The 53,965-nt window shown below is 74.0% G+C and carries 60 protein-coding genes and 1 other RNA gene (2 of these 61 running past the window's edge); 29 read left to right on the top strand and 32 right to left on the bottom strand.

Going from position 1 to position 53,965, the window contains the following annotated elements; translation table 11 throughout:
- The 4 genes from BJ983_RS10005 to BJ983_RS10020 form a co-directional block, all read left to right on the top strand.
- A protein-coding gene (locus BJ983_RS10005) for an NAD(P)/FAD-dependent oxidoreductase (protein WP_343053980.1) crosses the window boundary here: on the top strand, positions 1–622 show its final stretch. It extends 659 nt beyond the left edge of the window; the window shows 622 of its 1,281 coding nt (coding positions 660–1,281); its start codon lies beyond the left edge, outside the window; its stop codon occupies positions 620–622.
- Between the two features lie 91 nt (positions 623–713).
- A complete protein-coding gene (lipB, locus tag BJ983_RS10010) occupies positions 714–1,448 on the top strand; it encodes a lipoyl(octanoyl) transferase LipB (protein ID WP_179793660.1) in 735 nt (244 codons plus the stop codon).
- Between the two features lie 94 nt (positions 1,449–1,542).
- Entirely contained in the window at positions 1,543–2,043 is a 501-nt protein-coding gene (locus BJ983_RS10015; protein WP_179793661.1) for a CAP domain-containing protein, read from the top strand.
- Between the two features lie 150 nt (positions 2,044–2,193).
- Complete coding sequence (locus BJ983_RS10020) at positions 2,194–2,868, top strand: CAP domain-containing protein (protein WP_343053981.1); 675 nt, start codon at positions 2,194–2,196, stop codon at positions 2,866–2,868.
- A 31-nt stretch (positions 2,869–2,899) separates the two neighbouring features.
- Here the strand turns inward: BJ983_RS10020 and BJ983_RS10025 are convergent, their stop codons facing one another.
- The gene (locus BJ983_RS10025; RefSeq protein WP_179793662.1) at positions 2,900–3,823 is read right to left on the bottom strand and encodes an LLM class F420-dependent oxidoreductase; all 924 of its coding nucleotides are present in this window, start codon (positions 3,821–3,823) and stop codon (positions 2,900–2,902) included.
- 44 nt (positions 3,824–3,867) lie between these two features.
- Here BJ983_RS10025 and lipA point away from each other — a divergent pair, with 44 nt between their 5' ends.
- On the top strand, positions 3,868–4,890 hold the full coding sequence (gene lipA / locus BJ983_RS10030) for a lipoyl synthase (RefSeq protein WP_179793663.1): 1,023 nt from the start codon (positions 3,868–3,870) through the stop codon (positions 4,888–4,890).
- 25 nt (positions 4,891–4,915) lie between these two features.
- Positions 4,916–5,659 carry a DUF4191 domain-containing protein gene (locus BJ983_RS10035; RefSeq protein ID WP_218890197.1) on the top strand — a complete coding sequence of 248 codons (744 nt, stop codon included), beginning with the start codon at positions 4,916–4,918 and terminating at the stop codon, positions 5,657–5,659.
- A gap of 113 nt (positions 5,660–5,772) precedes the next feature.
- Here the strand turns inward: BJ983_RS10035 and BJ983_RS10040 are convergent, their stop codons facing one another.
- Positions 5,773–6,192 (bottom strand): RDD family protein, encoded by a 420-nt coding sequence (locus tag BJ983_RS10040; RefSeq protein ID WP_179793665.1) that lies wholly within the window; start codon positions 6,190–6,192, stop codon positions 5,773–5,775.
- Between the two features lie 347 nt (positions 6,193–6,539).
- Here BJ983_RS10040 and glnA (BJ983_RS10045) point away from each other — a divergent pair, with 347 nt between their 5' ends.
- Positions 6,540–7,991, top strand: coding sequence for a type I glutamate--ammonia ligase (glnA, locus tag BJ983_RS10045; protein WP_218890198.1), 1,452 nt, complete (start codon positions 6,540–6,542; stop codon positions 7,989–7,991).
- Positions 7,992–8,085: 94 nt separating this feature from the next.
- Here the strand turns inward: glnA (BJ983_RS10045) and BJ983_RS10050 are convergent, their stop codons facing one another.
- On the bottom strand, positions 8,086–8,406 hold the full coding sequence (locus tag BJ983_RS10050; protein WP_179793667.1) for a hypothetical protein: 321 nt from the start codon (positions 8,404–8,406) through the stop codon (positions 8,086–8,088).
- A gap of 239 nt (positions 8,407–8,645) precedes the next feature.
- Between BJ983_RS10050 and BJ983_RS31595 the strand changes: the two genes are divergently transcribed.
- Both BJ983_RS31595 and BJ983_RS10060 read left to right on the top strand, forming a co-directional pair.
- Positions 8,646–10,349 carry a trypsin-like peptidase domain-containing protein gene (locus BJ983_RS31595; RefSeq protein WP_179793668.1) on the top strand — a complete coding sequence of 568 codons (1,704 nt, stop codon included), beginning with the start codon at positions 8,646–8,648 and terminating at the stop codon, positions 10,347–10,349.
- A gap of 199 nt (positions 10,350–10,548) precedes the next feature.
- Positions 10,549–11,910 carry a S1 family peptidase gene (locus tag BJ983_RS10060; protein ID WP_179793669.1) on the top strand — a complete coding sequence of 454 codons (1,362 nt, stop codon included), beginning with the start codon at positions 10,549–10,551 and terminating at the stop codon, positions 11,908–11,910.
- A 189-nt stretch (positions 11,911–12,099) separates the two neighbouring features.
- Here BJ983_RS10060 and BJ983_RS10065 read toward each other — a convergent pair whose 3' ends face one another.
- From BJ983_RS10065 to BJ983_RS10080, 4 genes are all read right to left on the bottom strand, one after another.
- The gene (locus BJ983_RS10065) at positions 12,100–13,467 is read right to left on the bottom strand and encodes a pyridoxal phosphate-dependent decarboxylase family protein (RefSeq protein WP_179793670.1); all 1,368 of its coding nucleotides are present in this window, start codon (positions 13,465–13,467) and stop codon (positions 12,100–12,102) included.
- On the bottom strand, positions 13,467–16,511 hold the full coding sequence (locus tag BJ983_RS10070) for a bifunctional [glutamine synthetase] adenylyltransferase/[glutamine synthetase]-adenylyl-L-tyrosine phosphorylase (protein ID WP_179793671.1): 3,045 nt from the start codon (positions 16,509–16,511) through the stop codon (positions 13,467–13,469). The genes BJ983_RS10065 and BJ983_RS10070 overlap by 1 nt, the downstream gene beginning before the upstream one ends.
- A gap of 96 nt (positions 16,512–16,607) precedes the next feature.
- Positions 16,608–17,951 carry a type I glutamate--ammonia ligase gene (gene glnA / locus BJ983_RS10075; RefSeq protein ID WP_179793672.1) on the bottom strand — a complete coding sequence of 448 codons (1,344 nt, stop codon included), beginning with the start codon at positions 17,949–17,951 and terminating at the stop codon, positions 16,608–16,610.
- A gap of 63 nt (positions 17,952–18,014) precedes the next feature.
- Complete coding sequence (locus tag BJ983_RS10080) at positions 18,015–19,610, bottom strand: alpha/beta fold hydrolase (RefSeq protein ID WP_179793673.1); 1,596 nt, start codon at positions 19,608–19,610, stop codon at positions 18,015–18,017.
- A gap of 220 nt (positions 19,611–19,830) precedes the next feature.
- Between BJ983_RS10080 and panB the strand changes: the two genes are divergently transcribed.
- Together panB and BJ983_RS10090 are read left to right on the top strand one after the other, a co-directional pair.
- Positions 19,831–20,649: a 3-methyl-2-oxobutanoate hydroxymethyltransferase gene (gene panB / locus BJ983_RS10085; protein ID WP_179793674.1), complete on the top strand. Its 819-nt coding sequence runs from the start codon at positions 19,831–19,833 to the stop codon at positions 20,647–20,649.
- Positions 20,650–20,687: 38 nt separating this feature from the next.
- Complete coding sequence (locus BJ983_RS10090; protein ID WP_179793675.1) at positions 20,688–21,020, top strand: DUF3140 domain-containing protein; 333 nt, start codon at positions 20,688–20,690, stop codon at positions 21,018–21,020.
- 1 nt (position 21,021) lies between these two features.
- Here BJ983_RS10090 and npdG read toward each other — a convergent pair whose 3' ends face one another.
- Positions 21,022–21,708, bottom strand: coding sequence for an NADPH-dependent F420 reductase (gene npdG, locus BJ983_RS10095; RefSeq protein ID WP_343053983.1), 687 nt, complete (start codon positions 21,706–21,708; stop codon positions 21,022–21,024).
- 50 nt (positions 21,709–21,758) lie between these two features.
- Entirely contained in the window at positions 21,759–22,688 is a 930-nt protein-coding gene (locus tag BJ983_RS10100; protein WP_179793676.1) for an alpha/beta hydrolase fold domain-containing protein, read from the bottom strand.
- 194 nt (positions 22,689–22,882) lie between these two features.
- On the opposite strand from BJ983_RS10100, the gene BJ983_RS10105 reads away from it, so the two are divergent.
- Entirely contained in the window at positions 22,883–23,158 is a 276-nt protein-coding gene (locus BJ983_RS10105; RefSeq protein WP_179793677.1) for a hypothetical protein, read from the top strand.
- Between the two features lie 58 nt (positions 23,159–23,216).
- Here BJ983_RS10105 and BJ983_RS30160 read toward each other — a convergent pair whose 3' ends face one another.
- A complete protein-coding gene (locus BJ983_RS30160) occupies positions 23,217–23,903 on the bottom strand; it encodes a DUF4190 domain-containing protein (protein WP_218890200.1) in 687 nt (228 codons plus the stop codon).
- Between the two features lie 274 nt (positions 23,904–24,177).
- A complete protein-coding gene (locus BJ983_RS10115; RefSeq protein WP_179793678.1) occupies positions 24,178–25,020 on the bottom strand; it encodes a hypothetical protein in 843 nt (280 codons plus the stop codon).
- Positions 25,021–25,336: 316 nt separating this feature from the next.
- On the opposite strand from BJ983_RS10115, the gene BJ983_RS32200 reads away from it, so the two are divergent.
- Entirely contained in the window at positions 25,337–26,473 is a 1,137-nt protein-coding gene (locus BJ983_RS32200) for an alpha/beta fold hydrolase (RefSeq protein WP_179793679.1), read from the top strand.
- Positions 26,474–26,575: 102 nt separating this feature from the next.
- Entirely contained in the window at positions 26,576–27,022 is a 447-nt protein-coding gene (locus BJ983_RS10125; RefSeq protein WP_018335779.1) for a DUF6918 family protein, read from the top strand.
- 58 nt (positions 27,023–27,080) lie between these two features.
- On the opposite strand, the gene BJ983_RS10130 is transcribed toward BJ983_RS10125, so the two are convergent.
- On the bottom strand, positions 27,081–28,259 hold the full coding sequence (locus BJ983_RS10130; RefSeq protein ID WP_179793680.1) for an alpha-hydroxy-acid oxidizing protein: 1,179 nt from the start codon (positions 28,257–28,259) through the stop codon (positions 27,081–27,083).
- Between the two features lie 7 nt (positions 28,260–28,266).
- Between BJ983_RS10130 and BJ983_RS10135 the strand changes: the two genes are divergently transcribed.
- Positions 28,267–29,100: a putative protein N(5)-glutamine methyltransferase gene (locus tag BJ983_RS10135; RefSeq protein WP_179793681.1), complete on the top strand. Its 834-nt coding sequence runs from the start codon at positions 28,267–28,269 to the stop codon at positions 29,098–29,100.
- Positions 29,085–30,065, top strand: coding sequence for a patatin-like phospholipase family protein (locus BJ983_RS10140; RefSeq protein WP_179793682.1), 981 nt, complete (start codon positions 29,085–29,087; stop codon positions 30,063–30,065). The genes BJ983_RS10135 and BJ983_RS10140 overlap by 16 nt, the downstream gene beginning before the upstream one ends.
- Here BJ983_RS10140 and BJ983_RS10145 read toward each other — a convergent pair.
- Entirely contained in the window at positions 30,040–30,876 is an 837-nt protein-coding gene (locus BJ983_RS10145; protein ID WP_343053986.1) for a helix-turn-helix transcriptional regulator, read from the bottom strand. The genes BJ983_RS10140 and BJ983_RS10145 overlap by 26 nt on opposite strands.
- Before the next feature lie 45 nt (positions 30,877–30,921).
- Between BJ983_RS10145 and BJ983_RS10150 the strand changes: the two genes are divergently transcribed.
- A complete protein-coding gene (locus BJ983_RS10150) occupies positions 30,922–31,695 on the top strand; it encodes an SDR family NAD(P)-dependent oxidoreductase (protein WP_179793684.1) in 774 nt (257 codons plus the stop codon).
- 15 nt (positions 31,696–31,710) lie between these two features.
- On the opposite strand, the gene BJ983_RS10155 is transcribed toward BJ983_RS10150, so the two are convergent.
- Complete coding sequence (locus tag BJ983_RS10155; protein WP_343053987.1) at positions 31,711–33,546, bottom strand: AfsR/SARP family transcriptional regulator; 1,836 nt, start codon at positions 33,544–33,546, stop codon at positions 31,711–31,713.
- Positions 33,547–33,590: 44 nt separating this feature from the next.
- Here BJ983_RS10155 and BJ983_RS10160 point away from each other — a divergent pair, with 44 nt between their 5' ends.
- Complete coding sequence (locus BJ983_RS10160) at positions 33,591–34,466, top strand: alpha/beta fold hydrolase (RefSeq protein WP_179793686.1); 876 nt, start codon at positions 33,591–33,593, stop codon at positions 34,464–34,466.
- Here BJ983_RS10160 and BJ983_RS10165 read toward each other — a convergent pair.
- The 4 genes from BJ983_RS10165 to BJ983_RS10180 all read right to left on the bottom strand — a co-directional run bounded on the left by BJ983_RS10165 (position 34,426) and on the right by BJ983_RS10180 (position 37,068).
- A complete protein-coding gene (locus BJ983_RS10165) occupies positions 34,426–35,067 on the bottom strand; it encodes a biliverdin-producing heme oxygenase (RefSeq protein ID WP_179793687.1) in 642 nt (213 codons plus the stop codon). The two genes, BJ983_RS10160 and BJ983_RS10165, sit on opposite strands and share 41 nt — an antisense overlap.
- A 70-nt stretch (positions 35,068–35,137) precedes the next feature.
- Positions 35,138–35,968 carry a polysaccharide deacetylase family protein gene (locus BJ983_RS10170; RefSeq protein WP_218890202.1) on the bottom strand — a complete coding sequence of 277 codons (831 nt, stop codon included), beginning with the start codon at positions 35,966–35,968 and terminating at the stop codon, positions 35,138–35,140.
- Positions 35,969–36,071: 103 nt separating this feature from the next.
- Positions 36,072–36,437, bottom strand: coding sequence for a MerR family transcriptional regulator (locus BJ983_RS10175; RefSeq protein WP_343053990.1), 366 nt, complete (start codon positions 36,435–36,437; stop codon positions 36,072–36,074).
- 175 nt (positions 36,438–36,612) lie between these two features.
- Entirely contained in the window at positions 36,613–37,068 is a 456-nt protein-coding gene (locus BJ983_RS10180; RefSeq protein ID WP_179793689.1) for an Hsp20 family protein, read from the bottom strand.
- 134 nt (positions 37,069–37,202) lie between these two features.
- On the opposite strand from BJ983_RS10180, the gene BJ983_RS10185 reads away from it, so the two are divergent.
- Positions 37,203–38,171, top strand: coding sequence for an aldo/keto reductase (locus tag BJ983_RS10185; RefSeq protein ID WP_179793690.1), 969 nt, complete (start codon positions 37,203–37,205; stop codon positions 38,169–38,171).
- A gap of 69 nt (positions 38,172–38,240) precedes the next feature.
- On the opposite strand, the gene BJ983_RS10190 is transcribed toward BJ983_RS10185, so the two are convergent.
- Positions 38,241–38,411: a CsbD family protein gene (locus tag BJ983_RS10190; protein WP_179793691.1), complete on the bottom strand. Its 171-nt coding sequence runs from the start codon at positions 38,409–38,411 to the stop codon at positions 38,241–38,243.
- Between the two features lie 151 nt (positions 38,412–38,562).
- Here BJ983_RS10190 and BJ983_RS10195 point away from each other — a divergent pair, with 151 nt between their 5' ends.
- Positions 38,563–39,300, top strand: a complete 738-nt coding sequence (locus tag BJ983_RS10195; protein ID WP_179793692.1) for an OBAP family protein — start codon at positions 38,563–38,565, stop codon at positions 39,298–39,300.
- On the opposite strand, the gene BJ983_RS10200 is transcribed toward BJ983_RS10195, so the two are convergent.
- The 4 genes from BJ983_RS10200 to rnpB all read right to left on the bottom strand — a co-directional run bounded on the left by BJ983_RS10200 (position 39,297) and on the right by rnpB (position 41,181).
- Positions 39,297–39,632: a VOC family protein gene (locus BJ983_RS10200; RefSeq protein ID WP_179793693.1), complete on the bottom strand. Its 336-nt coding sequence runs from the start codon at positions 39,630–39,632 to the stop codon at positions 39,297–39,299. The genes BJ983_RS10195 and BJ983_RS10200 overlap by 4 nt on opposite strands.
- Positions 39,633–39,695: 63 nt before the next feature.
- Complete coding sequence (locus BJ983_RS10205; protein WP_179793694.1) at positions 39,696–40,226, bottom strand: dihydrofolate reductase family protein; 531 nt, start codon at positions 40,224–40,226, stop codon at positions 39,696–39,698.
- 15 nt (positions 40,227–40,241) lie between these two features.
- Positions 40,242–40,694, bottom strand: coding sequence for a VOC family protein (locus BJ983_RS10210; RefSeq protein WP_179793695.1), 453 nt, complete (start codon positions 40,692–40,694; stop codon positions 40,242–40,244).
- Between the two features lie 83 nt (positions 40,695–40,777).
- An RNA gene (gene rnpB / locus BJ983_RS10215) (RNase P RNA component class A) lies at positions 40,778–41,181 on the bottom strand.
- Positions 41,182–41,359: 178 nt separating this feature from the next.
- Between rnpB and BJ983_RS10220 the strand changes: the two genes are divergently transcribed.
- Positions 41,360–42,160 (top strand): TSUP family transporter, encoded by an 801-nt coding sequence (locus BJ983_RS10220; RefSeq protein ID WP_179793696.1) that lies wholly within the window; start codon positions 41,360–41,362, stop codon positions 42,158–42,160.
- Entirely contained in the window at positions 42,157–43,413 is a 1,257-nt protein-coding gene (locus BJ983_RS10225; protein ID WP_179793697.1) for an SLC13 family permease, read from the top strand. Before BJ983_RS10220 ends, BJ983_RS10225 begins: the two co-directional genes overlap by 4 nt.
- Before the next feature lie 13 nt (positions 43,414–43,426).
- On the opposite strand, the gene BJ983_RS10230 is transcribed toward BJ983_RS10225, so the two are convergent.
- The 5 genes from BJ983_RS10230 to BJ983_RS10250 are packed head-to-tail and all read right to left on the bottom strand — an operon-like array spanning position 43,427 to position 46,914.
- A complete protein-coding gene (locus tag BJ983_RS10230; RefSeq protein WP_343053991.1) occupies positions 43,427–44,209 on the bottom strand; it encodes an SAM-dependent methyltransferase in 783 nt (260 codons plus the stop codon).
- Between the two features lie 13 nt (positions 44,210–44,222).
- Entirely contained in the window at positions 44,223–44,885 is a 663-nt protein-coding gene (locus tag BJ983_RS10235; protein WP_179793698.1) for a histidine phosphatase family protein, read from the bottom strand.
- Positions 44,882–45,610 carry a CT398-like coiled coil hairpin domain-containing protein gene (locus tag BJ983_RS10240; protein WP_179793699.1) on the bottom strand — a complete coding sequence of 243 codons (729 nt, stop codon included), beginning with the start codon at positions 45,608–45,610 and terminating at the stop codon, positions 44,882–44,884. The genes BJ983_RS10235 and BJ983_RS10240 overlap by 4 nt, the downstream gene beginning before the upstream one ends.
- The gene (locus tag BJ983_RS10245; RefSeq protein WP_179793700.1) at positions 45,607–46,434 is read right to left on the bottom strand and encodes a Nif3-like dinuclear metal center hexameric protein; all 828 of its coding nucleotides are present in this window, start codon (positions 46,432–46,434) and stop codon (positions 45,607–45,609) included. Before BJ983_RS10245 ends, BJ983_RS10240 begins: the two co-directional genes overlap by 4 nt.
- 48 nt (positions 46,435–46,482) lie before the next feature.
- The gene (locus BJ983_RS10250) at positions 46,483–46,914 is read right to left on the bottom strand and encodes a MarR family winged helix-turn-helix transcriptional regulator (protein WP_246325562.1); all 432 of its coding nucleotides are present in this window, start codon (positions 46,912–46,914) and stop codon (positions 46,483–46,485) included.
- Positions 46,915–46,970: 56 nt separating this feature from the next.
- On the opposite strand from BJ983_RS10250, the gene BJ983_RS10255 reads away from it, so the two are divergent.
- From BJ983_RS10255 to BJ983_RS10270, 4 genes are read left to right on the top strand one after another with little or no spacing between them, the layout of a single operon-like run.
- Positions 46,971–47,342 (top strand): VOC family protein, encoded by a 372-nt coding sequence (locus BJ983_RS10255; protein ID WP_179793701.1) that lies wholly within the window; start codon positions 46,971–46,973, stop codon positions 47,340–47,342.
- A gap of 21 nt (positions 47,343–47,363) precedes the next feature.
- Positions 47,364–47,825 carry an arsenate reductase/protein-tyrosine-phosphatase family protein gene (locus BJ983_RS10260; RefSeq protein WP_179793702.1) on the top strand — a complete coding sequence of 154 codons (462 nt, stop codon included), beginning with the start codon at positions 47,364–47,366 and terminating at the stop codon, positions 47,823–47,825.
- Positions 47,804–48,640 carry a fructosamine kinase family protein gene (locus BJ983_RS10265; protein WP_179793703.1) on the top strand — a complete coding sequence of 279 codons (837 nt, stop codon included), beginning with the start codon at positions 47,804–47,806 and terminating at the stop codon, positions 48,638–48,640. Before BJ983_RS10260 ends, BJ983_RS10265 begins: the two co-directional genes overlap by 22 nt.
- A 23-nt stretch (positions 48,641–48,663) precedes the next feature.
- Positions 48,664–49,473 carry an SURF1 family cytochrome oxidase biogenesis protein gene (locus BJ983_RS10270; RefSeq protein WP_179793704.1) on the top strand — a complete coding sequence of 270 codons (810 nt, stop codon included), beginning with the start codon at positions 48,664–48,666 and terminating at the stop codon, positions 49,471–49,473.
- Here the strand turns inward: BJ983_RS10270 and BJ983_RS10275 are convergent.
- Complete coding sequence (locus BJ983_RS10275) at positions 49,461–50,417, bottom strand: cobalamin biosynthesis protein (protein ID WP_179797629.1); 957 nt, start codon at positions 50,415–50,417, stop codon at positions 49,461–49,463. The two genes, BJ983_RS10270 and BJ983_RS10275, sit on opposite strands and share 13 nt — an antisense overlap.
- A 16-nt stretch (positions 50,418–50,433) precedes the next feature.
- On the opposite strand from BJ983_RS10275, the gene tenA reads away from it, so the two are divergent.
- Positions 50,434–51,084, top strand: a complete 651-nt coding sequence (gene tenA, locus BJ983_RS10280; RefSeq protein ID WP_343053993.1) for a thiaminase II — start codon at positions 50,434–50,436, stop codon at positions 51,082–51,084.
- Positions 51,085–51,159: 75 nt separating this feature from the next.
- Here tenA and BJ983_RS31600 read toward each other — a convergent pair whose 3' ends face one another.
- Entirely contained in the window at positions 51,160–51,285 is a 126-nt protein-coding gene (locus BJ983_RS31600) for a hypothetical protein (protein WP_281376274.1), read from the bottom strand.
- Between the two features lie 319 nt (positions 51,286–51,604).
- Here BJ983_RS31600 and BJ983_RS10285 point away from each other — a divergent pair, with 319 nt between their 5' ends.
- On the top strand, positions 51,605–53,026 hold the full coding sequence (locus tag BJ983_RS10285; RefSeq protein ID WP_179793706.1) for an MFS transporter: 1,422 nt from the start codon (positions 51,605–51,607) through the stop codon (positions 53,024–53,026).
- Between the two features lie 46 nt (positions 53,027–53,072).
- Here BJ983_RS10285 and BJ983_RS10290 read toward each other — a convergent pair whose 3' ends face one another.
- Positions 53,073–53,405, bottom strand: a complete 333-nt coding sequence (locus tag BJ983_RS10290) for a hypothetical protein (RefSeq protein ID WP_179793707.1) — start codon at positions 53,403–53,405, stop codon at positions 53,073–53,075.
- 22 nt (positions 53,406–53,427) lie between these two features.
- Positions 53,428–53,742 (bottom strand): hypothetical protein, encoded by a 315-nt coding sequence (locus tag BJ983_RS10295; protein WP_179793708.1) that lies wholly within the window; start codon positions 53,740–53,742, stop codon positions 53,428–53,430.
- 121 nt (positions 53,743–53,863) lie between these two features.
- On the opposite strand from BJ983_RS10295, the gene BJ983_RS10300 reads away from it, so the two are divergent.
- On the top strand, positions 53,864–53,965 hold the start of the coding sequence (locus BJ983_RS10300) for a hypothetical protein (protein WP_179793709.1). 138 nt of this gene lie beyond the right edge of the window; only the first 102 of its 240 coding nucleotides appear in the window; its start codon is at positions 53,864–53,866; the stop codon falls past the right edge of the window.

Here is a 53,965-nt window from a genome sequence, read left to right on the forward strand (position 1 = left end):
CATGACGACCCACCTCGCGGCCCGGCTGCCGGCCGGCACCGTCCGGCTGGACACACCCGTGCGCGAGGTCGTCCCGGGCCGCGTCACCACCGACGACGGGACGGTGCGGGCCGGTGCGGTGATCGTCGCGACCGAGGGCACCGACGCGGCGGGACTGCTCGGGGTCCGCGTCGAGGCACCGCGGCCGTTCGCGCTGACCAGCCACTACCACGTGACGGACCGGCCGCCGACGCGTCAGGGGCTGCTCCACCTCGACGGCACCGGCGGCCCGATCGTCAACACCATGGTGCTCACCGCGGCCGTGCCGTCCTACTCCCCCGACCACCGGCACCTCGTCGTCTCCACGGTCCTCGGCGGCGAGGCGTTGCCCGAGCCCCGACTGCGCGCCGAGCTGGAGCGCATCTGGAGCACGGGGACGTCGCACTGGGAACACCTCGCGACCCGGGAGATCCCGCACGCCCTGCCCGCCACCCTCCCGCCGACCCCGCCCGGCCTCCGGCGCCCCGTCGACCTGGGCGACGGACTGTTCGTGGCGGGCGACCACCGGGACACCCCGTCGGTGCAGGGCGCGCTCGTCTCGGGGCGCCGCACCGCCCAGGCGGCGCTGGCGTCGTTGGGCTGACCCTGCCCTGAGGGCAGGAAAGCGTCGTTGCTGTCGCACCACGACAGCAACGACGCGTTCCTGCCGAACCAGCGGGAGTAGGTTCGACCGCATGGGTTCCCACCGTGCGAGCAGCGATCCGGTCGAGGTGCTGGAGCTCGGCACCGTCGAGTACACCGCCGCGTGGGACCAGCAGCGCGCCCACCACGCCGCCCGGGCGGACGACACGGGCCCCGACGTGCTCATGCTGCTCGAGCACCCGAGCGTCTACACCGCCGGGAAGCGCACGCAGCCCGAGGACCGGCCCGCCGACGGCACCCCGGTCGTCGACGTCGACCGGGGCGGCCGCATCACCTGGCACGGCCCGGGGCAGCTCGTCGGCTACCCCATCCTCAAGCTCGGCCAGCCCTTCGACGTGGTCGACCACGTGCGCCGCCTCGAGGAGGCCCTGATCCACGTGTGTGCGGGCCTGGGTCTGGAGACCGGCCGGGTCGACGGCCGCTCCGGGGTGTGGCTGGCCGCGGGCGACGGCCGACCCGAGCGCAAGATCGCCGCCATCGGTGTCCGCGTGGCACGCGGGGTGACGCTGCACGGCTTCTCGCTCAACGCCGACCCCGACCTCACCGCCTTCGGCGCGATCGTCCCGTGCGGGATCACCGACGCGGGCGTCACGAGCCTGTCCGCCGAGCTCGGCCGCCGGGTCGGGGTGGACGAGGTCCGACCCGCCGTCCGGGACGCCATGCTCGCCGCGTTCGCCGGCGATCTCGCCGTTCGTGAGCACACGATCGCCCGTCCGGAGGTCACGGATACGCTGATGGTGGGTAACGTCGCCGTCCAGATGTTGTAACCTCTCGACCGCTCGACTGCGCTCGGTGACCGCTCGTCGCGGTTTGCGTCGGGAAACGCTGTGCGTGACCGACGTGCGACGGACGGTGGCTGGCATGACCCCCCACGACGACATCCGCCGGGCCGGCCGCCGAGGGCACGCGGGCGCCGGACTCGTCGCGGCCCTGGTCCTGGCCGGCCTGACCCTCATGGCGCCGGCCGCGTCCGCCGCCGTGACCCCGACCCAGGCCACCCAGCTCAACCAGGTGTTCGCGCTCACCAACCAGTACCGCCAGCAGGCCGGGTGCAAGGCGCTGATCCGGAACAGCTACGCCGAGAAGGCCGCCCAGGGCCACGCGGACTGGATGGCCTCGACCGGCACCTTCTCCCACACCGGGGCGAACGGCTCGAGCTTCGTCGACCGCATGAAGGCGGCGGGCTACGCGCGGCCGGGCGGGGAGAACATCGCCTACGGCCAGGCGGACGCGCAGGCCGTCATGACCGCCTGGATGAACTCGCCGGGCCACCGGGCGAACATCCTCAACTGCACCTTCACCCGGATCGGCCTCGGCCTCGCCGGCACCCGGAACTACTGGGTGCAGGACTTCGGCTACTGAGTCACGACGTCGGGGCATGCGGCCGGGCGGCGCAAATCACTGCGCCGTCCGGTCGCACCGTTCGTCGACCGCGCCGCTCCGACGCGCCGCTCGCCGCCCCATCTGGCCGTGACCTACCCGTGATCTGGACGGGCTGTCACCGTTCGTGACGTGGGCATCCATCGCGTCGAGCACGCTCCCCGCCGTCGACTGGTACTCGGCGTCGGTGCCGCGGCGGTCGTCCTCGGCCTGGTCGCCGCCGTGCTGGCGCTGCGGCCCTCCGACGAGGCGGTGCAGGACGCGAGTGCGGCCGCCGCCCTGCCCGCGCTCCCCGCCCTCCCCACGCCGGTCCCCCTCGCCCTGCCGCCCCTCCCCGCGGCGGCGCCGGTGCCCACGACGACCACCACGTCGTCGCGCACGACCACCACCACGAGCACGACGACCCGGCGCAGCACGACGCGAGCCGCCGCACCCGCCGTCGGGAAGGGACCCGCCGGACGGGTGCTGGCGCTGGTCAACGCCGCGCGGGCCGAGGCGGGCTGTGGCGCCGTCGCCGGCAACGCCGCCCTGGACCGGGCGGCGGCGGACTACGCCGTACTGATGGCCCGCACCGGCACGTTCTCCCACACCGGCCCGGACGGCTCGGACTTCTCCGAGCGCGTGCGCGCCGCCGGGTACGACGACCCGGGCGGCGAGAACATCGCGCAGGGCCAGACGAGCGCGCACGAGGTCATGACGGACTGGATGAACTCCCCCGGACACCGGCGGAACATCCTCGACTGCTCGTTCCGCACGCTCGGGGTGGGCGAGGCGAGCGACTACTGGGTGCAGGAGTTCGGGCGCTGAGACGTCTGAGGGGCCGGAGCCGCCGCGCCCCTCACAGCCCGCACGTCCCCGCCACGAACCGCAGGTGCTCGAGGTCGGAGAGGTCCAGCACCTGCAGATAGACCCGCTCGACCCCGACGGCGGCGAACTCGTCGAGGCGTGCGGTGAGCTCCTCCGCGGTCCCGGCGATGCCGTGGGCCCGCAGCTCGTCGGGCTCCCGGCCGATCGCGGCGGCCCGTCGGGCCACCTCGGCCTCGGTCCCGCCGACGCACAACACCTGCGCCGTGGAGTACCGCAGGGTCGCCGGGTCCCGCCCGATCGCCGCGCACGCCTCGCGCACCCGCGCGTACTGCGCCGCCACCTGGTCCACGGACGCGAACGGCACGTTGACCTCGTCGGCGTACCGGGCGGCCAGCGCGGGCGTCCGCCGGGGCCCCGAGCCGCCCACGATGATCGGCGGGTGCGGCTCCTGCACCGGCTTCGGCAGCCCGGGGCTCTCGGTGAACCGGTAGTGCTCGCCGTGGAAGGTGTAGCCCTGGCCGACGGGCGTGTTCCACGCCCCGGTGAGGACCTCGAGCTGCTCGGCGAGCATGTCGAAGCGCGTCCCCGTCGTCGGGAAGGGGATGCCGTAGGCGTGGTGCTCCGCCTCGTACCACCCGGTGCCGAGGCCGAGCTCGATCCGGCCGCCGGACATCTGGTCGACCTGGGCGACCGCGACGCCGAGCGGGCCCGGGAGCCGGAAGGTGATCGAGGTCATCATCGTGCCGAGGCGGATGGTCGACGTCTCCCGGGCCAGCGCCCCGAGCGTGATCCACGCGTCGGTGGGCCCGGGCAGGCCCGTCGAGTCGCCCATGGCGAGGAAGTGGTCCGACCGGAAGAAGGCGTCGTACCGGCACTCCTCGGCGCATCGCGCGACCCGGAGGAGGTCGTCGTAGGTCGCGCCCTGCTGCGGTTCGGTGAAGATCCGGAGGTCCATGACGATGATCAGCCTAACGGGGGAGCGGGCGTAGTCTGGTACCCGTGACCGCCAGCGCTGACGCAGGAGCCCCGGCCGGACGCAAGCTGCTCCGCCTCGAGGTCCGGAACTCGCAGACGCCCATCGAGCGCAAGCCCGAGTGGATCCGTACGCGCGTGCAGACCGGCCCGAACTTCTCCGAGCTCAAGGGCATGGTGCGCTCCGCCGGCCTCGCCACGGTGTGCGAGGAGGCGGGCTGCCCCAACATCTACGAGTGCTGGGAGGACCGCGAGGCGACCTTCCTCATCGGCGGCGAGCAGTGCACCCGGCGGTGCGACTTCTGCCAGATCGACACCGGGAAGCCCTCGCCGCTGGACCGCGACGAGCCCCGCAAGGTCGCCGAGTCGGTGCGCCAGATGGGGCTGCGCTACTCGACGATCACCGGCGTCGCCCGCGACGACCTCGACGACGGCGGGTCCTGGCTCTACGCCGAGACCGTCCGCCAGGTCCACGCACTGAACCCGGGCACCGGTGTCGAGCTGCTGATCCCCGACTTCGACGACCGGGACGACCAGCTCGGCCCCGTCTTCGACTCGGCCCCCGAGGTCCTCGCGCACAACCTCGAGACCGTCCCGCGCATCTTCCGCCGCATCCGTCCGGCCTTCCGCTACGAGCGGTCGCTCGACGTGATCCGCAAGGCGCGCGCCGCCGGCCTCGTCACGAAGTCCAACCTCATCCTCGGCATGGGCGAGACCCCCGAGGAGGTCACCGAGGCGATGCAGGACCTGCACGACGCCGGGTGCGACCTGCTCACCCTCACCCAGTACCTCCGCCCCTCGCTGCGCCACCACCCGGTGGAGCGCTGGGTGAAGCCCGAGGAGTTCGTCGAACACCGCGACGCCGCCCTCGAGATGGGTATCGCCGGCGTGATGGCAGGGCCGCTGGTGCGCTCGTCGTACCGGGCCGGTCGGCTCTACGCGCAGGCCAAGCTGCACCGCGGCGAGGCCCTGCCCGAGGGCATGGAGGAACTCGCCGCCGAGGGCGAGGCCCGCCAGGAGGTCGGTTCGGTCCTCGCCCGCCGCGCCTAGGCACCCGTCCGGCAGAATGGGGAGCATGGCCAAGGGCACTGCCGGTAAGGCGACCAAGGAAGAGAAGAAGGCCGCCAAGCAGGCTGCGCGCGCTGCCCGCAAGCAGCGGTGGTCGCAGATCTGGCAGGCCTTCCAGATGCAGCGCAAGGAGGACAAGCTCCTCCTGCCGCTGATGATCGGCGCGGTCGTGGTGACGGCCCTGATCTTCCTGGTCATCGGGCTGCTCCTCGGGCAGTCCTGGTACCTGGTGCCGATCGGCGTCATCCTCGGTCTCGCGGTCGCGATGATCGTGTTCGGGCGCCGCGTGCAGAACAACGTCTACGCCAAGGCCGACGGGCAGCCCGGCGCCGCCGGGTGGGCGCTGGACAACATGCGCGGGCCGTGGCGGGTCACGCAGGCCGTCGCCGGCACCACGCAGCTCGACGTCGTGCACCGGGTCATCGGCCGCCCCGGCGTGATCCTCGTGGCCGAGGGCGCCTCGCACCGCACCAGGGGTCTGCTCGCGCAGGAGAAGAAGAAGGTCTCGCGCGTCGCCGGGCAGGTGCCGATCTACGAGGTCGCGGTCGGCAACGCCGACGGCGAGGTGGAGCTCTCGAAGCTGCAGCGCCACATGGCGAAGCTCCCCCGCAACATCGACCGCGCGCAGATGGACACCCTCGAGAAGCGGCTCGCGGCCATCGCCGGCCGCGGCGGCCCCGCGATGCCGAAGGGCCCGGTGCCCAAGGGCGCTCAGATGAAGGGGATGCAGCGCACGGTCCGCCGGCGCTGACCCCTTCCCGACGCCGGGTGGGGTCGGCTCGGGCCGCCCCGCCGCGGCGAGGTGCACATCAGGCAGGCGCCCGGCGGCCGGAACCTGCCTGACGTCACCCTCGCGGCCGGGGGTCAGCGCGTGCGGATCACCATCGTGCGGCTGACCCGGTCGTGCAGGCCGCGGCCCTGCCGGTCCATGATCGCCGCGGGCACGATGAAGAACAGCGACGCGGTGCGGGCCAGCGCCCACAGGCCGACCCGGTCCACCCCGTCGACCCGCACCACCCGCATCCCAGTCAGCACCATCGCCGGCGTCTGCCCGATCAGGGCGACCGGGACGGTGACCAGCACCGCCCACACCACGAGGCTGAGCGCCGGCGGCGCCGGGAAGGTGAAGGCCGCCGCCACGAGGCCGCCGATCACCAGGTCGAGCAGGAACTGGCCGAGCCGCGCCGGGGCACTCGCGACCGATCCCGGCCCCGACTCCGGCAGGCCGAGATCCCGGCCCGGGTATCCCTCGTCGGGCTCCGCCGGACGGGTGGCGCCGCGCACCGACGGTGAACGCCCGTTCGGCCCAGTGGTCGACGCGCCCCGTGTCGGCGTCGACGCACGGACCGGGCGGTCCCGACCTTCCGGACCACCACTCGACGCCCGGTCAGGCCCGTCGTCGGTGAGCCATTCACGAAACCACGACACTCTGACAGGCTACGGTGCCGCACCGTCGGGGCGCGTGACGGCAACGTGGCCGGACGACCCCCGGGAAGCGGGCGAGACTGTGACATGCGCCCGTTAACTGCTGTGAAACAACGGTGCGACGAGCGAGAAACCTACGCCGCCTAGCGTCCGGGTCACCTGAAACGGTGAGTCGAGCCCGGCCGGGCGCGGTGGCTCGGCCGTGAATGACAGTGCCAGAGAAGGAGCCAGCGAGGGTGTTCAGCAACAAGGACGAGGTCTTCAAGTACATCTCCGACGAGGGGGTGCAGTACGTCGACGTCCGGTTCTGCGACCTCCCTGGCCAGATGCAGCACTTCACCGTGCCCGCCTCGGAGTTCAGTGACGCCGTCTTCGAGGACGGTCTCGCCTTCGACGGCTCGTCGGTCACCGGATTCCAGACCATCAACGAGTCGGACATGACGCTGCTGCCCGACGTGGCGACCGCGCGCATCGACCCGTTCCGGGCCCAGAAGACCCTGAACGTCAACTTCTTCGTCCACGACCCGCTGACGCTCGAGGCCTACAGCCGCGACCCGCGCAACGTGGCCCGCAAGGCGGAGAACTTCCTGTCGACGGTCGACGTCGCCGACACGTGCTTCTTCGGCCCCGAGGCCGAGTTCTACATCTTCGACGAGGTCCGCTACGAGTCCTCGATGCGCACCCAGTTCTACGCCGTCGACTCGGTCGAGGGCGCGTGGAACACCGGGCGCGACGAGCCGGGTGGCAACAAGGGCTACAAGATCCCGGCCAAGGGCGGCTACTTCCCGGTCGAGCCGACCGACCAGACCTCCGACCTGCGCGCCGCGATCGGCACCAACCTCATCAACTCGGGCTTCGAGCTCGAGAAGCTGCACCACGAGGTCGGCACCGGCGGCCAGGCCGAGATCAACTACAAGTTCAACACGCTGCTGCACGCGGCGGACGACCTGCAGCTGTTCAAGTACATCGTCAAGAACACGGCGTGGCAGGCGGGCAAGACCGTCACCTTCATGCCGAAGCCGATCGCCGGCGACAACGGCTCGGGCATGCACTGCCACCAGTCGCTGTTCAAGGGCGGCGAGCCGCTGTTCTACGACGAGAACGGCTACGCCGGGCTCTCCGACCTCGCCCGCCACTACATCGGCGGCATCCTGCACCACGCGCCCTCGCTCGTGGCGTTCACCAACGCCACCGCGAACTCGTACCACCGCCTGGTGCCCGGCTTCGAGGCCCCGATCAACCTGGTCTACTCGAACCGCAACCGCTCGGCCTGCGTGCGCATCCCGATCACCGGCAACAACCCGAAGGCCAAGCGCCTCGAGTTCCGCTGCCCGGACTCGTCGGGCAACCCGTACCTGTCCTTCGCGGCCATGATGATGGCCGGCCTCGACGGCATCCGGAACAAGATCGAGCCGCCGACGCCGGTCGACAAGGACCTCTACGAGCTCCCGCCGGAGGAGGCCGCCAACATCGCGCAGGTGCCGGCCAGCCTCGACGCCGCCGTGAACAACCTCGAGGCCGACCACGACTACCTGCTCGAGGGCGGCGTCTTCACGTCCGACCTGATCGAGAAGTGGATCGAGCTCAAGCGCGACGACGTGACGGGCCTACGGCTGCGCCCGCACCCGTACGAGTTCGAGCTGTACTACAACTGCTGATCCAGCAGGTCGTCGGAACGGCCCGGTCCCCTCGCGGGGGCCGGGCCGTTCTGCGTTCTCCAGGCCTTCCCCCACGCCTTCCCGACGGCGGGTCCTACCGCCGGTCGCGCACGTCCTCCCGCGGCGAGAGGGCCGCGGCCGCGACGTACTGGTAGACGTAGCGGATCTCCTCGCCCTGGCTGATGGGCACGCACACCCAGCCCACCCACTCCCCCGTCGTCGTGCGGCGCCAGCCGAGGAGCTCGCCCGGGACGCGGCTCTGCAGGTCGACCCCGTCGGGGACCGCCCGGGACGGACGACCGGCCGGCCGCGGGTAGGCCACGGCGAGGTCCACCCACACCCGGCGCACCTCTGTGCGCTGCAGGGCGCCCGAGCGGTCGTTGCGCCGCTGCGCCGGCCCGCGCTCCTCGAACACGTGTTCGATGATGACGGTGGGCCCGCCTCCGCGCCAGCCGGCCGGCCCACATCACCCGTTGTCATGATCTACGGAGCGTGAGCACGACGGGCGAGAAGCGTCAATTTTCGACATAAATCCGCGAGAACCCCGGGATTTGCTTGCTCTCCTACGCACGCTGTGTGACTCTATGGCGGTCCACACAGGTGAAGCACCCGCTCACCGGACACCGAGAAGTCACTCAGTGTGAGGAGTTCGCCATGCGCAACCGTCTTCCCTCCTGGAAGTCCGCCCTCGCCACCGTCGCCGTCGCCGGCGCCGCGCTGCTCGCCACCGCTCCCCCAGCCCTGGCCCAGGACGGTGGAGGTGGCCCCGACCCGACGCAGGCGCCGATCGCGGAGAAGGTCAGCGGCGAGGTGCTCCCCGCCGTCGACCGCCTCCAGATCACCTCGGCCGCGGGCGTCCTGGTCAACCCGAACACCGGCGAGTACGCCCGCGTCGACGCGTTCTCGGTCGGCTGCACCGGCTTCACCGTCGGCTCCGACGGCTGGATCGCCACCGCCGGCCACTGCGTCGACCCGGCCATGATGGCCATGCAGGCCCGCCTCACGGTCGCGAACGAGTACGGCGCGGCGGGCTACGACGCCAACGCCATGTACAGCTACCTGCAGGACTTCGTGTTCGTCGACGGCACCGGGAACGCCGCCCCGGCCATCACCGTGCAGGTGCTGCCCGCCACCGCCGCCCCCGGCGACAAGCCGATGGACGCCAAGGTCGTGGACTACCAGGCCTACAACAAGGGCGACACGGCGCTGCTCAAGGTCGACGGCCACAACATGCTGAGCATCGAGGTGGCTCCGGGCGGTCCGGCCCCGACCGGCATGCCGGTCATGTCGATGGGCTACCCCGGCGCCCGGGACGACGCGATGGACCCGAGCATGACGCCCACCTGGAAGGAGGGCGCGGTCAGCTCGCAGCAGACCCAGGACGGCATCGCCTACACCGAGGTGACCACCGAGATGGGCCACGGCATGAGCGGCGGCCCGACGGTGAACCAGCAGGGTCAGGCGATCGGCATCAACAGCCAGGCCACCGGCGACGGCGGCAACTCCTTCAACTTCATCGCCCCGTCGTCGCGCCTCGCCGAGCTGATGGCCCGCAACGGCGTCCCGACCGCGCCGAGCCCCGTCGACGCCGCCTACCGCACCGGCATGGAGCTCTACTACCAGGGCTACTACTCGGACGCGATCGAGCAGTTCGACGCCGTCCTCGCGCTCGCCCCGGGCAACAAGGCCGCCGTGGACTACAAGAACAGGGCCGTGCAGGCGCACGACCAGTTCGGTGACACCGGCCTCGGCCTGCTCGGCTGGGGCCTGATCGGGGGCGGCTCGCTGCTCGTGCTGGTCGTCGGCGGATGCGTCGTGGGCGTGGTCGTCAGCCGTCGGCGCCGCGCCGCGGCGAGCGTCCCGCAGGTGAACGTCGCCCAGCCCGGCTTCGGGCTGCCGTCCGGCTACCAGGTCCCGCTGCAGCACGACCCGGCCGCAGCCCCGCTGTCCCAGCAGCAGCCCGGCGTCGGGGTCCCGCAGCAGGCTCCCGCCGGCTTCGGCGCCGCCCCGTTCGGCCAGGCCGGTCAGCCGGGCCAGACCGCTCAGCACGTCCCGGACATGCAGTACGTCGCGATGCCGGCCGCGCCGGCCTCGCCCCCGGTCGGGTTCCCCGCGCCCACCGCAACCCCGATCGCGGTCGCCTCGACCGCCCCGCGGCACGAGGCCCCCGCCGTCGCCCCGGAGGCCCCCGCCGTCGCCGTCGCGACCCCGCCGTCGGCCTGGCCGGCGCCGGCGACCGAGGCCCCGGTGGCGCCCGCCGCTGTGGCCCCGACCGGTCCGGGCCACTGCCCGAACTGCGGCGCCGCCCGCGGCGCCGGGGCCCGCTTCTGCGGCGGCTGCGGGGTGGGGCTGAGCTGAGGCACCGCTGATCCACCCCGCACGACGACGGGCCGTCCGGCTGCTGCCGGGCGGCCCGTCCGCGTGGGTCGGACACGAGCGGAAACCCCTGGGCCATCCAGGGGCTTCTACGCATTCCCCGCCCCGCCCCGCTTCGTAGTTTCGGCGTCACCGCTGGTCAGGGCCCTCGACGGGCCCCCGGAACGAAGCGAGCACCGCCATGAAGCGAGCGTTGACCACCCTGCTCACCGGCGTCGTCGTCGGGAGCTCTCTCCTCGTGACGGCCGGCCCCGCCGCCGCGACCGAGCCCGCCCTCCCCCGCGAGCGGCTCGTCGCCCAGGTCCTCCCGGCCGTCACCTACGTCGAGACCCGCGCCACCGGCTGGGTCCGCGAGAGGGGCACCGGCCGGGAGATCGGCACCGTCAACCTCACCGGCACCTGCTCGGGAGTGCTCGTCTCCGGCGACGGTCACGTCGCCACCGCCGGGCACTGCGTCGACGCCGCCGACCTCACCGACTCGCTGCGCGGGCAGCTCGCCCGCGAGGTCGCGGCCACTCCGGACGCGACCGGCACGCCCGCGCAGTACGAGGCGTTCATCCTCGCCCGCTACGACATCGGCGGCCCGACCTCCGGCAGCCCCGTCGAGCGCGACGTCACCGTCGTCCGCGCCGACGCCTCCGGCCCCGAGCGCCGCCTCGACGCGCGGATCGTCGACTCGCTGCCGAACGAGCGCGGCGACGTCGCCCTGCTCGACGTCGACGGCGAGAACCTCTCCGCCGCGCCCCTCGCCCCGGCCGGGGACCCGACGCCCGGCGCGCCGGTCACCGCAGTGGGCTACCCCGCCGACCGGGACCGCCTCATGGACCCCAGCCGCACCCCGAGCTGGAAGGACGGCACCGTCAGCTCGGTCCAGACCCGCGACGGCGTGCCGTTCGTCGAGGTCAGCGCGGACATGGCGCCGGGGATGAGCGGCGGTCCGGCCGTCGACGCACAGGGACGGCTCGTCGGGCTCAACAGCATGGGGATCGGCGACTCCGGGGCGTTCAACTTCCTCGCCCCGACCTCCACCCTCCGTGCGATGCTCGAGCGGAACGGGGTCCGGACCGATCCCGGTCCGGTCGACGTCCGCTACCGCGCCGGTCTCGACGCCCTCGCCGCCGGGGAGAACGCCGACGCGGTCGCCGCGTTCCTCGACGTCACGCGCTTGCGTCCGGACCACACGCAGGCCGCGAAGCAGCTCACGGCGGCGCAGCAGGCCTACGCCACCGACGGCGACGCGAGCGAGCACCGCACCCGCACGCTGCTGCTCGTCGCCGGTGGGATCGCGGTGGTCCTGCTGATCGGCGGCGGGGCCCTCACCGCGGTGCTCCTCGTCCGTCGTTCGCGCCGCCGGACCGCCGCGGCCTTCCCGACGACGGGACCGATCGGCCCGTTCCCGACGGCGGGCTTCCCCGCCGGGCACCCCAGCGGCCCCCTCCCGACGCCGGGTCCGACCGCTCCCTTCGCCACCCCGCCGTGGGGTGCCGTGCCCGCCCCGCGCCCGGAGGCCCCCGCCGTCGAGCGGACGCCCGAGGACCACTGATCCGCGTCACCGAAGGGCACACGGGGCAGGTCCCGAGGCCACCGGACCTGCCCCGTGTGCCCGTCGCTCCCTCGGCCCCCGACCCTGTCGGGGGTCGCTGCCATGGTGCGAGCCGCCGGGGTTCCACGAGGGCCCCACGAGGCAGGTCCCGGACCCGGCTGACGTGACCCTCGCGAGCGGGGACTCCGGCTAGCCCGCGAGCGCGTCCCGCAGCGCCAGGATGCGATCGACCGAACGGTCCACGTCCTCCGGGGTGGTCGACCAGTTGGACACCGAGAACCGCAGCGCGGGCGCGCCGTCCCACAGCGTCCTGCCCACCCAACAGGTGCCGTCCTCCGCCACCGCCCGGGCGAGGTCGGCGACGTCCACCCCGGGCACCCGCAGGAGGACCTGGTTCAGGACGACGTCGTTGACCACTTCCACGCCCCCGGCGGCGAACCGGTCAGCAGCGAGGAGCGCGAGGTCGCAGCACCGGTCGACGAGATCGGCGGCCCCGGTGCGCCCCAGGGCCCGCAGCGCGGCGTACACCGGGATGCCCCGCGGCCGGCGAGAGTTCTCCAGCGTGTGGGTCGACGGGTCGGCCTCTCCGAGCGGCAGGTACGGCGCGGACACCGACAGCGCGGTGGCGAGCGCCGCCCCGTCGCGGACGATCGCCAGCGCCGAGTCGTAGGGCACGTTCAACCACTTGTGCGCGTCGACCGCCCACGAGTCGGCGCGCTCCGCCCCGGCGACCAGGTGCCGCCGACGCGGCGACGCCGCCGCCCAGAGCCCGAACGCGCCGTCGACGTGCAGCCAGGCGTTCGCGTGCTCCGCCACCACGGCCGCGACCGCGTCCAGCGGATCGCACGCCCCGGTGTTCACCTGTCCGGCCTGCGCGCACACGAGCACCGGCCCCGGCGCTCCGGCCATCGTCGAGCGCAGGGCGTCCGGCTGCATCCGGCCCTGCGCGTCCGCCGCCACCCGCACGGCGTGCCGGGCCCCGAACCCGAGCAGCCGCAGCGCCTGCACGACCGTCGCGTGGGCCGCGGCCCCGACGAGCACCGTCACGGTCGGCGCGCCCGCGAGACCATCGGCCTCGACGTCCCAGCCCGTGGCGGCGAGCAGCGCGTGCCGGGCGGCGGCGAGGCAGGCGATGTTCGCCGTCTGCGCGCCGGTCGCGAACCCGACGGCGGCCTCCGACGGCAGGCCGAGCAGTTCGAGGGCCCACCGTCCGGCCACCTCCTCCACGACGGCAGCGCCGGGCGACATCACGGCCACGGCCGCGTCCTGGTCGGTGGCCGAGACCACCCAGTCCGCGGCGAGGGCCACCGGGAGCGACCCGCCGGTGACGAACCCGAAGTAGCGGGGCCCGCCGCTCGCGACGAGGCCCGGCTCGAGCGCCGCGGTCAGGTGGCCCAGCACCGCCGCCGCGTCGAGCCCGTCGTCGGGAAGGTCCCCGAGTCGCGCCCGGATCGCCGCGGGGTCGGCCGGGACCCCCACCGGGCGGTCGGGCAGCGACGCGAGCCAACGGTCGGCGAACCGCCGGGCCGCGTCGAGCGCGGGTCCATGACCGTCCATCAGACCGCCGAGAACACCCGGTCGACCGCGGCGCGGGCGTGCCGGGTGATGCGGCGGTACTCGTCGATGCACGCCCCCGGGTCGTCCTCGGCGAAGCCCAGGGCCGACGCGATCCCGGCGAGCTCGCGGCCCGAGCGGGGCAGCTGGTCGGTCGGCTTCCCGCGCACGAGCGTGGCGATCCCCCGGGCGCGGGTCGCGGTCGTCCACCCGGCCGTGAGCGCGGCGGCGTCGGCCTCGGTGAGCAGGTCCGCCTCCTGCAGGGCCACGAGCGCGTCGAGCGTCGAGGGCGTCCGCAGGGACGGCACCGCCGCGGCGTGCTGGAGCTGGAGCAGCTGCACCGTCCACTCGACGTCGGCGAGCCCGCCGGTACCGAGCTTGGTGTGCAGGGCACGGTCGGCCCCACGCGGCAGCCGCTCGGCGTCGATCCGGGCCTTCATCCGCCGGATCTCGGTCGCCTGCTCGTCGGGGAGCCCGCCCTCGGGGTACCGGTAGGGCGCGATCATCTCGGTGAACCGGCGCCCGAGGTCCTCGTCGCCCGCGACGGGCCTGGCCCGCAGCAGGGCCTGGCACTCCCAGGTCTGGGCCCAGCGGCGCAGGTAGTCCGCGTACGACGACAGGGTCCGCACCAGCGGGCCGCTGCGCCCCTCCGGGCGGAGCTTGGTGTCCACCTCGAGGGCCGGGTCGGGGCTGGGCGCCCCGAGTGCGGCGATCGCCGACTCGACCACGCTGCGGGCGTAGGTGGTCGCCTCCTGGTCGGTCGCGCCCGCGGCGGGCTCGCAGACCGCGACGACGTCCGCGTCCGAGCCGTAGCCCAGCTCGCTCCCGCCGAGCCGACCCATCCCGATGATCGCGATCGTCGCGGGGGCCGGGCTGTCGCCGGCCCGCTCGCGGATCGCGGCCTCGAGCGCGGCCTGCAGGACGGCCGCCCACACGCTGGTCAGCGCCCGGCAGACGCTCGCCACGTCGGTCAGCCCGAGCAGGTCCGCGCACGCCACGCGCAGCAGCTCCACCCGCCGCAGCGAGCGGGCCACGTTGCCGGCCGAGCGGGGATCGGTGTGCCGGGCGACGGCCGCCCGCAGCGACTGCGCGACCTCGTCGGGCTCCCGGGCGACCAGGTCCGCCGTCGGGCCGTCGCCCCCGAGCAGGCGCAGCACCTCCGGGGAGCGCGGCATCATCTCGGCCACCCAGCGGGAGGTGCCGAGCACGTACATCAGCCGGTCCGCCGCGACGCCCTCGTCGCGCAGCAGGGCGAGGAACCACGGCGTGGACGCGAGCGCCTCGGAGACCTTGCGGTAGGCCAGCAGCCCGTGGTCGGGGTCGGCGGTGTGGCCGAGCTGGTCGAGCAGCACCGGCAGGAGCGCGCGCTGGATGCGGGCCGCGCGACTGGTCCCCGCGGTCAGCGCCGCGACGTGCTTGAGGGCTCCCGACGGCGAGCTCCACCCGAGGGCCGCGAGGCGGCGGGTCGCGGACTCCTCGGTGAGGACCAGGTCCGAGCCGGCCACGCGGGCCACGGAGTCCAGCAGCGGGCGGTAGAAGAGCTTCTCGTGCAGCCGCCGCACCCGCACCGTGGTGCGGGACTGCTCGGCCTGCAGCACCCCGACCGCGTCGCGGCGGCCGTCGGCGCGCAGCTTCGCCGCGCGGGCGAGCCACCGCAGGCCCGCGGTGTCGTCGTCGGAGGGGAAGAGGTGGGTGCGGCGCAGGCGCTGCAACTGGACGCGGTGCTCGAGCAGCCGCAGGAAGCGGTAGGAGGCGGCGAGGTTCGCGGCGTCGTCACGGCCGATGTAGCCGCCCTCGCCGAGCGCCGCGAGCGTCTCCAGCGTGTTCGGGCCGCGCAGCGACTCGTCGCCGCGCCCGTGCACGAGCTGCAGCAGCTGGACGGCGAACTCCACGTCGCGCAGCCCCCCGCGGCCCAGCTTGAGCTCGCGGTCGGCCACGTCGTGGCGGATGTGCTCCTCCACCCGCTTGCGCATCGCCCGCACGTCGGGCACGAAGTCGTCCCGCTCGGCGGCGCTCCACACCATCGGCGCGAGCGCCTCGCAGTACTCCCGCCCCAGCTCGCGGTCCCCCGCCACCGGCCGGGCCTTGAGCAGCGCCTGGAACTCCCAGGTCCGGGCCCACCGCTGGTAATAGGCGACGTGCCCGTCCAGGGTCCGGGTCAGCTGGCCCTGCCGACCCTCCGGGCGCAGATTCGCGTCGACCTCGAGGAACGCCTCGGTGGCCACCCGCATCATCGTCGAGGCCAGCCGCGTGGCCATGTCCGCGGGGCCGTCGTGCAGGAAGATGACGTCGATGTCGGAGACGTAGTTCAGCTCGCGCCCGCCGCACTTGCCCATCCCGATCACGCCGAGGCGTACGCCCGCCACCCGCTCTGCCCCGACCTCCGCGCGGGCCACGGCGAGCGCGGCCTCCAGGCCCGCCGTCGCGACGTCGGCGAGCTGCCCCGAGATCGCGTCGACCGGCCAGAACGGGAGCTCCGGCTCGCACACCGACTGCAGGTCCGCCGCCGCGAGCAGCAGCACGTCGTCGCGCCAGGCCAGGCGCAGCAGCTCCACCGCGGCCGGGCCGGTGACGCTCGCGACCGGGGCGTCCTGCTCCGGGTCCGCGCCGACCGCGTCCAGGTGCGTGCGGCACCGGTCCTCCGCGCTCGGCATCCGGGAGGTGTCGTGCACCCGGCCGGGCGCGAGGACGGTGCGCAGCAGCCGCCACCGCTCGGGCTGCGACACCAGGTGGTCGCCCAGCGCCGTCGAGCCGCCGAGCACCCCGAAGAGCCGGCCGCGCAGCCCCTGGTCGACACGCAGCGCCCCCTCGAGCTCCGCCCACCCCTCGCCCAGCGACTCCCGCATCCGCTCGACCGTCGACAGTGCCAGGTCCGGGTCGGCGGCCCGCGCCAGGGCCCACACGACGAGGGCGGCGGCCGGGACCGCGTCGTCGCCGTCCCACCAGCCCAGGTCGGCCAGGCGCGGCCCGGCGTCGGGCTCGGTGAAGCCGAGACGGGCCGGCGCGCGAGCAGGACGGCGGTCGCGCGCGACGGGAGGGGTCGTCACACGGGCGAGCCTAGTCGCGCCGGAGCCGCCGTCGTGGCGCGCCGCTGACGTCGGGCGTCAGCCGTGTGCCACCGCTGACGTCCCGACGACGGGTGGCTACAGCGACGGCAGGTAGGTCGCCAGCTCGTAGGGCGTGACGTTGCGGCGGTAGGCGTCCCACTCGGCGCGCTTGTTGCGCAGGAAGAAGTCGTAGACGTGCTCGCCGAGGATCTCCGCCATGAGGTCGGACTGCTCGAAGGCCTGCAGCGCGCCGTCGAGGTTCTGCGGGAGCGTCTGGTAGCCCATCGCCCGGCGCTCGCCCTCGGTGAGCGACCAGACGTTGTCCTCCGCCGCGGGCGGCAGCTCGTAGCCCTCCGCGATCCCCTTGAGCCCGGCGCCGAGGATGACGGCGTAGGCGAGGTAGGGGTTGGCGGCGGAGTCCAGGGAGCGCACCTCGACCCGGCGCGACGACGACTTGCCCGGCGAGTACATCGGCACCCGCACCAGCGCGGAGCGGTTCGCGTGGCCCCAGCACACCGCGGTGGGGGCCTCGCCGCCCACGACGAGGCGCTTGTAGGAGTTCACGAACTGGTTGGTCACCGCCGACATCTCCCGCGCGTGGCGCAGGACCCCGGCGACGAACGCCTTGCCGGTCTTCGACAGCTCGTAGGGCTCCGCCGCGTCGTGGAAGGCGTTCTGGTCGCCCTCGAACAGGCTGACGTGCGTGTGCATCGCCGAGCCCGGGTGCTGCGTGAACGGCTTCGGCATGAAGGAGGCCCGCACGCCCTGGGTGATCGCCACCTCCTTCACGAGGTAGCGGAAGGTCATGATGTTGTCCGCCATCGTCAGCGCGTCGGCGTAGCGCAGGTCGATCTCCTGCTGCCCCGGCCCGCCCTCGTGGTGGGAGAACTCCACCGAGATGCCCATCGCCTCGAGCGAGTCGATGGAGCGGCGCCGGAAGTGCGGCGCGATGTCGTGGCTGGCCTGGTCGAAGTACCCGCCGGTGTCGGCGGGGACCGGCGGCGTCCCGTCGTCGGGGAGGTCGCGGAGCAGGTAGAACTCGATCTCGGGGTGCACGTAGCAGGTGAACCCGGCCTCGGCGGCGCGCGAGAGCGCGCGGCGCAGGACGTGGCGCGGGTCGGCCCAGGACGGCGAGCCGTCGGGCATCGTGATGTCGCACAGCATCCGCGCCGAGTAGTGGTTGCCCTCGGCGTCCTCCCAGGGCAGCACCTGGAAGGTCGACGGGTCGGGCTTGGCGACCATGTCCGACTCGTAGACGCGGCTGAAGCCCTCGATCGACGAGCCGTCGAACCCGATGCCTTCCGCGAAGGCGCCCTCCAGCTCGGCAGGAGCGATCGCGACGGACTTGAGGTACCCGAGGACGTCGGTGAACCACAGCCGCACGAAGCGGATGTCGCGCTCGTCCAGCGTGCGCAGGACGAACTCCTGTTGCCGATCCATGCTCGCGACCCTAAGGAGACGGTGTTACAGGGACGTCACAGGGGTGCCCCGTGGGGACGGTCGTCACCCGGTCTCGCCACACCGGGCGTTCGGCGGCGCCGGCGTGCCGTCGACGAGGTAGCGGGTGACGATCGCGTCGACGCACGGGAAGTTCTGGAACGTCGCGGTGTGCTGGTCGCCGACCTTGGTCAGCAGCGAGCCGTTCAGCGCCTTCGCGAGGTCGACGCCGGCCTGGTACGGCGTGGCCGGGTCGCCGGTGGTGGAGACCACGAGCGGCGGCGCGAGGCCGGGCACCTGCGGGGTGTGCGGTCCCCCGGTCACCGGGGCCTGCGGCGGCCAGTAGGCGCACGAGTCCAGCGCGGAACTCGGGCCGCGCCCGGAGTCGAGGAACGGCGCGGCGGCGTTGTAGCGCTCCGCGCGGTCGAGGGCGACGGCCGGGTCGGTCACCCGCGGGTCGTCGACGCAGCGGATCGCGGTGAACGCGTCCTGCTGCGGGGAGTAGGTGCCGTCGGGCGCCCGGTCGTAGTACTGGTCGGCGAGGCCCATGAGCGTCTGCCCCCGGCCCTGCGCGAGCTCGGTGAGCCCCTGCCGCAGGTCCGGCCACAGCGAGGTGGCGTAGAGGGACTGGATGGTGCCCTGCTGGGCGTCGTTGTAGGAGAGCACCCGGCCGTCGGGCAGCCGGATCGGCGCCGCGATCAGCGGCCGGGTCATCTCCTGGAAACGGGCCGTCGCCTGCGTCGGGTCGGAGCCGAGCGCACAGCCGGGCTTCGAGGCGCAGTCCTTCGCGAACGCCTCGAACGCGCCCTGGAAGCCGCGGCCCTGGTTGATGACCTCCACCGTCGGGTCGAGGTTCGGGTCGAGCGCGCCGTCGAGCACCAGGGCCCGCACGTTCTGCGGGAACTGCTCGGCGTAGGTGTAGCCGAGGCGCGTGCCGTAGGAGAAGCCGAGGTAGGTGAGCTTGCGGTCGCCCAGCACGGCCCGCAGGACGTCCATGTCCTTCACGACGTCGCGGGTACCGACGTTCGCCAGCAGGTCCACCCCGCTCTTCTGTGCACAGCCGTCGGCGGTCTGGCGCGCCAGGTCGTCCGCCCGCGCCACGCCGGCCGGTGACGGGTCGGTGATGTCGGTGGCGCGCTGGGCGTCCTGCTCCGGCCCGGTGAGGCAGCGGATCGTCGGGGTGCTCGCGCCGATCCCGCGCGGGTCGAACCCGACGAGGTCGAACCGGCGGGACACCTCGTCCCCGCGGGTCAGCAGGGCGAGCTGCGAGGACAGGCTCACGCCGGACGCGCCGGGGCCGCCGGGGTTGACCAGCAGCGAGCCGATGCGCCGTGCCTGATCGGTGGCCCGCACCCGGGACACCGCGATCTGCGCGGTCCGCCCGGTCGGGTTCGCGTAGTCCACCGGCACCTCGAGGCGTGCGCACTCGAACCCGGGCTGCTGGTAGTAGAGGCGGTCGTCGTCGGTGGTGGCGAACGGCAGGCAGGAGCCCCACGTCAGCTGCTGGGAGTAGAACCGCTCGAGACCGGCCGGCACGGCGTCGGGGGCCGCGGCGGCCGACGAGGTCGCGGAGGACCCGGTGGGGGTCGCAGTGCCCGGCACCGCGTCGGCGCACGCCGCGGCGGCGAGCACGACCGCGAGCAGCGCTCCCAGCCGCCACACCCGCCGTCGGGAACGCCTCGGACGGATGGACCTGCTCCCCGGACGCACGCGGCCATCCTCGCAACCGGCCGATGAGGTCCCCGTCGGGGTCCTCCGCTGTGTTCCTGACGACAGGATCGCCGCAGCGCACGGCCGCTGGGTGCAGGCTTCCCAGCGCACTGTTCCCTCTCACGCGCCCGGGGACCCGCAGCGGCGGGCCTCGAGGCAGGAGGACACGACGATGACGTCACCCGCAGAGCTCCCCAAGCGCGTCCGCATCCACCACCTGCAGCAGTGGAAGGACGCCGGCGAGCGCTGGCCGATGCTGACCGCCTACGACTTCCCGACGGCGAAGGTGTTCGACGCCGCGGGCATCCCCGTCCTGCTGGTCGGCGACTCGGCCGCGAACAACGTGCTCGGCTACGACTCGACCGTCCCCGTGTCGGTCGACGAGCTGCTCATGCTGTGCAAGGCCGTGGTGCGCGGCGCCTCGCGGTCGCTGATCGTCGCCGACCTGCCCTTCGGCTCCTACCAGGTCTCCCCCGGCCAGGCGCTCGAGACCGCGGTGCGCTTCATGAAGGAGGGCGGCGCGGCGGCGGTCAAGCTCGAGGGCGGGGCCCACTACGCGCCCCAGATCCGCGCGCTGGTCGACGCCGGCATCCCGGTCATGGCGCACCTCGGGTTCACCCCGCAGAGCGAGCACGCCCTCGGCGGGTTCCGGGTGCAGGGCCGCGGGGCGGGCGCCGACAAGCTGCTCTCCGACGCGCTCGCCGTGCAGGAGGCCGGGGCGTTCGCGACGGTGCTCGAGATGGTGCCCGCCGACGTCGCGAAGAAGGTCACCGGCGAGCTGCGCATCCCCACCGTCGGGATCGGGGCGGGCCCGGACTGCGACGCGCAGGTGCTCGTGTGGCCGGACATGGCGGGCCTGAACACCGGGCGCGTGCCGCGCTTCGTCAAGCGCTACGCCGACCTCGCCGGCGCCCTGGGCGGGGCGGCCGAGCAGTTCTCCCGCGAGGTGCGCGAGGGCGTCTATCCTGCGGAGGAGCACTCCTTCCGGTGATCGGTTGGGCGTCGGCCGTGCGGCGGGTACGCCCCCGCATGGCCGACGACACCGACACCATCCGCCGCGAGTTCGACGACGCCGTCAACATGACGCCGAAGGAGCTCGACGACTGGCTCGACACCGACGAGTCGCAGTCGGTGGGGAACTCCTCGGGCGACGAGGAGTCCACCGGTCACGCCATGGGGCGCCGGATCGTCGAGATCCAGCGCAAGAAGGTCGACGACCTCGACGACGACGACCTCGCCGCCATGAAGAAGGTCAAGGGGTACGTGGCCCGGCACCTGAAGCAGAAGCCGTCGAAGGAGGACGTCGAGACCTCGAAGTGGCGCTACTCGCTGATGAACTGGGGCCATGACCCCTTGAAGTGAGTCAGTGCTCCTCGGGCCAGACGATCTTCACGCCGGCGTGCACCTTGTACCGGCGGTTGATCGCGATGAGGTTGGCCGTGAGGCACTCGACCTGGTAGGCGTTGCGCAGCCGACCGGCGAACACCCCGCGCACGCCGGGGATCGCGTCGGCGAGCGCGCGCACCACGTCGGTGGCCTCGCGGTCGTCGCCCAGCACGAGGACGTCGCAGTCGACCTCGGCCTGGTCGAGGTCGGAGAGCAGCACCGCGGAGACGTTGTGGAACGCTGCCGTCACCCGGGTCTCGGGGAGCAGCTGCTCGGCCTGCTGGGCGACGCTGCCCTCCTCGACCGGGAGCGGGTACGGACCCTTCTTGTCGAACCCGAGCGGGTTGACGCAGTCGATGAGGATCTTGCCCCGGAGCAGCTCGACGAGCCCCGTCAGGGTGTCGGCGTGCGACTCCCACGGCACCGCGGCCAGCACCACGTCGGCCTCGCCGGCGCAGGTGGCGTTGTCGGCGCCGGTGATGTGCTCGGTGCCGGTGAGCCGGCGGTACTCGGCCGCGGACGCCTCGGCCCGCTCGGCCGCCCGCGAGCCGATGATCACGCGGATCCCGGCCTTCGCCCACCGCAGCGCGAGGCCCTTGCCCTGCGCGCCGGTGCCGCCGAGGACCCCGACGGTGAGGGTCGTCGGGTCGATGGGTTCGGTCACGGATGCTCCTTCTCCACATACGGTCAGACCGGACTGTTTTGCGCTTCCTATCACGCTGCGAGCAGCGCGGCGAACTCCCGGTGCAGGGCCGCGACGGCCTCGTCGGCCGCGGGGACCACCCCGGTGAAGCCCAGGAACCCGTGAACGAGCGCGGGGTGCTCGCGCAGGCGCGCGTCGACCCCTGCCGCCGTGAGCGCCCCGGCGAACGCCGCCCCGGCGTCGCGCAGCGGGTCCAGCCCTGCCGTCGCGACGATCGTCGGCCCCAGCCCGGCCAGGTCGGCCCGCAGCGGCGACAGCCGGATGTCGCCCTTCGGGTTCGCGGACCCCAGGTAGAGCTTCGAGCACGCGACGACGTCGCGCGCCGTCAGGAAGAGACCCTCGCCGTTCTCGCGCACCGACGCGTAGCGGCCCTCGAAGTCCGGCGGCGGGTAGACGAGCAGGGTCCCGACGACGGGTTCGTGCCGGTCCCGGCGCGCGAGCGCCGCCCCGGCGACGAGGTTGGCGCCCGCCGAGTCGCCGGCCAGCGCGACGCGGGCCGGGTCGGCGTCCCAGTCGGCCGCGTGGTCGATGGCCCAGGCGAGGCCCTCGAGGACGTCGTGCAGCGGCTTGGGGAACCGGTGCTCGGGGGCGAGGCGGTAGTCGATCGCGACGACGACGGCCCCGGTGTCGTCGGCGAGGCGCTGCGCGACCGGGTCGTAGACCTCGCCGCCGCCGAGCACCCAGCCGCCGCCGTGGGCGAACACCACCAGCGTCGCGGTCGTGCGCTCCGCGGGGCGGTGCACCCGCACGGGGACCGGCACGTCGACGTGGACCTCCGGGGCGGCGCTCGCCGGGCGGACCGTCTCCCGCATGAGCGCGGCGAAGCGCTCGCGGGCCGCGGCGATGCCCTCGTCGGTGTCGGTCCCCGCGAACATCGCGGGTTCCCCGCGCTCGGACCAGCGGGCGAGCAGGGCGGCGACGTCGGGATCCGCGGCGGTCACGACGGCACCCTAGGGCTCCGGACGGGTCGTTGCTGAATCGAGACCTGACCTGCGAGCAACGCGGGGGTGGGTATCACGTCTGTGGGCATGCCGGGCCCGGTCGGACGACGGACGGGCCCGGTGCACCTGTCGTCTTGTGCCGATTCGCCCTCGTTCCCGCCCGCCAACGATCTGTGAAGGACCTAGCGCTCCCGATGGCTCTGCCCTGGCCCCAGAACACCCCGACCCTCCCCCGCATCGCCGACGTCGGCACCGCCGAGCGGTCGCGGACGACCCGGCTCGACCTCACCCGGCTGCGCGCCGTGGCCACCTCGCCCGTGACCGCACTCGTGGTCATGGTCCTCGGCCTCGTCGGCCTGTTCGCGCTGCCGACGGTGGGCCTGCCGTTCGTGGCGCTCGTCGTGCTGCCGGTGGTCGTCCACCAGCTGCGTGCCGAGCAGCGCCAGAACCTGCGCCGCCCGCGACGCTGACCCGCACGCCACCGCCCCCGGTCCCTGTTCGGGACCGGGGGCGGTGGTGTGTCCGGGGTCAGAAGCTGCCCGACGACCCGGCGGCGACCACACCGATGATGATGAAGAAGACGATGAAGAGCACGAACAGGCCGATCAGGATGTAGCCGATGATCAGCCCCGCGAGGGCCAGGCCGTCGCCGCCCTCGCCCCGCTGCCGGATCTGGCCGCGGGCGATGTGGCCGCAGATCACGCCGCCGATCGCGGTGATCCCGACGACGAGGCCGAGCAGCGAGAGCACGAGCGAGGCGATCGCGAGCCCGTTGGTCGGGGCCGGGTAGCCGTAGCCCGGCTGGGCCGGCGCCACGTTGCCGGTCTGGCCGTAGGCGGGCTGGCCGTAGCCGGTCTGCCCGTAGCCCTGGCCGTACCCCTGCTGTCCGTACCCCTGCTGGCCGTAGCCGGTCTGTCCGTAGGCGGTCTGCTCGCCGGACTGGCCGTATCCCTGCTGGCCGTAGCCGCTCTGTTCGCCGGTCGAGCCGTAGCCCTGCTGGCCGTATCCCTGCTGGCCGTAGCCGCTCTGCTCACCGGTCGACCCCTGGCCCTGGCCGTACCCGCCGTGCGGGCCCGCCGTGTCCTGCGGCGAGTCCGGACCCACGGTGCCGGAGCCCGGGTAGGCGGTGGGCGGTGGATAACCGGTGCCGCTCTGTTCACCCTGCGGGCGGGCGAACGGGTCGGCGTCCTGCGGCTCGCGGTTCGACTCGCTCATGTCCCCGTCCCGGATGGTGCGTGGCCCGCCTCGGGCCCGGCGTGAGGCGGCATCCTCGCAGATCCCGTGGCCCCGGACCCGGCGAAACGGGCGTCACGGACGCTTCGGGAGAGATCCTCGGGACCGTCCGCGCCGTCACCCGGCCGAGATCCGAGAGCGTGGGGCGTGTCTTCTCGCGGCTCGGGCGCGTCGCCACGAACGCCGGGATCCTGCCGCGGGACCCCGCCGGACGGCACCCGACACCCGGTGATCACGGCGAGAACGCCCCACCCGGCTAGGAGGACGGCTTCTCGACCGGAGGCGTCTCGACCTTCGGCGTCTCGACCTTCGGCGGGTCGGACTTCGGCGTCTCGGCCTTCGGCGGGTCGGACTTCGGCGTCTCGGCCTTCGGCGGGTCGCTCTTGGGCGGCGTGCTCGACGGGTCGGACGTCGGCGGGGTGGTCGTCGTGCCGCCCGACGGCGGGGTGGTGGGGGTGTCGCTCTTCGGCGGCGTGCTGGGGGTCGTGCTCGAGGGCTCCGACGGGCGGGGCGTCGAGGACCCCGGGGACATCCACCCCGACCCGTGACCACCCGACCAGCCACCCGCCCCGTGGCCGCCCGACCCGCCACCCGACGGGCCGTCCGGCCGAGCGGCCGAGCGGCCGTCCGCCGCGGACGTCGGCGCCCCACCGCCACCGGTCGCGGGTGCCGCCGACCGCGACGCGTCGGGGAGCTCACCCGGTCCGGCGAGCGGGCCCTGGGCGGCACGCAGGGCCACCTCGGACGCCTGCGCCGGGGTCGGGGCCGAGGAGGGCAGGCCGAGGTCGGAGATCGCGGGCGCGGGCAGGGGGACGAGGGGACCCTGCGGGGTCGGCGTGGAGGTCGCCCCGAGGAACGCGCTCAGCCCGCTCGTCATCGCGATCGAGGTGGAGGTGCCGGTGACGGTCTGGAACACGGCGGTGCTGACCGCGGCGGCGCCCATGAGCGACACCCCGACCACGGCGAGCCGCCGACGCCGCGCCTCCGCGGCCTCGGGCGTGGCGTCCGCCGGCGCGCTGACGCTCGTCGCGACCACGCCGGACCCGACGCCGCCGAACAGCGCGGGCACCCCCTGCACCGACACCGTGCTCGGGTCCACCGTCCCCGTCCTCCGCTCCCGCCGACACCCCACCGCGCTGCACGGCAGGCCGCGGCGACCGGACCCCTGTGCTCGTCCGGATGCCGCGTCGACAAGTCAAACGGACGGACCACGTAGTCGTCCCTCGGACGATCAGGCGGCATGTCATGCGTCCGTGTGGGCCAGTGGTCACTCCACGCACTTCACGATCGACACAGCGTCAACCTGCACCGATGTCGCCCGACCGTGGCCGGGCGACCGCTCGTCGCGTCACCGTTCGCCACCGTCGTGCGACTCCGATCACTCGCCCTCGCCCGATCGGCCCTACGATCCCGCCGTGTCCGACGCGCGCACGCCCGCCCCGGCCGGCGACCACGACCACACCCCGACGGTGCTTGACGCCGCGCTGCGGGAGGCGGGCACGGCCTTCGGGCGGCTCTCGTCGGCGGTCGGCAACGTGTGGGACCGGCTGTGGGAGGGCCACCTCGCCGACACCACCCGGCGGCCGCGCACCACCCTCACGGGCGGCCGCGGCTGGTCCCTCCACCGCTACGCGGCGGTCCCGGGAGCGCCCGTCGTCGGGAATCCCGTGCTGCTGATCCCCCCGCTGGGGGCGCCGGACCTCGCGTTCGACCTGCGCCGCGGGAACAGCCTCGTGGAGTTCCTGCTCGAGCACGGCCGGACGGTCTACATCGTCACCTACGACGCCGCCTTCTGGCGGGGGCGCCGCCGGGGCCTGGAGACCTGGGTCGACGACGTGCTGCCCGCCGCGATCGAGGCGGCGCACGCCGACGCCGACGACGCGGGCGACCTGCACCTCGCGGGGTGGAGCCTCGGCGGCCTGTTCGTGCTGCTCACCCTGGCCGCGCACGACCTCCCCGTGGCGTCGGGAACGGCCTTCGCGGCGCCGGTCGACGTGGACAAGGTCCCGATCGTGGCGCCGTTCCGGTCGATCGCCGAGTACACCGGCGGTGCCATCTTCACCACGGCGTACCGCGTGCTCGGCGGCTTCCCGGCGCCCGCGGTGCGCGCGGCGTTCCAGCTGGTGAGCGCGGACCGGTACGTCACCAAGCCGATCACCGTGCTGACGCACCTCGACGACCGCGACCTCCTCGAGCAGATGGAGGCGGTCGACGTGCTGATGCACAACATGGTCGCCTACCCCGGGCGGGCCTTCGGGCAGGTCTTCCACCACGTCATCCGCGGCAACGAGATCGCCCGGGACGCCGTGCACGTCGGCGGACGACGGGTGCGGCTCGCCGACGTGGAGGACCCGATCCTGCTCATCGCGGGTGCCGACGACGGGATCGCGCCCGTGGACAGCGTGCGCAAGGGCGTCGAGCTCCTGACGAAGTCCCCCGACCTGCGCTTCGAGATCGAGCCCGGCGGACACCTCGGGGTGCTGACCGGACGGCGGGCGAAGACCCACACCTGGCCGGTCTTCCTCGACTTCATGGCTGACCACGACGACTAGAACCACACGGATGTGATTCGCGCACCGGGGTGTTCGAAGGGCCCTCGAACGGGTGTCGTACCGTCACCGCGGCCCTGCTCCCCCGTGGAAGGACACCCTCTCGTGGCCGTCACCCTCAAGGCAGCACTGCTCGACTCCGACAAGCGCGGCTTCGTGGTCACCGACCTCGAGGCGCTCGTCGACGACGAGGTCAAGGACAAGAGCGGCCTGTCCGGCGGCGTGATCAAGACCGGGTACGCCGCCGTCAAGAAGATCAAGCCGGGCATCATCTGGGGCGTCATCGACACGCTCCTCGACGAGTTCGTCGAGGCGCTCGAGCCGCACTGGACCGCCTACAACGCCTCGCCGACCGGCGACTTCGGCGCCTACCTCGCCGCGCACCCGCAGCCCGTGTCGGAGGCCCTGCTCGGCGTCACCGACCGGCGCGCGGAGAAGTCGAACCGCGCCGCCATCACCTCGGTCTACTCCAAGCTCCGGGGCAAGGCCCAGGAGAACGTCATCGAGGCGCTGCCGCGTCTCGGCGCCGTGGTGGAGAAGCACGCCGTGTGAGCTTCGCTCAGGTGAGCACTAAGTGGGGCTATAGGCCCACTTAGTGCTCACCTGGCGGCTACGCCACCCCCTGCGGCAGCCGCCGGATCGAGCCTGGCCCGCGCAGATCGGCGAGGGTCGGGTAGCCGTCGACCGCCATCACGAGGTCGGTCTCGGCGAGCACCGACCGCAGGTGGTGCACCACCCCCTCCTCGCCGCCGAGCGCCAGCGCGTAGGCGTAGGGCCGCCCGAGCCCGACCGCCCGCGCCCCCAGCGCCAGTGCCTTCGCGACGTCGGCCCCGCTGCGCACCCCGGAGTCGAACAGCACCGGGACGTCCCCGGCCGCCGCGACGACGTCGGGCAGGGTCTCCAGCGCCGGCAGCCCGCCGTTGGCCTGGCGTCCGCCGTGGTTGGAGCAGTAGAGGCCGTCGACGCCGAGCTCGACCGCACGTCGTGCATCCTCGGGGTGGCTGATCCCCTTGAGCAGGATCGGCAGGTCGGTCGCCTCGCGCATCCACGTCAGGTCGTCCCAGCCGACGCTGTACCCGAACATCCGGGACCAGAGCGAGATCGCTGCGCGCGGATCCTCCTCCGGGGCGTCGGTGAGCAACGCGCGGAACGCCGGGTCGGAGAAGTAGTTGGCCAGGACGTGCCCCCGCAGCTGCGGGAAGTTCGCGGTGTTGAGGTCCCGCGGACGCCAGCCGGTGACCCACGTGTCGAGGGTGACGACGAGGCCGCGGAAGCCCGCCTTCTCCGCCCGCTGGATCAGCGACACCGCGACGTCGCGGTCCTTCGGCGTGTAGAGCTGGAAGAAGCCCGGGGTGTCCCCCAGCGCCTCGGCGACGTCCTCCAGCGGATCGTTGGTCAGCGTCGACATCACCATCGGCACGCCGGTGCGGGCGCAGGCCCGGGCGACGGCGAGGTCGCCGTGGAAGTCCTGCGAGCAGATGCCGATCACCCCGACGGGGGCGCAGAACAGCGGGGTGGGGAGGTCGACCCCGCAGAACGAGGTCGAGAGGTCGCGCTCGTAGGCGCCCCGCATCATCCGCGGCACGATCCCCCACCAGCCGAACGCCTCGGCGTTCCCGCGCTGGGTCCGCTCGTCGCCCGACCCGCCGGCGACGTAGTTCAGGATCCAGTCCGGCAGGGCCGCCGCGGCCGCGGACTCCAGCCCGGCGAAGTCGACCGGCCAGCGCGGCAGCACCCCCTTGAGGCCCGCGCCGTAGATCTCCAGCTGGTAGTCCCCGTACTGAGCCACACCGGAGATGCCATCACGACGCGGGCCGCTCCACCACCCGCCCTACGGTGGGGCCGTGGATCTCGTCGCCCGTCTGCGCGCCGCGGGCTGCGTGTTCGCCGAGGAGGAGGCGGAGCTCCTGCGCGACGCGGACGAGTCGCAGGTCGCCCGCCGCGTCGCCGGCGAGCCGCTCGAGCACGTCCTGGGCTGGGCGGCGTTCCGTGGCCGGCGGTTCGTCGTCGCTCCGGGGGTGTTCGTCCCGCGCCACCGCAGCGAGCTGCTGGTCGACCTCGCCGTCGCGCGGGCCTTCCCGGGCGCCGTCGTCGTCGACCTGTGCTGCGGGACGGGCGCGCTCGGCGCGGCGGTGGCGGGTGCCGTCAGCTCCGGCGACAGCAAGGCGTCACCGCCTGCGTCCAGTGACAGCAGCGCCACACCGTCGATCGAGCTGCACGCCGTCGATGCCGACCCGGCGGCCGTCGCGTGCGCCCGGCGCAACGTCCCGGGCGCCGTGTACGAGGGCGACCTCGACGCGCCCCTCCCACCGTCGCTGCGCGGTCGCGTCGACGTCCTGCTCGCCTCGCCGCCGTACGTCCCGACCGCCGAGATCGCGCGCATGCCCCCCGAGGCCCGGGAGCACGAGCCGCTCGGCACGCTCGACGGCGGCCCCGACGGGCTCGCCCTCGCCCGTCGCATCGCCGCTCTCGCGCCGGGCTGGCTCGCGCCGGGCGGCGCGCTGCTCGTGGAGTGCGCCACGCACCAGGGGCCGGACCTCGCCGCCGCCGTGCGGGACTACGGGCTGGCCGCCACCGTGCACGGCGACGACGACGCCACCACCGTGGAGGGCCGATGGCCGACGCACTGACCGTGCTGACCCGTCGTCGGGAGACGCAGCGGAGCGGACCTCGACCCGATGAGCGGGAGACGCAGCGGAGCGGAGCTCGACCCGGGCATCGTCGGGAAGGACTTCCCGACGACGGGGCGAGGATCGCGCTGGTCGTCGAGGGCGGCGGGAGCCGCGCGACGTACTCGGCGGGCATGGCCGCGGCGCTGGAGGACCAGGGGTTCGGCGGGTGCTTCGACGCGGTCTACGGGGTGTCGGCGGGGTCGCTGAACGCCGCGTGGTTCACCGCGGGCCTGGCGCGCGAGGCGATGGCGCCGTGGGTCGACCGGTCGGTGATGCGCTCGACGATCAGCCCGCGCCGGATGCTGCGCGGCGGGCCGGTCGTCGACCTCGCGCACCTCGTCGAGCAGGTCTACGTCCACGAGTTCCCGATGCCGTTCGACCGGGTGCTCGCCGGCCCGTTCCACCCGATGGCCACCGACGCGATCACCGGCGCCTCCACCGACCTGCGTCCGCTGCTCACGACGCCGGACGACGTCCCCCGGGCGCTCCGCGCGAGCTCCACGCTGCCGGTCCTGGCCGGGCCGCCCGTGCCCCTGCAGGGGCGGCGCTTCGTCGACGGCGGGCTCGCCGAGCCGGTCGCGGTGCACACCGCGCTGGCGGCCGGGATCACGCACCTGGTCGTCCTGCGCACCCACGCCGCCGCGCACGTCCCGGTCGAGCCGCCGAGCGTGGTCGACGCCGTCGTCCGGTGCTGGCTGCGCCGCCACGCGCCGGGCGTCCTCGGTCCCTGGCGCGACCGGGTCGCGGAGGCCGCCCGCACCGAGGCCGTGCTCGACGGTCTCGGCGACCACGTCCTGCAGATCCGGCCTCCGGCCGACGCACCCGCCGTCTCGCGCACGTCGACCGACCTCGGTCTGCTCGGCGAGGCGCTCCAGGTGGGCTACGCCCAGGTGAGCACTAAGTGGGGCTATAGCGCTCTCTAGTGCTCACGAGGCGCAGCCACAACGCCCGCTCCGTCGGCGAGTCCGGCTCCACCGTGTAGACCACGAGCCGCTGCTCCGGATCGTGCGGCACCGACACCGCCTCGATCCCGAACTCGAGCCGACCCGCCGTCGGGTGGTCGACGAGCTTCACGACCGACGTGCGGTCGGCGACCCCGCGGTCGTCCCACCAGCGCGCCACGTCGGGGTCGGCGGCGCGCAGCTCGTCCACGAGGGCCTGCAGTCGCCGGTCGCGGGGGTGTCGGCCGACCTCGTAGCGCAGCGAGCCCACCGCTGCGCTCGCGAAGTCCGCCCAGTTCACGATCCGCGCCCGCGCGTCGGGGTCGAGGAAGAGCCACCGGACGAACGAGTCGCCGGGTCGCAGGTCCACGCCCAGCACCGGTGTCAGCAGGGGGCCGGTGGCGAGGACCTCGCCCCGCCGTCCCAGCAGCAGGGTCGGGACGTGCGCGAGCGCGGTCATCAGCCGCAGCAGGCCGGGATCGGGGCGCTGCGGCGCCTCCCACCCGCCGCCCCGACGACGGGCCGGGGCGGCCAGGTCGCGCAGGTGCGCGTGCTCCACCTCGTCGAGCCGCAGCGCCCGGGCGAGCGCGTCGACCACGTCGTCGGGAAGCGTCCGTTGGCGCCCCTGCTCGACGCGGCTGTAGTGGTCGGCGCTGAGCCCGACCAGCACGGCGAGCTCCTCCTTGCGCAGCCCCGGCACACGCCGCGGGCCGGGGAAGGGGGTGACGCCGGCCTGCGCGGGGGTCAGCCGGTCGCGCCGGGACCGCAGGAAGGCACCGAGCTCGGAGGGCACGGGGTCGACCCTACGGAGGCGCCGCACGCCGAACGTGGTCATCGGATGCCCTGGCTGCGTCCCGACGACGGGTGTGGTCTCGTCGCCATGACCCGCCACGCCCTCGTCACCGGCTCCACCAGCGGCATCGGCGCCGCCACCGCCCGCGCCCTCACCGCGGCCGGCCTGCGCGTCCTCGTCACCGGTCGTGACACGACCCGCGGCGACGCCCTCGCCGCCGAGCTCGGCACGACCTTCCTGCCCTCCGACCTCACGGGCTCCCCCGACGACCTGCGCACCTTCGCGGCCGCCGCGACCGACGCCCTCGACGGCCACGTCGACGTGCTCGTGCACAACGCGGCGCTCTGCCCGCCGGTCGACACCCCGTCGCTCTCCGACGCCGACCTCGAGGCGACGCTCGCGGTCAACGTCCGGGCCCCGCACGTGCTCACCGCCGCCCTCGCGCCGGCGATGGCCGAGCGGGGCGAGGGCGCCATCGTGGTCGTCGGCTCGTGGATGGCCCACGTCGGGCACCCGTTCGTCGGCCTCTACTCGGCCACGAAGGCCGCCGAGATCCAGCTGGCCCGCAGCTGGGCGGCCGAGTTCGGGCCGCGCGGCGTGCGGGTCAACACCGTCTCCCCCGGCGCCACCCGCACCCCGATCAACGCCGCCGAGGACGAGGTGGTCGTCGCGATGACCGCCCGCACACCCGCCGGGCGCCCGGGGACGCCCGACGAGGTCGCCGGCGCCGTCACCTGGCTGCTCTCCGACGCCGCCGGCTACCTCCACGGCGCCGAGATCGCCGTCGACGGCGGGATCACCGGGTGTGCGCGCTCCTGAGCGCCCTCCCTGCGGTCAGCTCCGCATCAGGACGGCGAGGTGGTCGGCGACCGGGCCGAACGTCAGCAGCCCCGAGTTCGCGCCGGCCACCTCCCCGATCGCCGGGGTGAGCGCCTCGACCGCCCGCCGCACCAGGTCCCGGTCCCCCACAGCCAGTCCTGCGTGGCCGGCCAGCACCCACAGCGCGTCCGCGACGTGGCCGGGCGGTGGGTCGGGCAGGTCGGCTCGACGGTGCCGGATTTCCTGGCCCTCGGCGCACGCAGTGACGCATTGCCTGCACGCCCACGCGCGCACCCAGGGTGCGTAGGGCCCGGCGTCGGGAAGGTCGCCCGGCGGGTCGCCCCGCTGCAGCCGCAGCCCGGCGAGGGCCAGCGCCGGGAGGCCGTTCCCGACGCCGGGCATGCCCGCCTCCGCGAGTCGGCCGGCGGTCGCGCGGTGGTCCTCCTCGCGGCCGGCCCGCATCGCGGCGAACCCCTCGAGCAGCACCGCGACCCCGGGGCTCTCGTGGCGCTCCCCGAGCCGGGCGAGGACCTCGGCGTGACCCGCCGCGGCGTCGAGGTCCCCCAGCCCCGACCGGGCCTGCAGCAGCACCAGGTGGCCGAGGATCTCCGACGTGGGATCCTCGCCGCGGACCGCGAGGTCGACGATCTCGGTGCCGAGCGCCACCCGCTCCGGCGCACTGCCGGGGCGGTGGAAGGCCTGCACGACCCTCCCGGCCAGGGCGTGGCGCAGGACCGTCGGGTCGCCGAGGTCGCGCGCGAGCCCCTCCGCGGCGACCGCCGCCGCGGGGCCGCGATCCCCCGGCAGCCCGCGGGTCTCGAGGGCGATCGTCGCGAGGAGGCGGGCGCGCGACGCGGGGCCCGGCGACCCGACCGCGAGGCACCACTCGGCGGCACGCACCAGCACCGCGGACGACGCCGGGTCGTCGGAGCGGGTCCACACGCTCGGGACGTCGTAGCCCCCGAGCAGCCGGGCGGTCAGGGACGGGTCGCCCAGGCGCTGTGCCTCGGCCACCGCGTCCGCGTGCCGGCGCAGGGCGGTGACCGGCCCGCCGCCGTGGACGGCGAGGGTCCGCAGCAGCGGGGTCGTGGACTCGAGGGTCGCCCGGGTGCCGAGTCCGGACACCGCGGACCACAGGTCGGCGTCCGTGCGCTCCAGGCGCGGGGACCGCTGCAGGACGTCGGTCTCCAGCGCGGCGAGGGCGGCACCCGGGTCGAGGCCCAGCTCGTCGGCGAGCCGGGTGCGCGCCCGGCGCAGCACGGCGAGCGCGTCGCCCTCCCGTCGGGTGCGGTAGAGCGCGAGGGCCAGGAGCCGCCACCCCTCCTCCCGCCACGGGTGCTCGGTGGTGTGCGCGTCGAGGTCGGCGACGGCCTCCGCCGGCCGGCCCTCGTCGAGCCGGACCTGCGCGAGGCGTTCGACCGTGTCCAGGCGCAGTGCGGTCAGGCGGGCCCGCTCCCCCTCGGCCCACGGCGCCCCGGTCAGGTCGGCGTAGGCCGGTCCGCGCCACAGCGCGAGGGCGGCCGCGGGGTCGGAACGGGCCAGGTCCTCGAAGCGCTCCGCGTCCACCGGCAGCTCCAGCGCATAGCCGGGCCCGCGGGTGACGATCGAGGTCGGGGGCGTCCGCGGCGGCCGGTCCGGCTCCAGGGCCGCGCGCAGGGCGGCGACGAAGGTCCGTACCGAGCCGGCCGGGCGCGACGGCAGGTCGCCGTCGGGCCAGAGGTCGTCGATCACCGTCGCGAGCGGCACGGTCCGGCCGCGGGCGACGGCGAGGCGGGCGAGAACTGCCCGGTGCCTCGGGCCGGGCAGCGTGACCGGGACGGCCCCGTCGACGGCGTCGACCGGTCCGAGCACGCGTACTGATCGGTTGCTCATCGCCCCGGCCCAGGCTCGTCGTCATGACCTCCACGACCCACCGCGTCCCGGGCGTCGACGGCGTCGAGCTGCACGTCGCGGTCGACGGACCCGCCGACGCGCCCGCCGTCGTGCTGCTGCACGGCTTCCCCCAGACCCACCTGATGTGGCGGCACGTCGCCGCCGACCTCGCGGCCGACCACCGCGTGATCCGCCCCGACCTCCGCGGCTACGGGGCCTCCGACAAGCCGGTCGACACCGGGGGGACCTACGCCAAACGCACGATGGCGGCCGACGTCGTCGCCGTCGCGCGGCACCTCGGGGTGGAGCGGTTCGCGCTCGCCGGGCACGACCGCGGGGCCCTCGTCGCGATCCGCGCGGGCCTCGACCACCCCGACGCGATCAGCCACCTCACCATTCTGGACGTCCTGCCGGTGCCCGAGATGTGGGACGTCCTGCACGGCGTCGACGCCGCCGTCGCGTTCCACCTCTACCTCATGGCCCAGCCGCCCGGGCTCCCGGAGGCGATGATCGCCGGCGCCCCCGACGCGTTCTTCGGCTTCTTCCTCGATGCCTGGGGCGGCAGCTTCCCCGACGACGTCCGGGCCGAGTACCTGCGCGCCTCCCGCGGGGCGGTGCCCTCGATCGTCGCCGACTACCGGGCGTCGGCGACCGTCGACCTCGAGCTCGACCGCGCCTCCCGTGCGGCCGGTGAGCAGCTGGCCATGCCGGTGACGGTGGTCCAGCAGGACTGGGGCGCGGCACTCGGCTTCGACGCCGCCGCCCTCTGGAAGCCGTGGGCGCCCGACCTCACCCACCGCACGCTCGACGCCGGCCACTTCATGGCCGAGACGGCGCCCGAGGAGATCGTCGCCCTGCTCAGGCGGCCGGCTGCTCCGTCGTCGACCAGAGCTCGGTGAGCATCGCGATGTTCAGCTCGAAGGCGTGCTCCACCTCCGCGACCACCCGCGCCCGCTCGACCTCGTCCCACGGGGCGGCGTCGAGCAGCGCGCGGTAGCGGTCGCGGAAGCGCGGGGTCGAGCCGAGCCCGGAGAAGTCGTAGAACGCGGTGCCGCCGCCGGTGACGCCGTAGACCCGGGGCAGGAGGCCGCGGATCGCCTGCCCGCCGGCGATGTCGCCGAGGTACCGCGTGTAGTGGTGGGCGACGAAGCCTTCTGCCCAGCCGTCGGTGGCCTCGATCGCGTCGACGTAGCGCTCGGTGGCGGGCAGGGCGGTGAGCTCGTCCAGCCCGTAGAAGCGGATGTCCTCGGCGAGCCGCGGGACCCGCCGCAGCTCCTCGGTGACGAAGGGGCCCGCCACCGGGTCGTCGGCGAACCGGTCGGACGCCGCCTCGAGGGCCTGGTAGACGAACCAGTACTGCTCGACGAGCCGGGCGTAGTCGGCCACCCGCAGGAGCCCGTCGAACAGCGCCCCCATGAACGGCGAGTGGTTCGCGCGCTCGTGGACCGCCAGCGTCGAGCGGCGCACGGTCTGGTGGAACGGGATCGCGGTCTCGGACATCCGGCGGCCTCCGGGGGTGAGCGGACCTGCTCCGGCGAACCCTAGGCACGATCGCGAGGTGAGGGAACCCTTACCTCGGCAGCACCGCCGAGTAGCCGCGGGCGGTCAGCCACGGGAGCAGCTGCTCCACGGCGGCGACCGTCTGCGCCCGCGGTCCCCCGCCGTCGTGCAGGAGGACCACCGAGCCCGGCTTCACCCGCTGCTCGACGCGCTGCACGATCGCGGCCGTCCCCGGCAGCGTCCAGTCCAGCGGGTCGACGTCCCAGCCGAGGGCCCGCATGCCGTCGGTCGCCGACATCCGGATCAGCGCCGGCGACCAGCGGCCCTCCGGGGCCCGGAAGTAGTCGACGTCCGCGCCGCTCGAGACGTCCCGGAGCAGGTCGCGGCTCGCCCGCAGCTGCCGGTTCATGACGTCGGGGCTGCGCACGCCGATGCCCGGGTCGTGGGTGATCGTGTGGTTGCAGAGGCGGTGGCCCTCGGCCACCACGCGGCGGACGAGGTCGGGGTGGGCCTGCGCCTGCCGCCCCACCATGCAGAAGGTGGCGCGCATCCCGTGCTCGGCGAGCAGGTCGAGGATGCGCGGCGTGGACGCCGGGTCGGGCCCGTCGTCGAAGGTGAGGGCGACCGCCTTCCCCGCGCCACCCGTCGTCGTGAGCAGGGTGGGGCTGATCGTCGGGCGTTCCGGCGACAGCGGCAGGACGGCGGGGGCGGTCGCCACCGGCAGCTCGACGACGGGTCCGGCGGCGAGGTTCGTGGCCGGGGCGCGGTCGACGAGCACCAGCGCGGTGACCCCGGCGAACAGGCCGACGATCGTGAGGAGCCCCGCCCACCGGTAGATGTACGGGGGACGCACGATCTGGCGCAGGATCACGCGCCGTCGCCGGGTCAGAACCGCCACCATCGCCCCATCCGTCACACGGGTAACAGAGGCCACACGATAGGGCTGGCGCGTCGTGCTGCCGCGCGACGCGCCGAGAAACTCTCGACCTCAGATCGAGGTCTGCTCAGGACGGGTCGCGACGCGCCTCGTCCCGCTCCTCGCGGGCGGTGTCGCGCTCCCGGCGGGCGGTGTCCCGCTCCTCCCGTGCCTCGTCGCGCTCGCCCCGGGCGGCGTCGAGCGAGGCGCGCAGGTCGAGGATCTCGGAGGCGCTGGCCAGCGTGTGCCCGTCGTCGGCGAGGGCGCGCAGGGCGGCGATCCGGTCGAGCTGGTTGCGGGAGTACCGCCGGTGCCCGCCGTCGGAGCGGGCGGGGCTGATCAGTCCGGCGGTGTCGAGGCTCCGGAGGAACGCGGGCGGCACCCCGAGCAGTTCCGCGGCCTGCCCCATCCCGTAGGTGGGGTGGTCGGGGTCGTCGAGCCGGTCGAGCGCCACGGGGTGATCCTCCCCCGCCGCCGACGCTCGCGCCCGGACGCGGACACGCCGGACGGGGCGGGTCGACGTGCACCCGCCCCGCCCGGTCCCGGACATGGTCATGGAGGTTCGGTGATGGTCATCGGTGTACGGGACGAGGGCACCACCTCCCTGGTCGTGGCACGGATTCGGGGGATCAGGACGTGGCCGCCGCGTCGGATTCTGCGCCGTGATCGGCGTCGATGGAGCGGGGGGCGCCCGCGTGCTCGACGCTGATCTGGCGGGGCTTCGCGCGCTCGGCCACCGGGATCGTCAACGAGAGGACCCCGTCGACGTAGGAGGCGTGGAGCCGGTCGGCGTCGAGGTCACGTCCCAGGCTCAACTGGCGGCTGTAGCGTCCGCGCGGACGTTCGGCGACCAACCACTCGCCGGAGTCGGCCGGCGCCGTGCGCTCGGCCTTCACCGTGACGGTCTGCCCCTCCACCGTGATGTCGATCGACCCGGGGTCGACGCCCGGGACGTCGAACGTGGCCACCACGTGATCACCGGCGCGGTAGAGGTCCATCGGCATGCCGGTGCCCGGCTGGCCACGCCATCCGGTGAGCCGGTCGAGGGAACGGAAGGCGTCCACGGGGTCGTAGTTCAGCAGCACGATCGGTCATCCCCTTTCTGAGCCGCACTGCCATCTCCAGCTGACTGACACCAATATTTATAGGTCGGGCTAGAGATTCTGTCAACACTGTCCTGGAGGTCTTCGACGGGGACGACGACGGGCATCCCGTCGTCATGCAGACGGCGAGACTGGGTGACCTCGAGGTGGGCCGGATCGGCCTGGGCGCGATGGGGATGTCGCACGGCTACTCGGGGGCCGGACAGGACGACGACGAGGCGATCCGCACGATCCACCGGGCACTGGACCTCGGCGTGACGCTCATCGACACGGCGGAGGTCTACGGGCCCTACGTGAACGAGGAACTGGTGGGGCGGGCCCTGGCCGGCCACCGGGACCAGGCGGTCCTCGCGACGAAGTACGGGCTGATCTCGCACACCGGCCGCGACGGCGCCGACTCCTCCCCCGAGAGCGTCCGACAGGCTGTCGAGGGGTCGCTGCGCCGCCTCGGGGTGGACCACATCGACCTGCTCTACCAGCACCGGGTGGACCCGCAGACCCCGATCGAGGAGACGATCGGGGCGGCGGCCGAGCTCGTGACGGCGGGCAAGGTGCGCCACCTCGGGCTGTCCGAGGCCTGGATCGACACGATCCGCCGGGCCCACGCGACGCACCCGATCAGCGCGCTGCAGTCGGAGTACTCGCTGTGGACGCGCGAGCAGGACGAGGTCCTCCCGGTGCTGCGCGAGCTCGGGATCGGCCTGGTCCCCTACTCGCCGCTCGGCCGCGGCTTCCTCACCGGCACCATCCGCTCGGTCGCCGACTTCGACGACGACGACATGCGCCGCACCAACCCGCGCTTCGCCGAGGAGAACTTCCGCGCCAACCTCGCCGCGGCCGAGGAGGTCCGCGCCGTGGCCGACGACGCCGGGTGCACCCCGGCCCAGGCCGCCCTCGCGTGGGTGCTGTCGAAGGGCTCCGACATCGCGCCGATCCCCGGGACGAAGCGGGTGTCGCGCCTGGAGGAGAACGTCGCCGCGGACGCCGTGACGCTGACCGACGAGCAGCTCGCCCGGCTCGACGCGGCCACCCCCGCCGTCGGGGGCCACCACTCCGAGTCGCAGATGCGGCTGATCGAGAGGTGACCTCCGGTCCCGTGAGTACTTGTTCGTGTCCTGGCACGGAGAAGTGCTCACGGGCGCGGAGCGGACCCCCTACGAGAACGCGTCCTTGATCTTGGAGGCGCGTTCCTTGACCTCGCCCTTCGCCATGTCGGCCTGACCGCTGCGCTCGAGCTTCTTGTTCCCGGTCGCCTTGCCGACCTGCTCCTTGGCCTTGCCCTTGACCTGCTGGGTGCGGTTCTTCGCCGTGTCGTCAACAGCCATGAGGACGACGGGACCACTCCGCGACGCGGTCCGCACCGGTACCCGGCGGTAGGACGACGGGTGCCGGAGCGGCGTGGGCCGGGTGCCCGGGGCCCGTTGCGGCGACCGCCCCGTCCGTTTCGTGGGGTGCGAGCGTCGGGCACCAGCGGTGATGTCGCGCGCAGGGTGGTTCGGGCTCGGAGCGGCCGCTGCGGCGGGCGTGGCACTGGGGCGCAAGGTGGCGGGCAGCGCCGCGGTCGGATCGGGGCACCCGTGGAAGCACCGGGGGCTCGACGCGGCGTCGGGCGTGCTGCAGCAGAAGTATCCGGTCGACGCGATGAGCACCTACCTCAACGGCTTCCACATGTACGCCGACGACATGGGCCGCCAGGTCGAGGCGAGCCACTTCTGCATCCACCTGCAGCACGACCTGCACCAGTGCGTGATCTTCGACCGCAACGCCGCCGACGCCCGGCTGATCGGCATCGAGTACATCGTCAGCGCGGAGCGGTTCCGGGCCCTGCCCGAGGACGAGAAGCGCCTGTGGCACAGCCACCACCACGAGGTGAAGTCCGGGGTCCTCGTCGCGCCGGGCATTCCCGAGATCGCGGAGCGCGCCTACTTCTCCGACCTCGTGACGACCTACGGCAAGACCTTCCACACCTGGCAGTACGACCGCGACGACTTCCCGTACGGCATCCCCCAGCTGATGATGGCGTTCACCGCCGAGGGCCAGGCCGACGAGGAGGCGGTCCGGGCGCGGGACCGCCGCCTCGGGGTGTCGGCGTCGGAGCGGGAGCAGAAGCGTGCGGGCATCCCCACTCCCGACGTCGAGCCCGGCGCCAACGCCTGGGAGTCCGGCCGCACCGTGCAGACGCGGCTCGAGGAGATGCCGTTCCGCTTCGGCTAGTCCTGCAGCAGTCCCAGCACGTTGCCGTCCGGATCGGTGGCGGTGGCGGTGAGCCGGGTGCCCCCGACGTTCCGCGGGGGCTGTGTGACCTCGCCGCCGGCGGCCGTGAGCGCCGCCAGCGTCGCCTCGATGTCGTCGACGTGCCAGTAGGCGACGGGGCCGGCCATGCCGCTGTTCGGGACGAGCCCGATGTGCTGGCCGGCGACGTCGTAGCCGACGTAGTACGGCGAGTCGGCGGTCGGCTCGACACCCAGGAGCGCGGTGTAGAGCGGCTTCGCCTTCTCCAGGTCGCTGACCGGGTGCAGCACGGTGCGGATGCCCTGGTTCGCCATGGGGTCCTCCTTCGTCTCGGTGCTTTCCTGACGACGACCCGGCTCGGCCGGGAAGTGTGACGGTCAGACCCGGGGCACGTACGTCGAGGCGACCACGCCGCCGTCGAACTCCTGACGACGGATCAGCTCCAGGTCGAGCTGCTCCCCGAGCCCGGCGAACAGCGTCGGGCCGCGGCCCGCCAGCGTCGGGTGCACCACGAACTCGTACTCGTCGATCAGGCGGAGCTCCGTGAGCGCGAGCGGGAGCGCCACTCCGCCGCAGTACAGCCCCTCGCCGGGCTCCGCCTTGAGCCGCCGCACGGTCGCCTCGAGCTCGGCGGGGCGCACCAGCTCCGCGTTCGGCCCGACGTCCTCGAGGGTGCCGGACACGACGTACTTCGGCGCCCCGTTGATCACCTGCGCGAAGGGCTCGTCGGCGACCGACGGGTCGCGCCAGAACTCCATCAGCTCGTAGGTCACGCGCCCGAAGATCAGCGCGTCGGCCCGGGAGATCGTCTCCGCGGCGTGGTCGTGCAGCTCGGCGCTGGGGCGGAACGCGTCGTGACCCACGCAGCCGTCGAGCGAGACGTTGATCGAGTAGCGCAGCGGTCGCATTTCAGGACCGTACCGTCATGTTGTAGGACTGACCAGCTGCTCGAACAGCGACACGACGATCCCGTCGGGGCCGCGCACGTAGGCCATCCGCACGCTGCCCTCGTACTCGCCGACGCCCCCGACGAGCCCGTACCCGTCGGCCGCGAGCCTGCCGAGGGCCGCGTCGAGGTCGGCGACCTCGAACGACACGTTGCGCAGCCCGGTCTCGTTCGCCATCGCCGTCGGCGACCCCGGCACGGGGTCGGGCGTGCGGAAGCTCGAGAGCTCGAGCCGGCACCCGCCGTCGGGAAGGCGGAGCATGGCGATGTCGCAGTGCGCTCCGGGGAGGGCGCACACGGTCTCGACGAACTCGCCCGCCACCGTCCCGGTCCCCTCGACCTCCAGACCGAGGGAGACGAAGAAGGCGGTGGCCGCGGCGAGGTCGCTGACGGTGAGGCCGACGTGGTCGAAGCGTCGTACGTGGGTCATGGGTTCCCTCCGGGTGCTCGTCGTTCCTGCACCGGAGACGGAGCCGACCACGCGTTCTCGACAACTCGCGAATCGGGGGGCGGCGGACGAGTCGGCCTGTAAGCCGGATCCTGTGCCCTCGGCCCCTCACGGGTCCGGGGGCGGCGACCATCCATCTCGGCCCGTCGTCGCCGACGGGCTCCAGCGGTCTACCCGCAGGTCTCGGGCGGGCAGCCCTCGGACGACCTGCGCGACGGACCGGAGTCCGTCTTCTTGACCTTGCTCCGGGTGGGGTTTACCGAGCCGTCCTGGTCACCCAGGACGCTGGTGGTCTCTTACACCACCGTTTCACCCTCACCGCCGACTCGCGCCGACGGCGGTCTGTTCTCTGTGGCACTGTCCCGCGGGTCACCCCGGGTTGCTGTTGGCAACCACCCTGCCCTGTGGAGTCCGGACTTTCCTCGACGGGGACCTCGTGGGTCCCCGACGCGGCCGCCCGGCCGGCTCGTCCGCCGCGCCCGAGTCTACCGACGCCCACCGCGGGCCCGTGACCGTGGCGCCCTGCACGCGTCGGGCGTCAGCCGTGTGCCACCGCTGACGCCCGGGCCACCCCACAACCGCCCGAACCGGACGTGCGCAACCGCTCGCTGCGCCCCGGGCACGCCCGCCCGCTACCGTCCCCGCCCGTGACCGACCCGTCCGTGCTGCAGATCGTGCTGCTCGTCGTGCTCGGCCTGATCGCCGGCGCCGTGAACGCCGTGGCGGGCGGCGGGTCGCTGATCGTGTTCCCGATCCTCCTGGCGGTCGGGCTGCCGCCGCTGCAGGCCAACGTGACCAACTCGGTCGCCCAGTGGCCGGGCTACGCGGGCTCGACGATCAGCGCGCGGGACGACCTCGCCGGGCAGCGACGCCGCGCCACCCTCACCTCGGTCGTCGCCGTCCTCGGCTCGGCGCTCGGCTGCACCCTGCTCCTCGTCCTGCCGGCGTCGGTGTTCGACGCGATCGTCCCGGTGCTCGTCCTGCTCGCGAGCCTCACGCTCGGCTTCCAACCGCAGCTCAAGCGGGCCAGCGCGGCCGCGGCCCGTCGTCGTCGGGACCGGCAGGGCACCGCGGAGCACGAGGTCCCCGACCAGCGCTACCCGGTCCTGCTCCCGGTCGTCTTCCTCGCCTGTGTCTACGGCGGCTACTTCGGCGGCGCGCTCGGGGTCATCCTCATCGCGGTGCTCTCGCTGCTCGTGAACGACACCCTGCAGCGCCTCAACGCCCTCAAGGTGCTGCTGTCGCTGGTCACGGCGTCGGCGACGGTCGTGATCTTCGCGCTGTTCGCGCCGGTGAACTGGTTCGCGGTGCTCCTGCTCGCGCCGAGCACCCTCGTCGGCGGCTATCTCGGCATCCTCGTCGCGAAGCGGATGCCGGACGCGGTGCTGCGGTGGTCGGTCGTGGTGCTCGGCGTCGCGGTCGCGATCTACCTCTTCCTGAAGGGATGACCGCACTCGCGATCGGTCTCCTGGTCGCGGTCCTCGTCGTCGCGGTCGCCCGGCCACGCGGTCTGCCGGAGGCGACCGCGGCGATCCCGGCGGCGGCGCTCGTCGTCGGGATCGGTCTGCTGAGCGCCGACGACGCCCTCGCCGAGGTCGCACGGCTCGGCCCGACCGTCGGCTTCCTCGCCGCCGTCCTGGTCCTCTCCCACCTCGCCGACGCCGAGGGCGTCTTCACCTGGGCCGGCTCGCTGCTGCGCCGGGAGGGCCTGTTCGGGCGGGTGTTCGTCATCGCGGCGCTCACCACGGCCGTCCTGTCCCTGGACGCCACCGTCGTGCTGCTCACGCCCGTCGTCGTGCGGGCCGCGAAGCGCCTGCGGGTCGCGGCGGCCCCCGCGGCCTACGCCTGCGCGCACCTCGCGAACTCCGCGTCCCTGTTGCTGCCGGTCTCGAACCTGACCAACCTGCTCGCCGTCGGTGCCACCGACCTCTCCTTCCTGCGCTTCGCCGCCCTGATGGCGCTCCCCTGGCTCGCCGTCCTGCTCGTCGAGTACGTCGGCCTTCGTTGGGTCTTCCGCCGCGATCTGCGGACGGAGGAGGCCCTAGCTCCCGACAATGCAGCTGAGCACGCCGATAGGGGGAGTGAGACGGTCGGGGTCCCGACCTTCGCCCTCGTCGTGCTCGCCCTGACCCTCGTCGGCTTCGGCGTGGCGTCCCCGCTCGGCGTGGAGCCGGTGTGGGTCGCGGTCGGCGGGGTGATCGTGCTCGGGGCCCGCTCGCTTCTGGCCGGACGCACCAGCGCGGCGCGGCTCGTCGGCGCCGCCTCGCCGCTGTTCTGCCTGTTCGTGCTGGCCCTCGGGATCGTGGTGGCGGCGGTCGGGCAGCAGGGTCTGTCGGGGCTGCTCGGCGGGCTGGTCGGCGGGCTCGGCACCGGTCTCGGGGGCCTGCTCGCGATCGCCGGCATCGCGGCGGTGCTGGCGAACGTGGTGAACAACCTGCCCGCGACCCTGCTGCTGCTCGCCGCGCTGGGACCGACGCCGGCCCCCGTCGTCGTGCTGGCGATGCTCATCGGGGTCGGCGTGGGACCCAACCTCACCTACGTCGGGTCGCTCGCCACCCTGCTCTGGCGGCGCGTGATGCTCGCGGAGGGTGTGGAGCCGTCGCTCGGGCGCTTCACCGTCGCGGGCCTCGTCACGACGCCGGCAGGGCTGGTGCTCGGGGTGTGTGCCCTCTGGGCAGGTGAGCACTTCGTGGGCCTATGACCCCACTTTCTGCTCACCTGCGCGCAGCGCACACCGCGTACATCCCCACCTTCTCGACGCCGGGTCGCGCGGCCGGCCAGTCGACGACGTCGACCATCCCGGGCTCGGTGATCTCCAACCCGTCGAAGGGCGCCGCGAGTTCCGCCCGCGAGCGCAGCGTCACCGGGTTCGCGCTGCCCGCGAACACCTCGGCCGCGGCGCGCACCCGGTCGGCGAGGTCGGCGTCGTCCTGCTCGTCACTGACGTGGCTGATCGCCAGCACCCCGCCGGGCACCAGCCGCTCGCGGTACGGCGCGAGCAGCGCCACGAGGTCACCGGGCACGTAGTGCAGGACCGCGATCGCCAGCACGGCGACCGGCCGGGCGAAGTCCAGGAGCTCGGCCACCCCCGGGGCGCCGAGCACGGCGTCGGCGTCGGCGAGGTCGGCCTGCGTGATCGTGGCCCGGTCGACGTCGGCGAGGATCGCGTGCGAGTGCGCCACCGCCACGGCCTCGTGGTCGACGTACGCCACCCGCGCCGCCGGGGCGATCTCGTGGACGTTGCCGACCGTCGGCACCCCGGACCCCAGATCCAGGAACTGGTCGACCCCCTGCGCCACGCACCACCGGACGACGTGGTGCAGGTAGGACCGGTTCGAGCGCGCCGCGTGGCGTGCGGTGCGGTTGGAGGCCTCGATCCGGTCGGCGTGGGCCCGGTCGATCGCGAAGTTGTGGGCGCCACCGAGCCAGTAGTCGTACATGCGGGCGACGTTGGCCCGCTCGACGTCGACCCCGGGCGGGATCGCGGGGTCGGTCACGGCAGGTACTCGCTCACGGCAGGTAGGACGTCTCGTTGACCAGCCGCACGCTCGCCCCGCCGTCGGACCAGAAGTCGACGACCGACAGGCACGCCAGGTCCAGGTGCATCCGGAACAGCAGCGACGGGCCCGCGTCGAGGGCGAGCTTGAGCACCGTCTTGATCGGCGTCACGTGGCTGACCAGCACCACCGTCGACCCGGCGTGGCGGTCGAGCACGCCCTGCAGGGCGCCCGACACCCGCGTCTCGACGTCGGCGAACGACTCCCCCTGCGGCGGCGCCGTCGTCGGGTCGCCGAGCCAGGTCGCGTGCACGTCGGGGTCCTGCTCGGCGGCCTCGCGGAACGTCAGGCCCTCCCACGCACCGAAGTCGGTCTCGATGAACCCGTCGTCGACCTCCACCGGCAGGCCGAGCGCGGTCCCGACCGCACCCGCCGTCGAGAAGGCCCGGGCCAGCGGCGAGCTGATCACCGCGGCCGCCTCCGGGTAGCGCGCCGCCACGGCGGTCGCGGCCGCGTCGGCCTGGGCCCGCCCGAGCTCGGTCAGTTCCGGGTTGCCGCGCCCGGAGTAGCGGCGCTCCACCGACAGCGGGGACTGGCCGTGGCGGAGCAGCACGATCCGCGTCGGGACGGCGGCCCCGCGTCCGGTCCAGGTCGCGGCCGCGTTCCCGGTACTCACTTCCCGGTCCGCACGACGATCGCACCGCAGTTCTCGCAGCGGACGACCTCGTCGGGGGCCGCGGCCTGGATCTCCCGCAGTTCGTTGCGGTCCATCTCGAGGCGGCAGGCGCCACAGCGGTTGCCGATGAGCTCCCCCGCGCCCGCGGCGCCGCGGGAACGGAGCTTGTCGTAGAGCGCGACGAGGTCCTCGGGCAGTTCCTTCAGGAGGTTCGTCCGCTCCTCGCCGCGGCGGACCTCGACCGTGCCGATGTCGCCGAGCACGCCGTCGCGGCGCTCGACGGCGTCGGCCAGGGCGGTCTGCGCCACGGCGTGCGCCTCGGTCTCGTGCTTGAGGTCGACCCCCGCCGCCTCCTGACGCTCCATCACCTCGAGCTGTTCCTCCTCGAGCACCGCGCGACGACGCTCGAGGGACGCGAGCTCGTGCTGCAGGTCGTTCGCCTGCTTGGCCGACACCGACCCGTTCGCCAGCAGCTGCTGGTCGCGGACCTCCCGGGTGCGCACCTGCTCGACCTCGCGGTCGAGCTTCGCGACGTCCCGGTCGAGGTCGGACAGCGTGGTCTGCGCGACCACCACGGCGTCCTGCGCCGCGCGCAGGGTGCGCTCGGCCTCCTCGACCGCGGCCTGCTCGGGCAGCGTCCGGCGCCGGTGGTCGGCGCGGGAGAGCTCGGCGTCGACGGCGGCCAGATCGAGCAGACGGCGCTGGGCGCTGGGATCGGCCTTCACGGGCCCTCCTTCTCAGACGGCGGGGTGGCGGCGTGTCCGCCGAGGGTCCAGGGGTCGGTGCGCAGTGTCGAGACCGCCACCGTGAGGTCGGGCAGCGCCCGCCGCAGCACGTCGGCCGCCTGCTCGCACCACGGGTGCTCGGAGGCCCAGTGCGCGACGTCCACGAGCGCGGGCGCCCCCGACCGCTGCAGGTGCTCGTCGGCGGGGTGGTGGCGCAGGTCCGCGGTGACGTAGGCGTCGACCCCGGCGGCTCGCGCGAGATGCAGCATCGAGTCGCCCGCGCCGCCGGAGACGGCGACGCGCTCGATCGTCCGGGCCGGGTCCCCGGCGCCCCGGACGCCCCACGCCGTCGTCGGGAGCGAGGCCCCGACCCGCGCCACGAAGGCCTCGAAGGACTCCGGCCCGGGCAGGCGGCCGATCCGGCCGATGCCCGACGACGGATCGAGGGGTGCCTCGACCACGACGCCGAGCGCGTCCGCCAGCGCGTCGGACACGCCGGGCTCGGCGGCGTCGGCGTTGGTGTGGGCGGCGAACAGCGCGACACCCGCCCGGATCAGCCGGTGGACCACCGCGCCCTTGGGCTCGTCGGCCGGGACGCCGTGGACGCCGCGCAGGAGCAGCGGATGGTGGGTGACCAGCAGGTCCGCGCCGGCTGCGATGGCCTCCTCGACGACCGCGGCGGTCGGATCGACCGCGAGGTGGACGCGGGTGACCGGCTCGGCGGGGTCACCGCACACCAGTCCGACCGCGTCCCAGTCCTGGGCGAGGGCGGGCGGATAGGCGGTCTCGAGGGCGGCGACGACGTCGGCGAGCAGAGGTGGCATGGCGGGCGCCATTGTGGTCCACGCGGCGACCGCCCGGGGTGATCGGGATCAGGCGACGGCGTCGCGGCACGTCAGGAGGTCGGCGAGCAGCCGGTGCCGGCCGTCGTCGTCGAACGCGGCGAGCATCCGGTGCTCCACCGCGGCCACCGCCCGGCTCGCGTCCGCCAGCGCCTCGCGCCCCGCCGGGGTGAGCTCGGTGGGGCGGGACCGGCCGTGCGCGGCCTCGGCCGGGCGGGTCAGCAGCCCCCGGTCCTGCAGGCCGCGGAGCACCTGGTTCATCGCCTGGCGGGTCACGAACGTCGCCCGGGCCAGCTCGGAGTTCGAGAGCCCGGGCCGTTGGCCCAGCACCTCGAGGCACGAGTACTGGGAGACCGTGAGGTCGAGCGGGCGCAGGGCGTCGTCCATCGCGCCGCGCAGGGCGGCGGCCGCCTGCTTGAGCACGTACCCCACCGACATCCCCAGATCGCCGACTTGACGCATGTCAACATCCTGACACACACTCCTCATGTCAACGTGACTGACATCAAGGAGTCGACATGAGCGTCACCGGTCCCAGCTTCATCGCCCTGCAGGTCCGCGACCTCGGGCGCGCGGCCGCCTTCTACGCGGACACCCTCGGCCTCACCCGAGCGCCCGTCGCCCCGCCCGGCGCGGTCGTGTTCGCCACCAGCCCGATCGCCCTCGCCGTGCGCGAGCCGCTGCCCGGCGTGGACCTGGACACGGCGGCCCCCCGCCCCGGGTACGGGGTCGCGCTGTGGCTGCACGCCGACGACGCGCAGGATCTGCACGACCGGCTCGCCGCCGCGGGCGTCCCGGTCCTGGCGGACCCGACCGACGGGCCCTTCGGGCGCCAGTTCACCTTCGCCGACCCGGACGGGTACGCCGTCACCGTGCACGACGAGGCCTGAGGGGTCGGGGACACTGGCGCCGTGATCCGACTCGTCACCGTCTGCACCGGCAACATCTGCCGCTCCCCGATGGCCGAGCAGGTGCTGCGGTCCGCCCTCGCCGACGCCGGCCTGGACGGGCAGGTCGAGGTGTCGAGCGTCGGGATCGGCCCCTGGCACGTCGGCGAGCCGATGGACCGGCGGGCGGCCTCGACGCTGGCCGCCCACGGCTACCCGAACGACCACGTGGCCCGTCAGGTGTCCGACGACGTCGCCCGCGCGGACCTCCTGCTCGCCGCCACCGCCGACCACGCCCGGGACCTGCGCCGCGCCGGGGCCGATCCGGAGGCCGTGCGGCTGCTGCGCTCGTTCGACCCGGCCGCCCCCGACGGCGCGGAGGTCCCCGACCCGTACTACGGCGGCGACGAGGGCTTCGACGAGGTGCTCGCGATGATCGAGGCGGCGGCGCCGGGGGTGGTGGCGTGGGCGCGGGAGCGGGCGTGACGGTGCTCGGGCGAGAGGTCGTGGCCACGCGCCCCCTCGGCTCGGTCGAGGTCTGCACGCTCGACGACGGGCGGGAGGTCGTCGTCAAGCGGCCGGAGACGCCGCGCAGCGGAGCTCGACCGTCGACCCGCGTCGCGGCGGAGGCGGCCGGGCTGCGGTGGCTGGCCGAGCCCGGCGTCGTGCCGGTGCCGGAGGTGCTCGACGCCGACGACGCGACGCTGGTGACGACGCTCGTGCCCACCCGGTCCGCGTCGCGGGCCGCCGCGGAGGACTTCGGGCGGTCGCTGGCGGCCCTGCACGCGGCCGGGGCACCGGCGTTCGGCGCGCCGCCGCCCGGTGGGCCGGCCGACGCCTGGATCGGGGAGGCGCCGATGCGGAACGACCCGCACGACGGCCACTGGCTCGACTGGTACCTCGCCGATCGCGTGCAGCCCTACCTGCGGCGGGCGGTGGATCAGGGCGCGCTGTCGGCGTCGGCGGCGTCCCGCATCGAGGGTGCGGCGCTGCAGCCCGGACCGGAGGAGCCGCCGGCCCGGCTGCACGGCGACCTGTGGAGCGGGAACGTGCTGTGGTCGGACCGGGCGTGGCTGATCGACCCCGCCGCGCACGGCGGACACCGGGAGACCGACCTCGCGATGTTCGCCCTCTTCGGGCACCCCCACCTCGACACGGTGCTCGCCGCGTACGACGAGGCCGCCCCGCTCGCCGACGGCTGGCGCGACCGCGTCGGGCTCCACCAGCTCTTCCCGCTGCTCGTGCACGCGGCGCTGTTCGGCGGCGGGTACGGCGAGGCCGCGCTCCGAGCGGTGACCTGACACGGCGGCGGCATACTGAGGGGGTGCGCTTCCTGCTCCGCCCCGGCTGGATCGCCCTGACGTTGGCGGTCGCCGGGTTCGCCTTCGGCTGCTACTACCTGCTCGCGCCCTGGCAGTTCCACCGCAGCACCGAGCGCGACGGCGAGAACGCCGCCCTCGTCCGCGCCGTGTCGACGGCCCCGGTGCCCCGCGGCGAGCTCGTGCCTCGCGGCGCGGAGCCGGACGCGGCCGCCGCGTGGCGCCAGGTGATCGTCACCGGCTCCTACCAGGGCGGGGAGGTCCTGGCCCGGCTGCGCTCGGTCGACGGGAGCGCCGCGAGCGAGGTGCTGACCCCGTTCCGGACGACGGACGGCGAGACCCTGCTCGTCGACCGCGGCTACGTCCGCCCCGCGGGCACCGTCCTACCGCCGATCCCGCCGCCTCCGGGCGGGCCGGCCACACTCGTCGCCTACCAGCGCCCGGACGAGTCGCCCACCGACCGCGCCCCGATCGACCAGGCCGGGTACCGGCAGTTCTACGCGATCGACGCCGCGCAGATCGGTCCCGCGCTGGGCGTGCCCCTCGCCCCGGGCTACCTGCAGCTGCTCCCCGACCAGCCGGGCAGCCTCACCGCGGTCCCGCTCCCGCCACCGGACCCGAACTCCTCGTACTCCTACGCCTGGCAGTGGCTGATCTTCGGGGTCATGGCGGTCGGCGGCTGGTTCTACTTCGTCCGGCTCGAGTACCGCACGCGCCAGGACCAGGAGAACGTTCGCGACGACGGGGCGGGGCCGGCTCCCGAGCCCGCCCCGCGCACCACCGCCGAGGTCCTGGCCGACCGCTACGGCCGCTGACGGCGGCCCACCCCGGCCGCCACCCCGGCCGCCACGACCGCCGATGCCACCGTGACGACCCGGGACAGCCGGACGGCCCGGGCGAGGTCGGCCACCCGGGGCGGCGGTCCGGAGCCCAGGGTCGGGCGCTCCTGCACGCCGTAGGGGTAGACGGTCCGCCCGCCGAGCTGCCGGCCCAGCGCCCCGGCGAACGCCGCCTCGACCGGGCCCGCGTTGGGGCTGGGGTGGCGCGCGGCGTCGGCCCGCCAGGCGGCGACCGCCCGCGACGGGCGTCCGCCGACGACCGGCGCCGCACCCGCCGTCAGGACCGCGGCGAGGCGGGCCGGGACCCCGTTGAGCACGTCGTCGAGCCGGGCGCTCGCCCAGCCGAAGCGGCGGTGGCGCTCGGAGAGGTGGCCGACCATCGCGTCCAGCGTGTTCGCCGCCCGGTAGCCGAGCAACCCGGGCACCCCCGCGACCGCGCCCCAGACCAGCGGCGCGACGACGGCGTCCGAGGTGTTCTCCGCGACCGACTCGAGCGCGGCCCGGGCCAGGCCGTCCGCGTCGAGCGCCGACGGGTCGCGGCCGCACAGCGCGGGCAGCCGCCGACGCGCCGCGCCGAGGTCGTCCGCCGTCAGCTCCGCGGCGAGCGCCGACCCCTCCCCCGCGAGCGACCGACCCCCGACCACCACCCACGTGGCCACGGCCGTCAGCAGCACCCGCCCGACCCACGAGCGCGCCACCGCCCGCTCGGCCGCGGCTCCGCCGACGGCGACCCCGCCCACGAGCACCGCGCAGTACGCGACACCCCGGGGCCGGGAGTCCGACCACCACGCCCGTTCCAGCCGTCCCGCGGCCGACCCGAACACCGCGACCGGATGTCCTCGCCGGGGGTCGCCGAACACGGCGTCCGCGGCGACACCCAGGAGCAGACCCACCGCGCGCGACGACACGACGGCGATCATGACAGTGTCGGGCACCGTGACCTTCAGCGACGAGCTCTGGGACTCCGCCGCCGACGTCTACGACGCCGTGCGGGCCCACCCGTTCCTCACCGGCCTGACCGACGGGACGCTGCCGCACGAGGCGTTCGGCCACTTCGTCACCCAGGACAGCCACTACCTGCGCGGCTACGCCCGGGCACTCGCGGTGCTGGCGGCGCGGGCGCCCACCGAGGACGACACGACGCTGTTCGCCCAGCACGCGGCCGGGGCGATCGCGGCGGAGCAGGAGATGCACGCCGAACTGTCGGCGTCGCTGCGGATCGACCGCTCCGGGACCCCGGGCCCGACCACCCTCGCCTACACGAGCTACCTGCTCGCGACGGTGCACGGCGGGTCGTTCGCGGAGGGACTGGGCGCCGTGCTGCCGTGCTACTGGATCTATGCGCGGGTCGGCGAAGCCCTGCTCGCCGGGTCCTCGCCCGACCCGCTCTACGCGCGGTGGATCGCGATGTACGGCGGGGACGAGTTCCAGGCCGTCGTCGACGCCGCCGTGGGCGTCATGGACCGGGTGGCCGCCGACCTCGCCCCCGTGGAGCGGGAGCGGGTGCTCGCGCACTACCGGACGACCTCGCGCTACGAGTGGATGTTCTGGGACGCGGCCTGGCGGCTGGAGACCTGGCCGGTCTGAACACGACGACGGAGGGCCCCCGTCCGGGGACCCCCTATCGGCGTGCTCCTTCGAATCCTGTCGTGATGCGAGGTGTCAGGCCTCGACGAGCTCGGTCGCCGGGGTGCGCCGCCAGTTGCGGTGCGCGTACGCGGCGAGGCTCGAGGCCACTCCGAATCCTGCACCGGCAACGACGACCATCGACACGAGAACAGCAGCCATGGGTGGCTCCTCCTCACCACATGCACGCGCCGCGTCCGGTGATCGGGTCCTGCTGACCCGGCCGGAGAGGTCGGCGCTTGCGAGCGTCGGATGCTGTCTGCATCCACCCTGTATGACGCGTCGATCTCGGGGTGTGTTCCATCGTCCGCCGGGTGGATCTCCGTGTGCCGTGTCACCCTGCGCGAAGCAGTTTCCGAACGAAAGCAGGCAATTCGGACAATTACCCAATAACCGCCGAGCGGGTTTCCGCGCACCGGCGCATGGTTAATGGTTCGAACCAGTGGCGCGACGAGCGTTCGCGAGGCGGGGAGGACATGTCGTGACGGATACGGCGGAGGCAGGGGCCGGCGGTACACCGGCCAACATCACGGTCACCGACGACGCGACGATGAAGCGGGCCGTCGGCGCGGCGGCGGTCGGCAACATCACCGAGTGGTTCGACTTCGGGGTCTACGCCTACCTGGCGACGACGATCGAGGCGAACTTCTTCCCGCCCGGGCCCCTGGCCCAGGTCGGCGTGTTCGCGGGCTTCGCCGTGTCGTTCCTGGTCAGACCGCTGGGCGGGCTGTTCTTCGGCCCCCTCGGCGACCGGATCGGCCGCACCAAGGTCCTCTCCATCACCGTCATCATGATGGCGGTCGGGACGTTCCTGCTCGGCTTCATCCCGCCGTACTCCGCGATCGGGATCTGGGCCCCGATCCTGCTGGTGCTCTGCCGCGTGGTGCAGGGCTTCTCCACCGGTGGTGAGTACGCGGGCGCGATGACCTTCATCGCCGAGTACTCGCCCGATCGGCGACGCGGATTCTTCGGCAGCTTCCTCGAGTGCGGCACGTTCATCGGTTACGCCCTCGGAGCCACGGTCGCGACCATCATCCCCCTGGTCTCGACGCCGGAGTTCGCGTCCACGTGGGCGTGGCGCATCCCGTTCTTCATCGCGCTGCCGCTCGGCATCGTCGGGGTCTACCTGCGCGTCAAGCTCGAGGAGACCCCGGCGTTCCAGACGCTGCTCTCCGAGTCCGAGGAGCGCGAGGGCCAGCAGGCAGGCGCCGGGATCAAGATGCTCTTCACGAAGTACTGGCCGGCCATGCTGACGGCCGGCGGCCTGGTCGTGGCCTGGAACATCACGAACTACATGCTCACGAGCTACATGCCGACGTTCCTCGAGGACAACGTCACCGCGACCGGCGGACAGGCGATCGACACGACGACATCGCAGATCATCCAGATCGTGATCCTCTGGGTCGCCGTCTTCATCATCCCGGCACTGGGCCTGCTCTCCGACCGCGTCGGGCGCAAGCCGTTGCTGCTCGTCGGCGCGGTCGCGCTCGTCGTCCTCGCCTTCCCGATGATCTACGTCCTCACCCTCGGCTCGGTCCCGCTCGTCGCCCTGGGTCTCGGGGTGATGGCCGTGATCCTCATCCTGTTCTCGTCGACCTGTCCGTCGACGCTCCCGGCGCTGTTCCCGACCGAGGTCCGCTACGGCGGGCTGTCGATCTCGTTCAACATCTTCGTGTCGGCCTTCGCCGGGACGACGTCGCTGATCATGACGGCCCTCGTCCTCGGGACGGGCTGGGGCTACTGGCCCGCGGTGTACCTGATCTTCGCCGGTATCGTCGGCCTGGTCGTGCTGGTCAAGCTGAAGGACCCGGCCGGCAAGCCGTTGCTCGGCTCCAACCCCGCGGTCTCGACGCCGGAGGAGGCGCGCGAGCTCGCCGCCTCCGGTAGCGCGACACGCGGGTGAGTCCCCTTCCCGACGGCGGGTCGCCCCGACCCGCCGTCGGGAAGTCTCAGCTCTGGCGACGCAGGACGAAGCGGCTCTCGACCACCGTCGTGTACGTCCCCGAGGAGTGCACGTAGCCGGTCGGGTAGAGCGCGTGGTGCGGCCCGCCGAACTGCACGAGCTCCCAGCCGTCACGGCCGAGCCGGTTGAGGTGCTCGGCGAACAGCCGCGCCCACGGCACGCTGTAGGGCCGGTACTCCTCGAAGATCAGCTCGTCCTTCGGGCCGATCGCGTAGGCCTGCCACTCGGCGGTGTCGTGGCCCGACGACGTCGGGTCCAGGTCGCCCTTCGCCAGTTGTACGGCGGAGATCTCGAGGGTGGCGTACTCCCAGGCGGTCACACCGGTCAGCCTGGCACGTCCGTCACGACGCGCGCTCGTGGCGCGAGGTCGGCGGAACGGGACGCGGCGGCCGCAGCGGCGACACCACGCCGCGCCGCAGGTTCGTCCGGCCCACGGGGATGCCGGGGCGCGGCCGCTCGACCCGCTGCCCGCCGAGGGTCTGCGGACCGCGGCCGGGCGCAGGGGCCGCGCCGTCGCCGAGCAGGACGCCGGCGGCCTTGAGCGCGAGGGCGACGACCACGAGGACGGCCCCGAACACCGGGTGGCCGAGGGCGAACGCCGCGATCCCGGCGGCGAGTGACCCGAACCCGAGGAGCAGCAGGACGGCCGTGCGCATCCTCGATACGTTAGGTGATACCCGTTCGGGCCGCGTTGCTCCGATCGGGTCGTGGTCGGTGCGGGTGACGTGAACGGAGCGCGGCCGTAGGGTGCGCACGAGCGATCATCAGGAGGAGTGCATGAGGGAAGTCTCCGTCCGTTACCTCAACGGCCCGCTGCAGGGCGTCGGCGCGGTCTCGCTGCCCGACGACGGGCCGGACGAGCCGCCGCTCGTCCAGCGG

The organism is Actinomycetospora corticicola (assembly GCF_013409505.1).
In the GTDB taxonomy this organism is placed as follows: Bacteria; Actinomycetota; Actinomycetes; order Mycobacteriales; family Pseudonocardiaceae; genus Actinomycetospora; species Actinomycetospora corticicola.

What these genes read in the sequence shown, in the direction of transcription:
- lipB (WP_179793660.1), top strand. Translation starts at nt 714, where the DNA reads ATGGGTTCCCACCGTGCGAGCAGCGATCCGGTCGAGGTGCTGGAGCTC.
- BJ983_RS10015 (WP_179793661.1), top strand. Translation starts at nt 1,543, where the DNA reads ATGACCCCCCACGACGACATCCGCCGGGCCGGCCGCCGAGGGCACGCG.
- BJ983_RS10025 (WP_179793662.1), bottom strand. Translation starts at nt 3,823, where the DNA reads ATGGACCTCCGGATCTTCACCGAACCGCAGCAGGGCGCGACCTACGAC.
- BJ983_RS10035 (WP_218890197.1), top strand. Translation starts at nt 4,916, where the DNA reads ATGGCCAAGGGCACTGCCGGTAAGGCGACCAAGGAAGAGAAGAAGGCC.
- glnA (WP_218890198.1), top strand. Translation starts at nt 6,540, where the DNA reads ATGACAGTGCCAGAGAAGGAGCCAGCGAGGGTGTTCAGCAACAAGGAC.
- BJ983_RS31595 (WP_179793668.1), top strand. Translation starts at nt 8,646, where the DNA reads ATGCGCAACCGTCTTCCCTCCTGGAAGTCCGCCCTCGCCACCGTCGCC.
- BJ983_RS10060 (WP_179793669.1), top strand. Translation starts at nt 10,549, where the DNA reads ATGAAGCGAGCGTTGACCACCCTGCTCACCGGCGTCGTCGTCGGGAGC.
- BJ983_RS10065 (WP_179793670.1), bottom strand. Translation starts at nt 13,467, where the DNA reads ATGGACGGTCATGGACCCGCGCTCGACGCGGCCCGGCGGTTCGCCGAC.
- glnA (WP_179793672.1), bottom strand. Translation starts at nt 17,951, where the DNA reads ATGGATCGGCAACAGGAGTTCGTCCTGCGCACGCTGGACGAGCGCGAC.
- panB (WP_179793674.1), top strand. Translation starts at nt 19,831, where the DNA reads ATGACGTCACCCGCAGAGCTCCCCAAGCGCGTCCGCATCCACCACCTG.
- BJ983_RS10090 (WP_179793675.1), top strand. Translation starts at nt 20,688, where the DNA reads ATGGCCGACGACACCGACACCATCCGCCGCGAGTTCGACGACGCCGTC.
- BJ983_RS10105 (WP_179793677.1), top strand. Translation starts at nt 22,883, where the DNA reads ATGGCTCTGCCCTGGCCCCAGAACACCCCGACCCTCCCCCGCATCGCC.
- BJ983_RS30160 (WP_218890200.1), bottom strand. Translation starts at nt 23,903, where the DNA reads ATGAGCGAGTCGAACCGCGAGCCGCAGGACGCCGACCCGTTCGCCCGC.
- BJ983_RS10135 (WP_179793681.1), top strand. Translation starts at nt 28,267, where the DNA reads ATGCCATCACGACGCGGGCCGCTCCACCACCCGCCCTACGGTGGGGCC.
- BJ983_RS10140 (WP_179793682.1), top strand. Translation starts at nt 29,085, where the DNA reads ATGGCCGACGCACTGACCGTGCTGACCCGTCGTCGGGAGACGCAGCGG.
- BJ983_RS10150 (WP_179793684.1), top strand. Translation starts at nt 30,922, where the DNA reads ATGCCCTGGCTGCGTCCCGACGACGGGTGTGGTCTCGTCGCCATGACC.
- BJ983_RS10160 (WP_179793686.1), top strand. Translation starts at nt 33,591, where the DNA reads ATGACCTCCACGACCCACCGCGTCCCGGGCGTCGACGGCGTCGAGCTG.
- BJ983_RS10165 (WP_179793687.1), bottom strand. Translation starts at nt 35,067, where the DNA reads ATGTCCGAGACCGCGATCCCGTTCCACCAGACCGTGCGCCGCTCGACG.
- BJ983_RS10170 (WP_218890202.1), bottom strand. Translation starts at nt 35,968, where the DNA reads ATGGTGGCGGTTCTGACCCGGCGACGGCGCGTGATCCTGCGCCAGATC.
- BJ983_RS10185 (WP_179793690.1), top strand. Translation starts at nt 37,203, where the DNA reads ATGCAGACGGCGAGACTGGGTGACCTCGAGGTGGGCCGGATCGGCCTG.
- BJ983_RS10190 (WP_179793691.1), bottom strand. Translation starts at nt 38,411, where the DNA reads ATGGCTGTTGACGACACGGCGAAGAACCGCACCCAGCAGGTCAAGGGC.
- BJ983_RS10195 (WP_179793692.1), top strand. Translation starts at nt 38,563, where the DNA reads ATGTCGCGCGCAGGGTGGTTCGGGCTCGGAGCGGCCGCTGCGGCGGGC.
- BJ983_RS10200 (WP_179793693.1), bottom strand. Translation starts at nt 39,632, where the DNA reads ATGGCGAACCAGGGCATCCGCACCGTGCTGCACCCGGTCAGCGACCTG.
- BJ983_RS10205 (WP_179793694.1), bottom strand. Translation starts at nt 40,226, where the DNA reads ATGCGACCGCTGCGCTACTCGATCAACGTCTCGCTCGACGGCTGCGTG.
- BJ983_RS10210 (WP_179793695.1), bottom strand. Translation starts at nt 40,694, where the DNA reads ATGACCCACGTACGACGCTTCGACCACGTCGGCCTCACCGTCAGCGAC.
- BJ983_RS10225 (WP_179793697.1), top strand. Translation starts at nt 42,157, where the DNA reads ATGACCGCACTCGCGATCGGTCTCCTGGTCGCGGTCCTCGTCGTCGCG.
- BJ983_RS10245 (WP_179793700.1), bottom strand. Translation starts at nt 46,434, where the DNA reads ATGCCACCTCTGCTCGCCGACGTCGTCGCCGCCCTCGAGACCGCCTAT.
- BJ983_RS10250 (WP_246325562.1), bottom strand. Translation starts at nt 46,914, where the DNA reads ATGCGTCAAGTCGGCGATCTGGGGATGTCGGTGGGGTACGTGCTCAAG.
- BJ983_RS10255 (WP_179793701.1), top strand. Translation starts at nt 46,971, where the DNA reads ATGAGCGTCACCGGTCCCAGCTTCATCGCCCTGCAGGTCCGCGACCTC.
- BJ983_RS10275 (WP_179797629.1), bottom strand. Translation starts at nt 50,417, where the DNA reads ATGATCGCCGTCGTGTCGTCGCGCGCGGTGGGTCTGCTCCTGGGTGTC.
- BJ983_RS31600 (WP_281376274.1), bottom strand. Translation starts at nt 51,285, where the DNA reads ATGGCTGCTGTTCTCGTGTCGATGGTCGTCGTTGCCGGTGCAGGATTC.
- BJ983_RS10295 (WP_179793708.1), bottom strand. Translation starts at nt 53,742, where the DNA reads ATGCGCACGGCCGTCCTGCTGCTCCTCGGGTTCGGGTCACTCGCCGCC.